The sequence below is a fragment of the Thermus oshimai DSM 12092 genome (genome assembly GCF_000373145.1).
In the GTDB taxonomy this organism is placed as follows: domain Bacteria; phylum Deinococcota; class Deinococci; order Deinococcales; family Thermaceae; genus Thermus; species Thermus oshimai.
Genome location: NZ_KB890624.1, coordinates 1 through 53,651 on the forward strand (window position 1 = coordinate 1; position 53,651 = coordinate 53,651).

General features: G+C 69.1%; 57 protein-coding genes and 1 riboswitch (1 of these 58 running past the window's edge). Of the genes, 27 read left to right on the forward strand and 30 right to left on the reverse strand.

What is annotated here, in order from left to right; genetic code table 11:
- Together B043_RS0111505 and B043_RS0111510 are read left to right on the forward strand one after the other, a co-directional pair.
- The coding region (locus tag B043_RS0111505; protein WP_018462106.1) for an SDR family oxidoreductase at window positions 1-706 on the forward strand (706 nt) is incomplete at its 5' end.
- A 9-nt stretch (window positions 707-715) separates the two neighbouring features.
- Complete coding sequence (locus B043_RS0111510) at window positions 716-1,876, forward strand: serine hydrolase domain-containing protein (protein WP_018462107.1); 1,161 nt, start codon at window positions 716-718, stop codon at window positions 1,874-1,876.
- Here the strand turns inward: B043_RS0111510 and B043_RS0111515 are convergent.
- Window positions 1,873-3,756, reverse strand: a complete 1,884-nt coding sequence (locus tag B043_RS0111515) for an APC family permease (protein ID WP_018462108.1) — start codon at window positions 3,754-3,756, stop codon at window positions 1,873-1,875. The genes B043_RS0111510 and B043_RS0111515 overlap by 4 nt on opposite strands.
- Window positions 3,757-3,758: 2 nt before the next feature.
- Window positions 3,759-4,427 carry a manganese-dependent transcriptional regulator MntR gene (gene mntR, locus B043_RS0111520; protein ID WP_018462109.1) on the reverse strand — a complete coding sequence of 223 codons (669 nt, stop codon included), beginning with the start codon at window positions 4,425-4,427 and terminating at the stop codon, window positions 3,759-3,761.
- A gap of 37 nt (window positions 4,428-4,464) precedes the next feature.
- Between mntR and B043_RS0111525 the strand changes: the two genes are divergently transcribed.
- Window positions 4,465-6,039, forward strand: coding sequence for a gamma-glutamyltransferase family protein (locus B043_RS0111525; protein ID WP_018462110.1), 1,575 nt, complete (start codon window positions 4,465-4,467; stop codon window positions 6,037-6,039).
- Here the strand turns inward: B043_RS0111525 and B043_RS0111530 are convergent.
- From B043_RS0111530 to B043_RS12970, 7 genes are all read right to left on the reverse strand, one after another.
- Window positions 6,036-6,824 (reverse strand): SDR family NAD(P)-dependent oxidoreductase, encoded by a 789-nt coding sequence (locus tag B043_RS0111530; protein WP_018462111.1) that lies wholly within the window; start codon window positions 6,822-6,824, stop codon window positions 6,036-6,038. The genes B043_RS0111525 and B043_RS0111530 overlap by 4 nt on opposite strands.
- Window positions 6,825-6,902: 78 nt before the next feature.
- The gene (locus B043_RS0111535) at window positions 6,903-7,625 is read right to left on the reverse strand and encodes a hypothetical protein (protein ID WP_018462112.1); all 723 of its coding nucleotides are present in this window, start codon (window positions 7,623-7,625) and stop codon (window positions 6,903-6,905) included.
- Window positions 7,626-7,661: 36 nt separating this feature from the next.
- Window positions 7,662-8,543, reverse strand: coding sequence for a DUF72 domain-containing protein (locus B043_RS0111540; protein ID WP_018462113.1), 882 nt, complete (start codon window positions 8,541-8,543; stop codon window positions 7,662-7,664).
- 18 nt (window positions 8,544-8,561) lie between these two features.
- Entirely contained in the window at window positions 8,562-9,704 is a 1,143-nt protein-coding gene (gene metX, locus B043_RS0111545) for a homoserine O-acetyltransferase MetX (RefSeq protein ID WP_018462114.1), read from the reverse strand.
- Complete coding sequence (locus tag B043_RS0111550) at window positions 9,701-10,966, reverse strand: O-acetylhomoserine aminocarboxypropyltransferase/cysteine synthase family protein (protein ID WP_018462115.1); 1,266 nt, start codon at window positions 10,964-10,966, stop codon at window positions 9,701-9,703. Before B043_RS0111550 ends, metX begins: the two co-directional genes overlap by 4 nt.
- A 119-nt stretch (window positions 10,967-11,085) precedes the next feature.
- Window positions 11,086-11,222: riboswitch (SAM riboswitch) on the reverse strand.
- 53 nt (window positions 11,223-11,275) lie between these two features.
- Window positions 11,276-11,689 (reverse strand): SufE family protein, encoded by a 414-nt coding sequence (locus B043_RS12965; protein WP_016329314.1) that lies wholly within the window; start codon window positions 11,687-11,689, stop codon window positions 11,276-11,278.
- A 9-nt stretch (window positions 11,690-11,698) separates the two neighbouring features.
- Window positions 11,699-12,394 carry an SDR family oxidoreductase gene (locus B043_RS12970; RefSeq protein ID WP_018462116.1) on the reverse strand — a complete coding sequence of 232 codons (696 nt, stop codon included), beginning with the start codon at window positions 12,392-12,394 and terminating at the stop codon, window positions 11,699-11,701.
- Between the two features lie 73 nt (window positions 12,395-12,467).
- Here B043_RS12970 and B043_RS0111565 point away from each other — a divergent pair, with 73 nt between their 5' ends.
- Entirely contained in the window at window positions 12,468-12,722 is a 255-nt protein-coding gene (locus B043_RS0111565; protein ID WP_016329312.1) for a hypothetical protein, read from the forward strand.
- Here the strand turns inward: B043_RS0111565 and B043_RS0111570 are convergent.
- From B043_RS0111570 to B043_RS0111595, 6 genes are read right to left on the reverse strand one after another with little or no spacing between them, the layout of a single operon-like run.
- On the reverse strand, window positions 12,719-13,651 hold the full coding sequence (locus B043_RS0111570) for a vWA domain-containing protein (RefSeq protein ID WP_018462117.1): 933 nt from the start codon (window positions 13,649-13,651) through the stop codon (window positions 12,719-12,721). The two genes, B043_RS0111565 and B043_RS0111570, sit on opposite strands and share 4 nt — an antisense overlap.
- Entirely contained in the window at window positions 13,648-14,571 is a 924-nt protein-coding gene (locus tag B043_RS0111575) for a vWA domain-containing protein (protein WP_018462118.1), read from the reverse strand. Before B043_RS0111575 ends, B043_RS0111570 begins: the two co-directional genes overlap by 4 nt.
- The gene (locus B043_RS0111580; protein ID WP_016329309.1) at window positions 14,532-15,407 is read right to left on the reverse strand and encodes a DUF58 domain-containing protein; all 876 of its coding nucleotides are present in this window, start codon (window positions 15,405-15,407) and stop codon (window positions 14,532-14,534) included. Before B043_RS0111580 ends, B043_RS0111575 begins: the two co-directional genes overlap by 40 nt.
- Window positions 15,373-16,395 (reverse strand): AAA family ATPase, encoded by a 1,023-nt coding sequence (locus B043_RS0111585; RefSeq protein ID WP_018462119.1) that lies wholly within the window; start codon window positions 16,393-16,395, stop codon window positions 15,373-15,375. Before B043_RS0111585 ends, B043_RS0111580 begins: the two co-directional genes overlap by 35 nt.
- 60 nt (window positions 16,396-16,455) lie before the next feature.
- On the reverse strand, window positions 16,456-17,550 hold the full coding sequence (locus tag B043_RS0111590) for a zinc-dependent alcohol dehydrogenase (protein ID WP_018462120.1): 1,095 nt from the start codon (window positions 17,548-17,550) through the stop codon (window positions 16,456-16,458).
- Entirely contained in the window at window positions 17,547-18,608 is a 1,062-nt protein-coding gene (locus tag B043_RS0111595; RefSeq protein ID WP_018462121.1) for a class II aldolase/adducin family protein, read from the reverse strand. Before B043_RS0111595 ends, B043_RS0111590 begins: the two co-directional genes overlap by 4 nt.
- Window positions 18,609-18,655: 47 nt before the next feature.
- On the opposite strand from B043_RS0111595, the gene B043_RS0111600 reads away from it, so the two are divergent.
- Entirely contained in the window at window positions 18,656-19,639 is a 984-nt protein-coding gene (locus B043_RS0111600) for a P1 family peptidase (RefSeq protein WP_018462122.1), read from the forward strand.
- On the opposite strand, the gene B043_RS0111605 is transcribed toward B043_RS0111600, so the two are convergent.
- From B043_RS0111605 to B043_RS0111630, 6 genes are all read right to left on the reverse strand, one after another.
- Entirely contained in the window at window positions 19,616-20,620 is a 1,005-nt protein-coding gene (locus B043_RS0111605; protein ID WP_018462123.1) for a S1C family serine protease, read from the reverse strand. The two genes, B043_RS0111600 and B043_RS0111605, sit on opposite strands and share 24 nt — an antisense overlap.
- Window positions 20,621-20,732: 112 nt before the next feature.
- Window positions 20,733-21,818 (reverse strand): YwiC-like family protein, encoded by a 1,086-nt coding sequence (locus tag B043_RS0111610; protein WP_018462124.1) that lies wholly within the window; start codon window positions 21,816-21,818, stop codon window positions 20,733-20,735.
- Between the two features lie 38 nt (window positions 21,819-21,856).
- On the reverse strand, window positions 21,857-22,231 hold the full coding sequence (locus B043_RS0111615; RefSeq protein WP_018462125.1) for a hypothetical protein: 375 nt from the start codon (window positions 22,229-22,231) through the stop codon (window positions 21,857-21,859).
- Window positions 22,228-22,524 carry an AraC family ligand binding domain-containing protein gene (locus B043_RS0111620; RefSeq protein ID WP_016329301.1) on the reverse strand — a complete coding sequence of 99 codons (297 nt, stop codon included), beginning with the start codon at window positions 22,522-22,524 and terminating at the stop codon, window positions 22,228-22,230. Before B043_RS0111620 ends, B043_RS0111615 begins: the two co-directional genes overlap by 4 nt.
- Window positions 22,521-22,715, reverse strand: coding sequence for a DUF542 domain-containing protein (locus B043_RS0111625; protein WP_018462126.1), 195 nt, complete (start codon window positions 22,713-22,715; stop codon window positions 22,521-22,523). Before B043_RS0111625 ends, B043_RS0111620 begins: the two co-directional genes overlap by 4 nt.
- Window positions 22,716-22,760: 45 nt before the next feature.
- A complete protein-coding gene (locus B043_RS0111630; RefSeq protein WP_018462127.1) occupies window positions 22,761-23,180 on the reverse strand; it encodes an RrF2 family transcriptional regulator in 420 nt (139 codons plus the stop codon).
- A gap of 123 nt (window positions 23,181-23,303) precedes the next feature.
- Between B043_RS0111630 and B043_RS0111635 the strand changes: the two genes are divergently transcribed.
- The 3 genes from B043_RS0111635 to B043_RS0111645 are packed head-to-tail and all read left to right on the forward strand — an operon-like array spanning window position 23,304 to window position 25,701.
- A complete protein-coding gene (locus B043_RS0111635) occupies window positions 23,304-23,969 on the forward strand; it encodes a c-type cytochrome (RefSeq protein ID WP_016329298.1) in 666 nt (221 codons plus the stop codon).
- A 24-nt stretch (window positions 23,970-23,993) separates the two neighbouring features.
- Window positions 23,994-25,412, forward strand: coding sequence for a cbb3-type cytochrome c oxidase subunit I (locus B043_RS0111640; RefSeq protein ID WP_018462128.1), 1,419 nt, complete (start codon window positions 23,994-23,996; stop codon window positions 25,410-25,412).
- Window positions 25,405-25,701, forward strand: coding sequence for a hypothetical protein (locus tag B043_RS0111645; RefSeq protein ID WP_016329296.1), 297 nt, complete (start codon window positions 25,405-25,407; stop codon window positions 25,699-25,701). Before B043_RS0111640 ends, B043_RS0111645 begins: the two co-directional genes overlap by 8 nt.
- Window positions 25,702-25,718: 17 nt before the next feature.
- On the opposite strand, the gene B043_RS0111650 is transcribed toward B043_RS0111645, so the two are convergent.
- Window positions 25,719-26,096 (reverse strand): YbaN family protein, encoded by a 378-nt coding sequence (locus tag B043_RS0111650; protein WP_018462130.1) that lies wholly within the window; start codon window positions 26,094-26,096, stop codon window positions 25,719-25,721.
- A 138-nt stretch (window positions 26,097-26,234) separates the two neighbouring features.
- Between B043_RS0111650 and B043_RS0111655 the strand changes: the two genes are divergently transcribed.
- The 4 genes from B043_RS0111655 to B043_RS0111670 all read left to right on the forward strand — a co-directional run bounded on the left by B043_RS0111655 (window position 26,235) and on the right by B043_RS0111670 (window position 31,854).
- Complete coding sequence (locus B043_RS0111655) at window positions 26,235-27,593, forward strand: multicopper oxidase domain-containing protein (protein WP_018462131.1); 1,359 nt, start codon at window positions 26,235-26,237, stop codon at window positions 27,591-27,593.
- 115 nt (window positions 27,594-27,708) lie between these two features.
- Window positions 27,709-29,307: a nitrite reductase gene (locus tag B043_RS0111660; RefSeq protein ID WP_026234261.1), complete on the forward strand. Its 1,599-nt coding sequence runs from the start codon at window positions 27,709-27,711 to the stop codon at window positions 29,305-29,307.
- Window positions 29,308-29,390: 83 nt separating this feature from the next.
- A complete protein-coding gene (locus tag B043_RS0111665; protein ID WP_018462133.1) occupies window positions 29,391-30,521 on the forward strand; it encodes a TIGR04053 family radical SAM/SPASM domain-containing protein in 1,131 nt (376 codons plus the stop codon).
- Between the two features lie 124 nt (window positions 30,522-30,645).
- On the forward strand, window positions 30,646-31,854 hold the full coding sequence (locus B043_RS0111670; RefSeq protein ID WP_018462134.1) for an NAD(P)/FAD-dependent oxidoreductase: 1,209 nt from the start codon (window positions 30,646-30,648) through the stop codon (window positions 31,852-31,854).
- On the opposite strand, the gene B043_RS0111675 is transcribed toward B043_RS0111670, so the two are convergent.
- The 7 genes from B043_RS0111675 to B043_RS0111700 form a co-directional block, all read right to left on the reverse strand.
- Window positions 31,846-32,397, reverse strand: coding sequence for a hemerythrin domain-containing protein (locus tag B043_RS0111675; RefSeq protein WP_018462135.1), 552 nt, complete (start codon window positions 32,395-32,397; stop codon window positions 31,846-31,848). The genes B043_RS0111670 and B043_RS0111675 overlap by 9 nt on opposite strands.
- A 50-nt stretch (window positions 32,398-32,447) precedes the next feature.
- Window positions 32,448-32,828 (reverse strand): hypothetical protein, encoded by a 381-nt coding sequence (locus B043_RS0111680; protein ID WP_018462136.1) that lies wholly within the window; start codon window positions 32,826-32,828, stop codon window positions 32,448-32,450.
- A gap of 4 nt (window positions 32,829-32,832) precedes the next feature.
- The gene (locus B043_RS12865; protein WP_155987433.1) at window positions 32,833-33,060 is read right to left on the reverse strand and encodes a hypothetical protein; all 228 of its coding nucleotides are present in this window, start codon (window positions 33,058-33,060) and stop codon (window positions 32,833-32,835) included.
- Window positions 33,054-35,108: a ferrous iron transport protein B gene (feoB, locus tag B043_RS0111685; protein WP_038037156.1), complete on the reverse strand. Its 2,055-nt coding sequence runs from the start codon at window positions 35,106-35,108 to the stop codon at window positions 33,054-33,056. The genes B043_RS12865 and feoB overlap by 7 nt, the downstream gene beginning before the upstream one ends.
- Window positions 35,108-35,332, reverse strand: coding sequence for a FeoA family protein (locus B043_RS0111690; protein WP_016329286.1), 225 nt, complete (start codon window positions 35,330-35,332; stop codon window positions 35,108-35,110). The genes feoB and B043_RS0111690 overlap by 1 nt, the downstream gene beginning before the upstream one ends.
- An 84-nt stretch (window positions 35,333-35,416) precedes the next feature.
- A complete protein-coding gene (locus B043_RS0111695) occupies window positions 35,417-36,085 on the reverse strand; it encodes a Crp/Fnr family transcriptional regulator (protein WP_018462138.1) in 669 nt (222 codons plus the stop codon).
- A 5-nt stretch (window positions 36,086-36,090) separates the two neighbouring features.
- On the reverse strand, window positions 36,091-37,884 hold the full coding sequence (locus B043_RS0111700) for an AfsR/SARP family transcriptional regulator (RefSeq protein ID WP_016329284.1): 1,794 nt from the start codon (window positions 37,882-37,884) through the stop codon (window positions 36,091-36,093).
- A gap of 94 nt (window positions 37,885-37,978) precedes the next feature.
- Here B043_RS0111700 and B043_RS0111705 point away from each other — a divergent pair, with 94 nt between their 5' ends.
- From B043_RS0111705 to B043_RS0111775, 15 genes are all read left to right on the forward strand, one after another.
- The gene (locus B043_RS0111705) at window positions 37,979-38,761 is read left to right on the forward strand and encodes a c-type cytochrome (protein WP_211207628.1); all 783 of its coding nucleotides are present in this window, start codon (window positions 37,979-37,981) and stop codon (window positions 38,759-38,761) included.
- A gap of 2 nt (window positions 38,762-38,763) precedes the next feature.
- Window positions 38,764-42,354 (forward strand): nitrate reductase subunit alpha, encoded by a 3,591-nt coding sequence (locus B043_RS0111710; protein WP_018462140.1) that lies wholly within the window; start codon window positions 38,764-38,766, stop codon window positions 42,352-42,354.
- A gap of 12 nt (window positions 42,355-42,366) precedes the next feature.
- A complete protein-coding gene (gene narH / locus B043_RS0111715) occupies window positions 42,367-43,902 on the forward strand; it encodes a nitrate reductase subunit beta (RefSeq protein ID WP_026234262.1) in 1,536 nt (511 codons plus the stop codon).
- Between the two features lie 9 nt (window positions 43,903-43,911).
- Window positions 43,912-44,415 carry a nitrate reductase molybdenum cofactor assembly chaperone gene (locus B043_RS0111720; protein ID WP_018462142.1) on the forward strand — a complete coding sequence of 168 codons (504 nt, stop codon included), beginning with the start codon at window positions 43,912-43,914 and terminating at the stop codon, window positions 44,413-44,415.
- Between the two features lie 3 nt (window positions 44,416-44,418).
- Window positions 44,419-45,096 (forward strand): respiratory nitrate reductase subunit gamma, encoded by a 678-nt coding sequence (narI, locus tag B043_RS0111725; protein ID WP_016329279.1) that lies wholly within the window; start codon window positions 44,419-44,421, stop codon window positions 45,094-45,096.
- A 3-nt stretch (window positions 45,097-45,099) separates the two neighbouring features.
- Window positions 45,100-46,431 carry an MFS transporter gene (locus B043_RS0111730; RefSeq protein WP_026234263.1) on the forward strand — a complete coding sequence of 444 codons (1,332 nt, stop codon included), beginning with the start codon at window positions 45,100-45,102 and terminating at the stop codon, window positions 46,429-46,431.
- A complete protein-coding gene (locus tag B043_RS0111735) occupies window positions 46,425-47,756 on the forward strand; it encodes an MFS transporter (protein ID WP_018462144.1) in 1,332 nt (443 codons plus the stop codon). The genes B043_RS0111730 and B043_RS0111735 overlap by 7 nt, the downstream gene beginning before the upstream one ends.
- 8 nt (window positions 47,757-47,764) lie before the next feature.
- On the forward strand, window positions 47,765-48,259 hold the full coding sequence (locus tag B043_RS0111740) for a carbonic anhydrase (RefSeq protein ID WP_018462145.1): 495 nt from the start codon (window positions 47,765-47,767) through the stop codon (window positions 48,257-48,259).
- A 17-nt stretch (window positions 48,260-48,276) separates the two neighbouring features.
- Window positions 48,277-48,495, forward strand: a complete 219-nt coding sequence (locus B043_RS0111745) for a DUF2249 domain-containing protein (RefSeq protein WP_016329275.1) — start codon at window positions 48,277-48,279, stop codon at window positions 48,493-48,495.
- Window positions 48,468-49,280: a DUF2249 domain-containing protein gene (locus B043_RS0111750; RefSeq protein WP_026234264.1), complete on the forward strand. Its 813-nt coding sequence runs from the start codon at window positions 48,468-48,470 to the stop codon at window positions 49,278-49,280. The genes B043_RS0111745 and B043_RS0111750 overlap by 28 nt, the downstream gene beginning before the upstream one ends.
- Window positions 49,281-49,387: 107 nt before the next feature.
- Window positions 49,388-49,648, forward strand: a complete 261-nt coding sequence (locus B043_RS0111755) for a ferredoxin family protein (RefSeq protein ID WP_026234265.1) — start codon at window positions 49,388-49,390, stop codon at window positions 49,646-49,648.
- Entirely contained in the window at window positions 49,648-50,082 is a 435-nt protein-coding gene (locus B043_RS0111760; protein ID WP_016329272.1) for a hypothetical protein, read from the forward strand. Before B043_RS0111755 ends, B043_RS0111760 begins: the two co-directional genes overlap by 1 nt.
- A complete protein-coding gene (locus B043_RS0111765; RefSeq protein ID WP_016329271.1) occupies window positions 50,079-50,915 on the forward strand; it encodes a protoglobin domain-containing protein in 837 nt (278 codons plus the stop codon). Before B043_RS0111760 ends, B043_RS0111765 begins: the two co-directional genes overlap by 4 nt.
- 52 nt (window positions 50,916-50,967) lie before the next feature.
- Window positions 50,968-52,119, forward strand: a complete 1,152-nt coding sequence (locus B043_RS0111770; protein WP_018462148.1) for a hypothetical protein — start codon at window positions 50,968-50,970, stop codon at window positions 52,117-52,119.
- On the forward strand, window positions 52,116-52,415 hold the full coding sequence (locus tag B043_RS0111775; protein ID WP_016329269.1) for a metal-sulfur cluster assembly factor: 300 nt from the start codon (window positions 52,116-52,118) through the stop codon (window positions 52,413-52,415). The genes B043_RS0111770 and B043_RS0111775 overlap by 4 nt, the downstream gene beginning before the upstream one ends.
- On the opposite strand, the gene B043_RS0111780 is transcribed toward B043_RS0111775, so the two are convergent.
- Window positions 52,412-53,651: the 3' end of a PAS domain S-box protein gene (locus tag B043_RS0111780; RefSeq protein WP_018462149.1), read on the reverse strand. It continues 2,387 nt past the right edge of the window; only the last 1,240 of its 3,627 coding nucleotides appear in the window; its start codon lies off the right edge, out of view — the gene reads right to left on this strand; the stop codon is at window positions 52,412-52,414. The genes B043_RS0111775 and B043_RS0111780 overlap by 4 nt on opposite strands.

The following is a 53,651-nucleotide window of genomic DNA, read 5'->3' on the forward strand; positions in this document are numbered from 1 at the left end:
GGGGGCGGCCCACGGCATCGGCCGGGCCACCCTGGAGCTTTTCGCGAAGGAAGGGGCGAGGCTCGTGGCCTGCGACCTGGAGGAGGGCCCCCTCCGGGAGGCGGCGGAAGGGGTGGGGGCCCTGGCCATTCCCATGGACGTGGCCGACCCCCGCTCGGTGGAGGAGGGGTTCGGGAAGGCCCTGGAGGCTTTGGGGGGNTTGGACGGGGTGGTGCACTACGCGGGGATCACCCGGGACAACTTCCACTGGAAGATGCCCCTGGAGGACTGGGAGGCGGTGCTCCGGGTGAACCTTACGGGGAGCTTCCTGGTGGCCAGGGCGGCCAGCGCGGCCATGCGGGAGAGGAACCCTGGGAGCATCGTGCTTACCGCAAGCCGGGTGTACCTGGGGAACCTGGGGCAGGCGAACTACGCGGCTTCCAAGGCGGGGGTGGTGGGGCTTACGCGGACCCTAGCGTTGGAGCTGGGGCGGTACGGGATCCGGGTGAACGCGTTGGCGCCGGGGTTTATTGAGACGCGGATGACGGCCAAGGTGCCGGAGAAGGTGCGGGAGAAGGCCATCCAGGCCACGCCTTTGGGGCGGGTGGGGGAGCCTATAGAGGTGGCCTACGCGGCGCTTTTCCTGGTTTCGGACGAGTCCCGCTTCATCACCGGGCAGGTGCTCTTCGTGGACGGGGGGCGCTCCATCGGCGCGGCCCCCGCGTGAGGAGAGGGTATGGACTTCAAGAGGCTGGACGCCTGGCTGGAAGGGCTGGTGGAGGGAGGGCGGCTTCCCGGGGCCGTGGTCCTGGTGGCCCGGGGGGGCGAGCCCCTCTACTTCCGCGCCCTGGGCCACCTGGACCCGGAAAAGGGCCTCCCCATGCGGGAGGACGCCCTTTTCCGGCTCTACTCTATGACCAAGCCCTGGGTCTCCGCCCTGGCCCTCACCTTCGTGGAGGAGGGGACCCTTTCCCTAAGGGACCCCCTGGAGAAGTACCTGCCGGCCTTCGCCCGGCTCCAGGTGGGGCGGGAGGTGGGGGAGGAGGTGGTCTTGGAGCCCTTGAGGCGGCCCCTTCTCGTCTACGACCTCCTCCGCCACACCGCGGGCTTCACCTACGGGGTCTTCTTCGTTTCGCCGGTAAAAAGGCGTTACCTCGAGGCCGGGGTGGACCGCTTTGACCTCCCCCGGGAGGCCTTTTTGGAGCGTCTTTCCGCCCTGCCCCTGCGCTTCCAGCCGGGGGAGGCCTTTGAGTACGGGCTTTCCACCGACGTCCTGGGCCACCTCCTGGAGGCCCTTTCGGGGAAGACCCTGGCCGAGCTGATGGAGGAGCGGGTTTTCGCCCCCTTGGGGATGGGGGACTCGGGCTTCCAGGCTAAAGACCCTGCCCGCCTGGCCCAGCCCTTCCCCAAGGACCCCGAAACCGGCCGGCGCATCGCCCTCCTCCCCGTGGAGGCCCCCCCGCCCCGCTTCGCCGGGGGGATGGGGGGGGTGGGGACGGCCCTGGACTACCTGCGCTTCCTGGAGGCCCTGCGCACCGGGAAGGGCCTCCTCCACCCGGCCCTGGCCCGCCTCATGACCGAGGACCACCTGGGCCCCCTCTACGCCGAAGGGCTTAAGCGGGGCCCCGAGTACCTCCCGGGGCCCGGCTACGGCTTCGGGCTGGGGGTGGCCGTGCGCCTGGGGGCGGGCCTGGCCCCGGGAAGTCCAGGGGAGTTCTTCTGGGCGGGGTTTGGGGGCACCTACTTCTTCGTGGACCCTGCCCTGGAGCTTTCCGCCCTCTTCCTCGCCCAGGCCCCGAACCTCCTCTCCGTGCTGGAACCCGCGCGCGCCTTCCACTCCTTCTACGGGGACCGGCTTTGGCTTCACTTCAAGACCCAGGTCTACGCGGCGCTCTAGCCTTCCACGTGGACTCGGGGACGCTTTTGGGGGTTGGGCTCGGCCCGGCGCAGGACCTCGTGGGTGAGGGTGGGAACATCGCCCTCGCCAAAAAGGAGGAACTCAATGGCCGCGTGGAGAGGCCCTTCCTCGGGCCACTCAAAGTAGATGTGGGGCACCTTGCCCGTGCGGTCCCGAAGGTAGAGGAGGAAGGCGGCCAGGGTGTTCGGCGCCGCGGCCCCTAGGATGCGGAAGACCTGGTGGTCGGGGTGGTCGATGCCCCAGACCTTGGCCTTGGTTTTGAACTCCGAGGGGTCAGGGATGTAAACCTCCACGAAGTAGACGGGTTCCTTGGCCGGGAGATGGGCGCTCCCTCGCACCCGTCTTTCCTTGGCGGCGTAATCCGGCCTGGAACGCGGCCGGTGGGCGATGAGATGAACGGGGCTTTCCTGGGCCTTTATTCGCGCCGCCAGCCCTTCCGCCACCTCGTCCAGGACGAAGGTTTCCACCCGGAGTTCAAAGGAGCGGAGGGCCCTGGAGGTCAAGGAGACGAGGAGGGTGGCGGCGATGAAAAAGGCTGCGATCTTGATCCCGTCGGGCCTTTCCAGGATATTGGCCACCAGGACATAGAGGAAAAGGAGGGTAAGCCCGCCGTAGAGCTTTTGGTGGGGGTTTTGTTCTCTTTGGGCCAGGAGGTAGGCGGCCAAGGCGGAAGAGGTCATGACCACCAAAACGCCCGTGGCGTAGGCCGCGGCCTGGGCCTCCACGCTGGCCCGGAAGAGCAGGGTGACGGCGAAGGCCACCCCGGTGAAGAAGAGCACCAGGAGGCGTTGCCGCCTGGCCCACTCCGGGGCCATGCCGAAGCGGGGGAGGTAGCGGGGGACGATGGTGAGGAGGCCGGCCATGGCGCTGGCCCCGGCAAACCAGAGGATGGCGATGGAGAAGAGGTCGTAAACCGTGCCGAAGCCCTCCCCCAGATAGCGATGGGCCAGGTAGCTGATGGCCCGCCCCGAGACCTCCTCGCTCCGCCAGGCCTCCTCGGGGATGAGGAGGGTGGTGGCGGTGCCGGCCGCCACCAAAAAGCCTCCCATGATCAGAGCCGCTGCGAGGAGGAGCTTGTGGGTTTCCCGGATGCGCCCTAAAGGCTTTTGGGGGTCGTCTTCTGGCCGTCCCCGGATGAGGGGCATCACGGCCACGCCCGTTTCGTACCCGGAAAGCCCCAGGGCCAGCTTGGGGAAGGCCAGGAAGGTGGCGAGGACCATGGCCTCAGGGGCCGGGTAGGCCTGGAGGAGCCGCGTCCACCAGCCTTCCAGGGCCTCGAGGCTAAGGTGGGGGAGGGCGGCTCCTAGGGTGAGGGCGTTGAGGAGGAGGTAGCCGAGGGAAAGGGGCACGGCGAGCCCGATGGCCTCGCGGAAGCCCAAGTAGAAGACGAGGCCTAAAAGGGCGATGAGGAGGAGGGTGAGGCCCACCTGCTGCCCCTCGAGCCAGGAGGGGGCTAGGGGATTGGCGATGAGGTGGACGGCGGCGTCCGCGGCGGAGAGGGTGATGGTGACGATGAAGTCCGTGGCCATGAAGCCCAGGACCACCAGGACCAACACCTTTCCCCGCCAGCCGGGGAGGAGGTGGGTGAGGAGGCCAATGGACCCTTCCCCATGGGGGCTTTCCTCGGCCACGCGGCGGTAGACGGGGTAGACCGCGAGGACGGCGAAGAGGAAGAGGGCCAGGTTAGCGAGGGGCGAGAGGAGGCCTGCGGCCAGGAGGGCGATGCCGGGTTGGTAGCCCAAGGAGGAGAAGAGGTCCACCCCGGTGAGGCAGAGGACCTTCCACCAAGGGTAGCGGCCCTCTTCTTGTTCTTTGGCTTGGGCGGGTGCGGGCTTGGGGATGGGCGCTTCGCCGGGCATGGTTACCCCTGCTGATGAGGGGCCACCCCCACCGCCCGGGCGAGCTCCAGGGGCAGGAGGAAGACCTCCCCCTCCACCTCCACCCGTACCCCCTCCGGGCCCCGCTCCAGCACCCTGAGCTGGGCCCCGGGGCGCAGGTGGAGGTGGGCGAGGAGGTTCAAGGTGCCCGGGTCCTGGGCCAGGGCCCGCACCACCCGGGCCTCCCCCAGGGGGGCTTCGCTTAGGGGGAGGGCGGGGCGCTCCGGCAGGGTGAGCTCGGGGGTGGGGATGGGGTCCCCGTGGGGGTCAAAGGGGGGGTGGCCCAGGGCCTTTGCGATCCGCTCCTCCAGGGCCTCGGAGATCACGTGCTCCAGGCGCTCCGCCTCCTCGTGCACCTCCTCCCAGCCGTAGCCCAGGCTCTGGTGCAGGTAGGTTTCCAGGAGGCGGTGGTGGCGGAGGACCTCCAGGGCTACCTTTCGCCCCGCCTCGGTGAGCCTCGCCCCCCGGTAGGGGCTGTGCTCCACCAGGCCCAGGGCCTTGAGCTTCTTCAGCATCTCCGTTACCGAGGGAGGCTTCACCCCTAGGCGCTCCGCCAGGGCCTGGGTGGGGACGCTGCCCCCCAGGGCTTCCTCCAGGAGGAAGAGCTGCTTGAGGTAGTCCTCCTGGGCTTCGGAAAGGGGTGGGCGGCCCATCGGGTCTAGCCTAGCACCCGCCGGGGATAATGGGGCCATGGACCTCACCCACTACCCCTACCCCTCGAGGCGCTTCGTGGTCCTGGGCCGGCGGGGCGTGGTGGCCACCAGCCAGCCCCTGGCGGCCATGGCCGGGGCGGAAGTCCTCCTGAAAGGGGGGAACGCGGTGGACGCCGCCATCGCCATGGCCGCCTGCCTCACGGTGGTGGAGCCCACCTCCAACGGCCTTGGGGGGGACCTCTTCGCCCTGGTGTGGGACGGCAGGCTCCACGGCCTCAACGCCTCGGGGAAAAGCCCCTTGGCCCTCACGCCGGAAAGGCTTCCCGAAGGGCGGATGCCAGAAAGGGGCTGGTTTCCGGTGACCGTGCCCGGGGCGGTTTCCGGCTGGCGGGCCCTTCACGAGCGCTTTGGGAAGCTTCCCTTCCCCGAGCTCCTCCGCCCCGCCATCCGCCACGCGGAAGAAGGCTTTCCCGTGGGCCCCGAGACCGCCCGGGCCTGGCGGCGGGCGGAGGAGGTCTTCCTCCCTTTGGAAGGCCCCGAGTTCCAGGCCTTCAAGGAGGTCTTCTTCCCCGGGGGGCGGGCCCCCAGGGCGGGGGAGGTCTGGCGGAGCCCCCTCCACGCCAAAACCCTTAGGGAGATCGGGGAAAGCTACGGGGAAAGCCTCTACCGGGGCGCTTTGGCGGAGGCGTTGGCCCGCTTCAGCGCCGAGACCGGGGGGCTCCTCACCCTGGAGGACCTGAGGGCCCACGAACCCCTTTGGGTGGAGCCTCTTTCCGCAGACTACCGGGGGCTCACCCTTTACGAGCTTCCCCCCAACGGCCAGGGGGTGGCGGCCCTTCTGGCCCTCAGGATCCTCGAGGGCCTGGACTTCCACCTGGAGGACCCCCTGGGCTACCACCTCCAGATCGAGGCCATGCGCCTGGCCCTGGCGGACGCTTACCGCCACGTGGCCGACCCCCGCCACATGGAGGTGGCCCCGGAGGCCTTCCTCTCGGAGGTCTACGCGGCGGAAAGGCGGAGGCTCATCGGGGAAAGGGCCCTCCCCCTGCCCCTCCCCGGCCTCAAGCCCGGGGGGACGGTCTACCTGGCCGCGGCGGACGGCGAACTCCTGGTCTCCCTCATCCAGTCCAACTACCAGGGCTTCGGCGCCGGGGTCCTGGTGCCGGGCACGGGGGTGGCCCTCCACAACCGGGGCCTGGGCTTCGCCTTAGAGGAGGGCCACCCCAACCGGGTGGGCCCGGGCAAGCGCCCCTTCCACACCATCATCCCGGGCTTCCTCTTCCGGGAGGGGAGGCCCCTTGGGGCCTTTGGGGTCATGGGGGGGTTCATGCAGCCCCAGGGGCACGTGCAGGTGGTTCTGGCCCTGGCCCATGGGCTTAACCCCCAGGCCGCTTTAGACCGGCCCCGCTGGCAGGTGACCCCCTCGGGGGAGGTGCTGTTGGAGCCCGGGGTGCCCCAGGCGGTGGCCCTCTTCCTCAAGGACCGGGGCCACCGGGTGCGCTACGAGCTCGAGCCCGCCGCCTTCGGCCGGGGGCAGGTGGCCTTCCGCCATGGGGAGGCCCTCCTTGGGGCCAGCGACCCCCGGGCGGAGGGCCTGGCCCTCGCCCTTTAGCCGAGAAGCCCCCTCATCCGGCTCTGGATGAGGTGCACGGCCCTCAAGGGGCTCAGGCGGTAGAGGAGGTCCATGGCCCGGGCGTCCTGCCCCAGGAGGACCCGGAAGCGGTCCTTCTCCACCGCGTCCAGAAGGAGCTGGGCCGCCCGCTCGGGTTCCAAGATGGGCCCCCCCGTCCCCGCCCCCTTTACCTCCACCCCCGAGTGCTGGGCGATCCCCGTGCGCATGGCCCCCGGCAGGGCCAGGGTGACCCGCACGGGGGTGTCCTGGAGCTCCGCCCATAGGGCCTCCGTGAGGAGCTTCACCGCGGCCTTGGAGGCCCCGTAGACCGCTTGTCCCGGAACGGGCAGGAAGCCCCCCATGCTGGAAACGTTCACCAGGTGGGCCACGGGCCGCCTCAGGAGGTGGGGGAGGAAGGCCTTGGTCATGTACACCGTGCCCCAGAAGTTCACCCGGAAGACCCTTTCCATGCTGGGGAGGTCCAGCTCCTGGAAGCGCTTAAAGGGCTGGATGATCCCCGCGTTGTTGATGAGGCCGTCCACCTGGCCGTGGGCCCTTAGGACCTCCTCGGGCAGGGCCCTTACCCGTTCCTCCTGGGTGATATCCAGGGCGTGGAGGCTGAGGCCTTCCGAAGGCCCCGCCTTTGCCCGGGTCTCCTCCAGGCCCTCAGGCCTCAGGTCCACCGCCGCCACCCTGGCCCCCCGTCTTAGGAGCTCCAGGGCCAGGGCCTGGCCCAGGCCGCTCCCTGCTCCCGTGACCACCACCACTTTGCCCTTTAACCGCATGGCCCCACTTTACCCCAAGAGGGCTCAGGCGGCTTCCTCGCATGGGCCCATGCCGAAGCGCCCGTCCCGGTGGGATACTTAGAGGGGGTAGGCGAAGCCCAGGAGGGCCCTCGAGCCCAAGGCCTCCTCCCAGACCTGGGGCAAGGGCCCGAAAACCCCCCGCTCGGGCTTAAGCCCGTGGAGGGCCTCCTGAAAGGCTTTCCTTTCTTCCCAAAGGCTTTCGCCCAAAAGGAGCCGGATCCGCCCCTTCCGCCCCCCAAGCCGCCCGCCCCAGAAGCGGGCCAGGGCGGCGGGGAGCTGCCCCTTGGGCACCGGCAAAGGGGGCTGGTGCAGGGCTTCCCCTTCCAGGGCGAAGAGGGCGAAAAACCCCAAGCTGAGGACGAGCCCCCCTCCAGGGGGGAGCCAGCCTAAGGCGCGGAGCTTTTCCCCGTCCTGGGTGGCCAGGAAAAGTTGCCCTTCCCGCTCCACCCTGAGGAGTTCCGCCAAGACCTCCTTGGGCTCTCGCCTGCCCGCCTCCTCCGCCGCCCGCTCCGCCAGGGCGGCAAGCCCCGGGCCGAAGAGGGGGGTGGCGTGGAGGAGGAGGCGGTGGGGGTATTTCCGGGCCAGGGCCTGCCCCAAGGGGAGGTGGGCCCCAAAGGGGGGGCGGCTTAGGAGGAGGAGTACCCGGTCGTAGAGGGGTAGGAGCCGGGCCAGGGCCGCCTCGAGGCCCTCCTGGGCTGGGTTCCAGAGGAAAAGGCCAAGCTCCTCCGCCGTCCGCTCGCTGAGGCCGGAGGTGTGCTCGGTGAGGATGCCGAGTTCCATGCTTCCAGGCTAAGGGGCCCGGGGAGGACGTTTGTCCTAAACTGAGTCCAGAATCCTCTTGAGCCCCAGCCCCGCCTCCACCCCTTGGGTGCCGTAGTTGTTGTTGAAGATGACGTAGACCACCTCCGCCCGCTCCGCCAGGGTCTTGGCCGCCTGGGCCAGGTCCAAAAGCTCCTCTTCGGAATAGCGCCAGTTGAAGCGCTCGTAGGGTTTCCGGTGGGGCCCCTTCCAGGTTTCGGCGTTCCGCCCGTGGCAGCGGAGGACGGCCACGGGGTGGGTGGGCTCCAGGACCCTGGGGGGGGCCTCGGGGTGGGGCGGGGCGTCCACGCTCACGTGGACCAGGCCCAGGCGCTTTAGCTCCCGCTTCACGAAGCCCCAGGCGGTGTACCACTTGGGATTGCGGAACTCCACCGCCACCACATAGCCCTGGGCCCGCTCCGCAAGGCGTTCCAGGTAGCGGAAGCTCCGGGGCCTGGGCTCCACCCAGGGGGGGAGGCCGAAGTGGAGGTAGCCGAGCTTCCCCACCTGCCTTAAGGGCTCCAGGGCCAGGAGGAAGCGGCCCCAGGCCTCCTCCACCACCTCCTCGGGGATCTCCTTCTGGCTCAGGTGGCCTTCCTGCCGGGGGAGGAGGGCCCTCAGGTCCCTGGGGAGGCGTTCGGCCTCGAGGCCGTGCCCGGTGAAGGCGGAAAAGGCCTTCACGTGGAAGGTGAAGCCCTCCGGGGTCCTTTCCGCCCACTTGGCCACCACCTCGGGGCGGGGGAGGGCGTAGAAGGTGCTGTCCACCTCCACGGTGTCAAAGTGCTGGGCGTAGTAGCGGAGCCGCCCTTCGGGGTCCTTGGCCACCTCCTTGGGGTACCAGCCGGAGGCCAAAAGGGTCTCGTCCGTCCAGCTGGCGGTGCCCACCCGGATGGGGGCCATGCCCTTATGGTAGGCCCTTTAGGGCAGGAAGGCGTCCAGGATCTCCTCCACCTGGTCGGTTTCTATCAGGAAGGCGTCGTGCCCGTGGGGGCTTTTGATCTCCCGGTACCGGGCCCCCGCAAGCCTGGCCGCCTCCCGCACCTCCCAAGGGGGGTAGAGGAGGTCGGTGTCAATCCCCACGAAGAGGCTTGGGATCTCCTTAAGGCGCTTCAGGGCCGCCTCCATTCCCCCCCGGCCCCGGCCCACGTCGTGGGTGTCCATGGCCCGGGAGAGGACCAGGTAGCTTTCCGCGTGGAAGCGCCTTAAGAACTTCTCCCCCTGGTAGTCCAGGTAGGAGGGGCCTTCCTCCGGGGCCTCGTTCCAGCGGGCGGCGAAGCCCTCGGGGGCCCGGTAGCTCATCATGGCGATGCCCCGGGCCAGGGCCATCCCCTTGGGGGCCGCCTCCCCCGCCCAGTAGCCGGGGTCCTGGAGGATGGCCTGCCGGGCCAGGTGGTTGAAGGCCTGGGCCCAGGGGCCGTGCCGGGCCGGGGCGGCCAGGACCACGAGCTTCTTCACCCTCTCGGGGTACATGAGGGCGAACTCCAGGGCTACCATCCCCCCGAGGCTTCCCCCGATGACCGTGGCCCGCTCCACCCCCAGGTGGTCTAGAAGCCGGGCCTGGGCCCGGGCCAGGTCCCTTATGGTGAGGGGCGGGAAGGCCCGCCCGTAGGGGGCCCCCGTGCGGGGGTCTATGGAGAGGGGCCCGGTGGAGCCGTAGCAGCTTCCCAGGTGGTTGGCGGAAACCACGTAGTAAAGGGCGGGGTCCAGGATCCGCCCCGGGCCCACCAGGGCGTCCCACCAGCCCTCCTTTCCGAAGGCCTTTTCCAGGGGGGAGAGGGCCTTGAAGGTCTTCTCGTCGTAGGTGCCCGCCAGGTGGGCGCTCCCGGTGAGGGCGTGGAAGACGAGGACGGCGTTCTCCCGCCTGGCGTTCAGCCGGCCGTAGGTTTCAAAGCGGAGGCGCACCTCGGGGAGGTACCCCCCGAGCTCGGTGTAAAACCCCTCCCGCCGGGGGAAGAGGACGGCGGTGCGGGGGGTGGGGGGCGGGATGGAGAGGGGGGAGCGGGGGGGCTTTAGGAGGAGGGCCTCGTGCTCCCCCCAGGTTTCCAGGGCGATCTCGCTCATCCCAAGGCCTCCCGAAGCTCCGCCTTGAGGTCTTCTATGTGCTCCAGGCCCACGGAGAGCCGGATCATCTCCGGGGCCACCCCGGCCTGGACCTGCTCCTCAGGGGAGAGCTGGGAGTGGGTGGTGGAGGCGGGGTGGATGGCCAGGGTGCGGGTGTCCCCCACGTTGGCCAGGTGGGAGATGAGCCTAAGCCGCCCCATGAAGGCCTTGGCCGCCTCGTACCCCCCCTTGAGGCCGAAGGTGAGGACCGCCCCCGGCCTCCCCCGGAAGTACTTCACCGCCCGGGCGTGGTGGGGGTGGTCGGGGAGGCCCGGGTAGTTCACCCAGGCCACTTTGGGGTGCTCCCTAAGCCAGTGGGCCAGGGCCAGGGCGTTTTCCACGTGGCGCTCGGCCCTTAGGGAGAGGGTTTCCATCCCCAGGAGGACCACCCAGGCCTCAAAGGGCCCCAGGGCCTGCCCCTGGTCGCGGAGGCCGTCCACCCGGGCCTTCACGATGAAGGCCAGCTCCCCGAAGGCCTCCGTGAGCCTGAGGCCGTGGTAGCCGGGCTGGGGCTCGGTGAGGAGGGGGTAGCGGCCATTGTCCCAGGGGAAGTTCCCCCCGTCCACCATGGCGCCCGCGATGACCGCCCCGTGCCCCCCCACCCACTTGGTGAGGGAGTGGGTGACCAGGGCGGCCCCCCATTCCAAGGGCCTCAGGAGGTAGCCCCCCATGCCGAAGGTGTTGTCCACGATGAGGGCTACCCCCACCTCCCGGGCCGCCTGGGCTAGGGCCTCGAGGTCGGGGATGGTGAGGGCGGGGTTGCCGATGGACTCCACCCACCAGGCCCGCGTCCTCTCGTCCGTGAGGGCCAGGAACTCCTCGGGGCGCTCCTCGCGGGAGGTGAAGCGCACCTCGATCCCCAGCCGCCTCAGGGTCACCTTGAACTGGTTGAAGGTGCCCCCGTAGAGGTTGGGGCTCGTGACCAGGTTGTCCCCCGCCTGGGCCAGGGTGGTGAGGGCCAGGAACTGGGCCGCGTGGCCGCTTGCGGTGGCCAGGGCCGCCTTCCCCCCCTCCAGGGCCGCAAGGCGCTTTTCCAGCACCTCCACCGTGGGGTTCATGATGCGGGAGTAGATGTTCCCGAAGGCCCTCAGGGCGAAGAGGTCCGCGGCGTGCTCGGGGCTTTGGAAGACGTAGCTGGTGGTGGGGTAGATGGGGACCTGGCGGCTTAGGGTGGTGGGTTCGGGCTCGTAGCCCGCGTGGAGCTGCAGGGTCTCAAAGCGCATCTTTGGCCTCCTTTCCAAGACCCGGCCGGGTGCGCTTGGAAGGGGCCATGAGAAAGCCCCTTCCCGGCGGGACCGTTCTCTCTCGCCAAGAAGGGGTTGGGCGTGGCGCTTCCCCCCTTCTCTTATCGTCCCCGGGCGTTTCCCCCGCCCGGGCCGGCCTTGGCACCAGCCCCGCCCGCATCCGGCCATGGAACGGAAGAGGCGGGAGGTTGCCGCGGTTTCACAGGGCCGTACCCTCCACCGCTCTGGATAAGAGAACGGGCTGGTTTTCGCCGCGCCCCGGCGCGGTTAGGCCCCAGTGTAGGGGCCTTACCCCTTCCCGTCAAGGGCCCTGCGCACCTGGGCCTTGAGCCGCTCCAGGGCGGCCTCGAGGCCCCTAAGCCTCAAGGGGGTGAGGAGCTCCTCCAGCCCCGCCCCCCGGTAGAAATCGGGGGGGATGGCGAGGACCGCTTCCGGGCTTTCCCCTTCCAGCTCCAAAAGGAGCCCCGCGAAGGCCTTCACCGTGGGGGCCTCGTCGGGCACGTGGAAGAAGAGCTTTACCTTCCCCCCTTCCACCCCCGCGTGCAGGAAGAAGGGGGTCTGGCACTCGTGGACCCTTTCCAGCTCCACCCCAGGGGGTGGGGGCGGGACCTTTTTAGCGTAGTCCAGGAGGACCTGGGTCTTGAGCTCCCGGGGGAGGCTCTTGATGAGGTCCAAGGCGGCCTGAAGCTTAGGGGGCACCATACCCTTAGCCTACCGCCCCTGGGGCCGGGTGGGCCTCAGTTCCATCTCCGAGGGGAGGGCCCGTTTGGGAAGCCTTAAGGCGAAGAGGACCGCCTCGGCCACGTCTTCCGGGGCAAGCTTCCAGGCCTGGCCCGGGGCGTTCCCGGAAAAGCCGGTGTCCACCGAGCCGGGCAGGACGTTCACCACCCGCACCCCCTCCCCCCTCAGCTCCAGCATGGCCGCCCCCATGAGGCCCAGGAGGCCGAACTTGCTGGCGTTGTAGGCCGCGCCCCCCTTGAAGGGGTTTTTCCCTGCCAGGCTTGCGATGTTCACCACCACCCCTTCCCGCTCCTTGAGGAGGGGGAGGGCGGCTTTGAGCCCCAGGAAGGGCCCTACCAGGTTGACCTCCAAGACCTCCCTTAGCTCCCCTTCGGAAAGCTCTTCCAGGGGCTTGAAGATCCCGATGCCGGCGTTATTCACCAGGACGTCCAGGCCCCCAAAGGCCTCCTTTAGGGCGGCCACCGCCCGGGCCCAGTCCTCCGCCTTCCGCACGTCCCCCACCAGGGGGAGGGCCCTTTCCCCCAGGGCTTCCGCCACCGCCCTTAGCCCCCCTTCGTCCCGGGCCAGGAGGCCCACCCCGTACCCCTCCCGGTGGAGGGCCTCCGCGATGGCCTTGCCGATGCCGCGGCTGGCGCCGCTTACCAGGGCCACCTTCATGCCCCCCATTCTCTCAAGGGCCCTTTTCCCGATTACCCCCGGCCTCACATTCCCCCCGCGGGGGCCCTCCTATCCTGAAGGGGTGAAACCCCTGGCGCTGGGCCTTCTCCTGGGCTTTCTCCTGGGGGTGGGGGCGGCCAGGCTCACCGCGGCCCCTCCCCCTTCCCCTCCCCGGGCCTTCCTCCCCGTGCAGTTCCCAGAGGCCCCTGAAGGGTGCGAGCCCCAGGTCTACCTTTTCCTGAACGGGGAGTTCTTCCGCCTCCTCCCCACGCCGGGAGGGGAGCCCCAGGAGCTCTTTCCCGTGGAGCCCGCCCCCAACCCCTTTGGCGGCTCCTAGAGGGGAAAGAGGAAGCGCCTTAACCCCAGGCTCAGGAGGGCCAAAAACCCCCCGAGGAGGCCGAAAAGCCCCGTGGCCTCCACCCGGACCACTTCCAGCTTCATCTCCGCCGCCAGCTTCCGGTAGAGGGCCTTCAGGGCCTCGGTGGAGGTCACCAGGTGGTGGCTCCCTCCCGTGAGCTCCCCTATGGCCCAAAGGAGCTCCTCGTCCACCTCAAAGGCCCCCGCGAAGAAGCCGAAGCCCATGACCGGGTCCTCGGGGCTGGGGGTCCAGCCGGGCACCCCCACCCCGATGGCGTGGATGGGCACCCCCATGCGGGCCGCTTCCCCCGCGGCCTCCAGGGGGTCTACCCCGGTGCGGTTCCGGCCGTCCGTGAGGAGGACGATGACCCCCTTGCCCCCTGCGGCCTCTATGCCCCTTAGGGCCTCGAGGATGCCCTCCCCGATGGCCGTGGAGCGCCCGAACTCGAGGCTCTCCAGGCTGGCCCTAAGGCGCTTCCGGTCCAGGATGGGGGGGTGGACGGTCTGGGCGGAGCCGGAGAAGATCACAAGCCCCACCCGAAGCCCCTTGGGGGCCTCTTCCAGGAAGGCCCGGGCGGCCTCCTTGGCGGCCTCGAGGCGGTTCGGCTTCAGGTCCGGGGCCATCATGCTCCGGCTCACGTCGATGACCAGGATGGCCACCCGGTCCCCCACCGCGCCCGGCAGGGGGAGAAGGGGCCGGGCCGCCCCCAGGACGAGGAGAAAGAGGGCCAGGAGGAAGAGGGCCTGGGGCAGCCACCTAAGGGGCTTCTTCCCTTCCTGGGCCGCCTCCTTGAGCAGGCGGGCCAAGGGATGGGGGAGGGGGGCCTTCTTGGGCCCCTTCCAGAGGGCCAGGGCTAAAAACCCCACGAGGAGCAGGAGGCTTAGGGCCTCCGGAGCCAAAAGCTTCACGGCAACCTCCCTTCCAGGGCCACCCTCCGGTACCCGCCGAAGGCCAGGAGGAAAAAGGCCAAGACGAGGAGGCCCTGGCTGAGCTCTATGGGCCTCGCCCGCCAGGCCCAGGAGGGCCTTAGGTGGCGGTACAGGGGCCGGAAGTCCTCCCCCAGGGCCTCCCCGCCCGTGGCCTGGGCCAGGCGGAGGAGGCGGGCGGGGTCCGCGGGCACGAAGAAAAGCCCTTCCCCGATGCGGCTCACCGTCCCCCTGGGGTCCCCTAAGGGGCGCACGAAGAGGGGGATGCCCGCCTGCCGGAAGCGGGGGGCCCGCTCCAGGGGGTCTCCTCCAGCGTTGGCCGCCCCGTCGGAGAAGAGGAGGACGGCCCTAGGGGGCTTGGCCTCGGGCAGGTCCCGCTCGGGGCCTATGGCCTCCCCCAGGGCCTTCAGGGCCTGGTCCAGGCCCTGGGCCAGGGGGCTCACCCCGCCGGGCCGAAGCCCCTCTAAGGCCTCGAGGAGGGCGGTCCGCTCGGTGCTTGGGGGCAGGAGGATCACCGCCTGGGGGCCGAAGCTTACGAGCCCCGCCCTCACCGTGGGGTCCAGGCCCTGGAGGAAGGCCCTGGCCAGGGCCTTGGCCCGTTCCAGGCGGCTTGGGGCCTCGTCGTCCGCGGCCATGGAGTGGCTGGTGTCCACCACCAGCACCACCTGGGTCCGGTTCTCCCGCCAGGGGAGGGTGGCCTCCGGCCGGCCCGCGGCCAGGAGGAGAAGGAGGAGGCCCAGGGGGTAGGCCCACTCCCACCCTGGGGGCCTGGGGCGGAAGGGGGCCTCCAGGGCCCGTTCCAACCGGGCCCGGCCCCCGCGCAGGAGGAGCACAAGGAGGAGAAGGCCCAGGAGGAAGAGCCCTAGGCCGAGAAGGAGGGTCCCCGGCTCCTTGAAGGCCACCTCCGCCTCCTTTCCACAAACCCCAGGATGAGGGGGACGAGGTCCATCTCCGTGGAGGCTAAGACCACCTCCGCCCCCGCCCGCCTGAGGGCTTCCAGGCGGGCTTTCCTAAGGGCCTCCGCCCGGGCGCGGTAGGCGGCGCGCACCCTGGGGTCCAGGGCGTCCACCTCCACCACCTCCCCCGTCCTTGGGTCCCGGAAGCGCCAGACCCCCTCGGGGAGCTCCCGCTCCAGGGGGTCCTCCAGCAGGACGGCCACCAGGTCGTGCCGGGCGGCAAGCCGGCCCAGGGGCAGGGCGAACTCGTCCAGAAAGTCCGAGAAGACGAAAAGAAGCCCCCGCCTCCGGGCCACCCGCCCCAGGAGGTCCAGGCGCTCCCCTAAGGGCGCGGGGTCTTCCGCCGCCTTCAGGGCGGCCTCGGCCAGGGCCAGGGCCTGGGCCCGGCCCCCCTTCGGGGGGAGGAGCCGGCCCGAGACCACCCCCCCCACCCGGTTCCCGTGCCTCAGGGCGATGTAGGCGAAGGCCAGGGCCAGCTCGAGGCCCAGGGCGTACTTCTCCCGCCTCCTGGAGCCGAAGCGCACCGTGGGCCCCCCGTCCAGGAGGAGCCAGAGGGTGAGCTCCTTTTCCTCCCGGAAGCGGCGCACGTGGAGGGTGCCCGTGCGGGCGGTGGCCGGCCAGTCTATGCGCTCCAGCTCGTCCCCCGGGTGGTAGGGGCTGATCTCGGCGAGCTCCAGGCTCCGACCGTAGAAGACCCCCCGGTAGTCCCCGAACAGAAGCCCATCCAGGGGCCGGACCACCTTGAGCTCAAGCCTCCGCAGCAGGGCCTCGGGCGTCTCCATAGGGGTCCCTTAGGGGCACAAAAGGCGGGGGAAAGGCCTCCAGGATCCGCTCCAGCAGAGCGTCCGGCCCCACCCCCTCCGCCAGGGCCTGGTAGGAGAGGACCAGGCGGTGGCGCAGGGCGTCCTTAAAGAGGTCGCGCACGTCCTCGGGAAGGGCGTAGGCCCGGCCCCGGAGGAGGGCCAGGGCCTTGGCCCCCTGGACCAGGGCCAGGGAGGCCCTGGGGCTTGCCCCGAAGGCCAGGTAGGGCCTAAGCTCCTTTTCCGGCTTCCGGGTGGCCTGCACCAGCTCCACCGCGTGCTCCGCCACCTTGGGGTGGACGTAGACCTGGCGGGAGAGCCGGGAAAGGGCCAGGAGCTCCTCCAGGGAGAGGACCTCCCGGACCTCCGGGGCCTCCCCCCGGGTCATGCGCTCTACGATCTGGAGCTCCTCGTGGAAGGCTGGGTAGTCCACCACCACCTTGAGGAGGAAGCGGTCCAGCTGGGCCTCGGGCAGGGGGTAGGTGCCCTCGCTCTCAATGGGGTTTTGCGTGGCCAGCACCAGGAAGGGTTTGGGGAGGGGGTAGGTCTCCCGGCCGATGGTCACCTGCCGCTCCTGCATGGCCTCCAGGAGGGCCGACTGCACCTTGGCGGGGGCGCGGTTGATCTCGTCCGCCAGGAGGAGGTGGGCGAAGATGGGCCCCAGCTCCGTGGAGAAGGTTCCTTCCTTGGGGTTGTAGACCCGGGTGCCCAGGAGGTCCGCGGGCACCAGGTCCGGGGTGAACTGGATCCGTTTGAACCGCCCCCCCAGGGCCTCGGCCAGGGTCTTCACCGCCAGGGTTTTGGCCAGGCCCGGCACCCCCTCGATGAGGAGGTGCCCCCCGGCCAGGAGGGCCACCAGCATCCTCTCCAAAAGGAGGTCCTGGCCCACGATGACCCGCTTGACCTCCTTCAGGAGTTCCTGAAGCCGTTCCTTAGCCCCCTCAAAGGGGTTTTCCCCTTCCTCCCGCATAAGACCCTCCTTCGGCTCTTGGGTAGAGCCTAGCCCAGGGGGCCTCCTGCCCGCCCTGCCCTAGGCCACATTTGGGCGGAAGAGGGCTTTCCCCTTGCTCAAAAGGGCCTCCGGCCAGGCCTCCAGGGGGAAGACCCCCCCCACCAGGCCTTCCAGCCCGGAAAGCTCGGGCAGGAGGGCCACCGCCTCCCGGAACTCCTCCCGGGTGTAGGTGTAGCTCCCCACCAGGCCCACCTCCTTGAACCAGAAGGGGGAGAGGTCCGCCCACTCCACCCCCGGGGCCCCCAGGAGGAGGACCCTTCCCCCTTCCGCCGCCAGGGCCAGGGCCTCGCGGAAGCCCCGGCCGCTGCCCGAGGCCTCCACCACCCCCCTGTACCCCCCCCGGTGCCCCTCGAAGAGGAGGTAGCGGTAGCGCCGGGCCCGTTCCTCCAGGGCCTCCCTGGCGCTCCCAAAGACCCGGTCCGCCCCGAAGGCCCGGGCCTTTTCCGCCTGGTGAGGGTGCTTGGCCACCGCGTACACCCGGCCGCCGTACCCTAGGGCCCGGAGGAGCCTAAGGGTGAGGAGGCCGATGGTGCCCATGCCCAGGATGAGGACCTCCTCGGGCCAGGGCTGGAAGCGCCTTAGCCCCCTCAGGACCACCGCCAGGGGCTCGGCAAAAACGGCCCGCTCATCGGGCACCCCTTCTGGGATGGGGTAAAGCCGCTCCTCCCGGGCCAGGGTCCACTCCCCCCAGCCCCCCGGGAGGTCGCGGTTGTAGCCCAGCATCCCCGGGGCCAGGGCCCCTTCCGCCAGGTTCTGGCAAAGCCCTTCCTCCCCCTGCTGGCACATGGGGCAGGGGGGAAGGCCGCGCTCGAGGCAGGCCAGAAGGGGGTTCACCGCCACCCTCACCCCTTCCACCTCCCCCAGGATCTCGTGGCCGAGGACGGCGGGGAAGGAGAAGAAGGGGCTTAGGGAGGGGGGGCTTTTCCCGTAGAGGAGGGCCAGGTCCGAGCCGCAGACCCCGCTTAGGAGGACCCGCACCCGCCGGAAGCCCGGCCTTTCCGGCGGGGGCAGTTCCTTTAGCGCAAGGGGCAGGGCCCTGACGGGAAAGCGCTTGCCTAGGGCGCGGGCGGCGAAGAAGCGGGGGAGGGAGGGGGTGTAGAGGAGGGCCTTCATGTCATGGGCACGGTGCGGAGGAGCTTCCCCTCAATCCGCTCCAGAATCTCGTCCAGGCTCCGGCCGGTGATGGTGAGGCCGTGGTTCTTGAGGCCCACCACCGCCCGGGTGGGGTCCTTTGCCTCCCGCACCTTCTCCGCCACCGCCTGGGCCAGCTCGTAGGTGCCGCAGGGGTAGTTGAAGGGGGTGGCGGGCACCCCCTCCATCCAGGCGTGCACGTGGAGGATGGCCCCCACCCCGGGGTGCTCCCGGTAGATCATCCAGTGCTCTATGGCGTCCACGCTCACCCTCCTGGGCTCCACGTGGGGGGGGACGGAGAGGAGGATGGCGTTTTGCTCGGGGTCGTAGCCCTTCACCATGAGGATGTCCCGGCCGATCTCCCGTAGGTTCGCCTTGTCCACGCCGCTGGCGGACATCCAAAAGCGGGTTTCGTCCTTGCGCACGGAGAGGTTCCCGTAGGAGAGCCCCCCGATGCCGTAGAGGCGCTTCACGTGCCTTAGGTCCTCAGGGGGGAGGATCTCCTCGATGGGGAAGGGGGCGGGGAGGAGGTCCCACTCCTTGAGCTTCTTCCCCGCGCGGTGCATGCTCTCCGTGAGCTCGTCCCCCTGCCAGAGCTCGGGCTCCAGGTCGGGGATGAAGACGTTGTTTAGGACGAGGCGGCTGCAGGCGATGGGCCTAAGGCGCGCGGCCACCCGTTCATAAAACCCCTCCCCCTCCTTCTCCTCGTAGTGGCCGAGCTCCAGGGTGAGGAACGTCACCCCATCCCCGGGCACGTAGGCCAGGAGGACGTTGGAGAGGGCCCGCACCAGGTAGGGGTAGAGCTCCCGGATGGGGTCTCCCGGCTTTTGGGGGAGTTCCAGCACCGAGGCCACGAAGGTGGCCTGGGCCTTCCGGCGGTAGGGCCTGGGGGCCTCCTTGCGGATGGCGTTCAGCACCAGGTTGGGGGCCTCCTCCGTGAGCTCTAGGCGGAAGCCCTGGGCCTCCAGGGCTTTTCCGAGCTCTTCCAAGAACGCCTGGACGCTGGGGGAAGGGTCACCGTGGATGAGGTAGGTCCACATCTTCCGCCTCCCTTGTCTTGGCCTATAGGCTACACCATACTGGGGGCATGGCGGAAGCTTGGAGGGGGGACGAGATTCCCCTTAAGGGCCTTCTGGTGGGCCATTACACCGACCTCGAGGCCATGACGGGCTGCACGGTCCTCCTCCTGGAGGAGGGCGCGGTGGCCGCGGTGGACGTGCGGGGGGCGGCCCCGGGGACCCGGGAGACGGACCTCCTGGCCCCGGAGAACACCGTGGAGCGGGTCCACGCCCTTCTCCTCACGGGGGGGAGCGCCTTTGGCCTGGGGGCGGCGGAGGGGGTGGTGCGCTTCCTCTGGGAGCGGGGGAGGGGCTTTCCCACCCCCGCGGGCCCCGTGCCCATCGTGCCGGGGGCGGTGCTTTACGACCTCGGCCGGGGGGCGGTCTTCCGGCCCCCAGGCCTCGAGGCGGGCTACGCCGCCTGCCAGGGGGCCAGCCGGAGGGTGGCCGAGGGGAGCGTGGGGGCGGGGACGGGGGCCCTGGCGGGCGGGGTGAAGGGCGGGGTGGGCCTTGCGGGGTACACCCTGGAGGAGGGCTTTGGGGTGGGGGCTTTGGCGGCGGTGAACAGCCTGGGCCGCCCCTTTGACCCCCTCACCGGAAGGCTCTACGCGGAAGGCCTCCTGGAGGAGGCGGAGCGGGCCCTCCTGCCCGACCTCGCCCGCTACCGGGGGCGGCGGGAGGAGTACCGGTACCCGCTCCTCCTGGGCGGGAACACCACCTTGGCCGCGGTCTTCACCGACGCCCCCCTCACCAAGGCCCAGGCCCGGCGCCTGGCCATCATGGCCCAGGACGGGATCGCCCGGGCCCTCCGCCCCGCCCACACCCCCCTGGACGGGGACCTGGTCTTCGCCCTGGCCCTGGGGGACGGGCGCGGGGTGGGGCTTCCCCTCCTGCTGCGCCTTGGGGCCTACGCCGCGGATGCCCTGGCCCGGGCCATCGCCCGCGCGGTGCTCCTCGCGGAGGGCCTGGGCTTTCCCACCTACCGGGCCCTAGCGGCCGGGGAAGGGGCTTAGGAGGACCTCCACCCGCAAAACCTCCCCGCCCCGGCGCACGGTGAGGGCCACCCGGTCCCCCACCTGGTAGCGGCGCACCTCCCGCAGGAGGTCCTCAAAGCTCCCCACCGCCACCCCGTTCACCTCCAGGATCACGTCCGGCACCCCTCCGGACTCGAGGCCCCTAAGCCCCGCCTTGGCCGCCGCCCCGCCCGGCACCACCTCCCCCACCATCACCCCCCCAGGGGGGAGGCCCAGCTCCCGGGCGAGCTCCGGGGTGAGGGCCCTTGGGCCCCTCAGGCCCAGGTAGGGCCAGTAGGCCTTTTCTCCCCGCTCCAGCCCCCGCACCACCCCTTCCCGCCCCAAGAGGGGGGTGAAGAAGCTTCGGAAGCCCTCCTCCGTCTGCCCGATGGCCACCGCCACCCCCACCACCCTTCCTTCCCCGTCCAGCACGGGCCCCCCGGAGTCCCCGGGGGCCAGGGGCAGGGAGGTCTCCACCAGGCCCTGGGGCAGGAAGGGGGAGGGGTTCACCCCGAGCCGCACCACCCGGCCGTACCGGGGGGCGATGAACTGGCCCCGCCCGTTGCCGATGTGGAGGAGGGCCTCCCCGGGACGGGGGGCGCGGGCGAACTCCAAGGGGAGGGCGCGGCTGTGGGGGGTTTCGGCCTCGAGGACCGCCAGGTCAAAGGGCTCGTGGAACCCCACCACCCGGGCCCCGACCTCCTTGCGGCTCGGGAGGAGGAGGGTGAGGGGCCCCCCTTCCGCCACCACGTGGTAGGCGGTGAGGAGGAGGGTGGGGCTGTAGAAGAAGGCGGTGCCCCGGCCGCCTTCCGGCCCCTGGACCAGGACCACCGCGGGGTGGGCCTTTTGGTAGACCTCTTCCAGCCGTTCGGGGGGGGCCTGGATGGGCTCCGCCCAGCGGGTGGGCGTGGGGGGGTTGAGGAGGAGCCAGAGGGTCAGGCCCAAGGGGAGGGCGGAAAGCCACAGGAGGGTTCGCGCCATATCCCCAGGATGGGGCCTTGGGTGGGGATTGGGGTGTGGGTTTGGCCACTAATAGGGGAGACTTTAGGCACGAGCGAGTAAAATCGTGAAAAATATCGCAAACCCCATGCCCCTAGTGGACCAAAAGGAGCAGGCCCAGGCCCCAGAACCCCAGGGCGGGCCAGGGGTGGGGCCGCTTCAGGGCCAGGTGGAGGAGGACCACCCCCAGAAGGGCCAGGAGGGGATGGGGGAGGAACTTCCCTGCGAAGGCCAGGTAGAGAAGGCCAAGAAGGGCGTTCAGGTCGTAAAGCCCCACCAGGATGCGCACGCTCCGGGGCACCTCTTTCCGGAAGAAGAGGTACCCCCCCGCGAGGAAGGCCAGGGCGATGAGGCCGAAGCCCAAGGCGCGGTGGAGGAGGGGCACCCCTAGGAGGGCGGTGGGGAGGCCCTCCAGGGTGAAGCCCAGGGCCGTGGCCAACACCACAAGGAGGCCGAAGCCCATCTGCGTCCAGCCGATGACCCGGGCGGGCACGGGGGGTCGGAAAAGGGCGTGGGCGCCGTAAAGGGCGAGGAGGCTTAAGGCCAGGCCCACGGTCCAGGGGAGAAGGGCAAAGGCCAAGAGGGCGGAGAGGAAAAGGGCGATAAGGGCCGGATGGCGCTTCGGGTTCTGGCCCCGGGCCCTTAAGACCTGGGTGCGGGCGTAGTAGAGCGCGGCCACGTCCCTTAGGGCTAAGGCCAGGAAGGCCCCCAGGGCCACCTCCCCACCCAGCCCCCCGGCCAGAGCCCCGGCGGGGGCTAGGCTGGCCATGAAAAGGGCCGCGGCCACCTCGGGAAAGAGCTCCCGGGCGCGGTTCTCCACGTCCGCCCAGAGGGTGTAGGCCCCCAAGGGGAGGGCCAGGAGGAGGGGGAGGAGGAAGGGCCCCTTGGCGGTGAGGAGGGCGAGGAGAAGCCCCAGGGCGCTCAGGGCCAGGTAGGCCGAGGCCACCTTGAGGGCCAAGAGGGTGCGGGGGTAGCGCTTGCCCCGCTTCAGGTCCTGGTAGGCGAGCTTGAGGGGGTGCCGGGCCAGGAAGCCAAAAAGCCCTAGCAGGAAAAGCCCGAAAGTGGCGCCTCCCGGGGCGAGGAGAAGGCCCAGGAGGATGGGTTCCAGGGTGAACCCCCACCCCCCGTGCTCCGTGGGGAGGGCTACGCTCCTTAGGGGTACGGGCGCGGTCTTCTGCATGGCTTCACCTTAGGGAAGGCCTCGCGGGACAGGTGTCCCTAACGCCAGAGAACCTCCAGCACGAGGAGGACGAAGAGGAGGAGGGCCGCATACTCCAGGAGGGCGAAAACGCCCCAAAGCCCCACCAGGCCCAGCCCCCAGGCCAGGGCCATGCCCAAGAGGGCCAGGTTGGCCAAGAGCACCTGGAAAAGGGCCACCCCGGGCCTCCGGAAGACCACCCCCCGGAACCGGGGCAGGGCGTGGTAGGCCACCCCGTAGATCATGAGCCCCACAAAGCCCAACAGGTTCATGTGGGCGTGGGCGGGCCGCCAGGCGTAGGGGAGAAGCCCAAGGCCCAGAAGGAGCCCCACCAGGCCGGCGGCGGCCAGCCAAAAGAGGGCCGTGGTGAGGGCCAGGCGGCTGGCGGCGATCATGGCCTGGGGGCGATGATCCCGAGGACCAGGAAACGCCCCTGGCCCGCCCTTGCCCCGTGGGGCTCTCCCGGCTCGGCCATGAGCAAGGTTCCCGCCCGGGCTTCCAAGGAGCGCTCCCCGGCCCAAAGGACCCCTTCCCCCTCGAGGGCCAGGAGGAAAACCCAGGGCTCCCCCCGCCCCTTTACCTCCTGCCCCTCCTGGAGGCTGAAGAGGACCAGGCGGACCTCAGGGTGGTCGGCCAGGAGCTCCACCCCCCGCACCGCTCCGTAGCGGGCTTTTTCCAGGAGGTTCACCGCCCCTCCTTTAGGAACTCCTCCAGGGCCCTAAGGACCTCCCTTGGGTCCTGCCCGGCCTCCCGGGCCGCCTCCTCCAGGGGGAGGCTCCCCCCGCAGCAGGTGTCCAGGCCCAGGCGGTTGAGGAGGGCCACCGCCTCGGGGTGGGCCTTCAAAACCTCGTTGACCGTGGTCTTCAGGTCCAGCGCCATGCCCCTAGGGTGGCCCTAGGCCTTCCCGTGGGGCCATGACCCAGGTCAAGGGGCGCTTTGGGGCAGGAGCTCGGCCAGGGTGAGGCCGGCCAGAGTTTTCCGGAGCTCGAGGTTCATCCGCACCAGGTTGGGCTTGAGGTAGCAGAACCCGCGCCGCTCCTCCGTGGGGCAACGCTTTAAGGTGGCGCAGAGGTCCAGGGCCACCGGCCCCGAAAGGGCCTCCATCACCCGGAGGAGGCTGATGGCCTCCGGGGGCTCCTTGAGCCATACTCCCCCCTTACGCCCCACCCGGCTTTCCACGAGCCCCGCCCGGGCCAGCTTCTGCAGCACCTTGGCCATGAAGGCGGGGGGGGCTTTCAGCTTTTCCGCCACCTCCTGGGCGGAAAGCCCAGGCTCCTCCGCCAGGAGCAAAAGGGCGTGGAGGGCGTAGGACTCTTCCCGTTTGAGGAGGGTGCGCACGCTCATCTCCCTTCACTTTACCCGTACGGGGGTTTCAGGGACCTTTGCCCCTTGACTCAGGTCATGGATACTCGGATAAATGAATCGGAGATTTAAGGTGGGTTGGAACCCTAAGGAGGTGAAGAGGCTATGGAGATCGGCTGGATAGAAACGACCATCGGGGCCCTCTTTGCCACCGTGGTGTTGACCTTATGGCTCTCGCGGGGTTCCGGATGGCTGGAACCCCGGTTTTGGCGCAACGCCGCGGTGGTGAGCAGCCTCATCATGTCGGGGATTCTGGTCTACCTTACCATAGATTCCTTGAACCAGATCCGCGAGGGCTCGGCTCGGGTGCCCGCTTACGCGGTCATCAACCGAGAAATCGGCCTTAAGCGGGACTACGAGAAGCGGCGCGACCTTCCCGTCATCGGTGAGGAGACGGGGTTCTTCGGCCGGGTGTGGAGCGAGGCCGAGGCCTACTCCCTGGTCAATAAGGGCAAGATGACCCTGCAAAGCCGCAACTGCATGGACTGCCACACCCTTCTCGGCAACGGGGCTTACTTTGCCCCAGACCTCACCCGTGCCTGGCTGGACCCCAAGTGGGAGACCATGGTCAAGTCCATGACCGGGAAGGCCACCAAGGAGGAGGCCATGGCCGAGTGGCTCCAGCACCCTGACCGTTACCCCACCTTCAGCCGCCGGATGCCCAACCTGGGTCTTTCCGAAGAGGAAGCCAAGGCTCTGGTGGCCTTCCTTAAGTGGATGTCGGCCATAGACACCAACGGTTTCCCCGACCGCTTTGCGGGGGTTCAGTAGGGAGGTGGAAGCATGACGCAGGCCATGCCTCAAGGCAAGCTTTACGAGTCGCAGAAGCTCGCCCTTTGGTATTTCTGGGTGGCCTTGGCCCTCTTTGGGGCCCAGGTGCTCTTTGGCCTTCTCGCCGCCTGGCAGTACCTGGATCCAAACTTCCTTTACGGCAAGCTGAACTTCATGACCAACCGGATGCTCCACGTAAACGCCATGATCGTCTGGCTCCTTTTGGGCTTCATGGGGGGGGTTTACTGGTTCCTACCCCTGGAGCTTGAGCGGGAAGTGGTGGGTATCCGGCTGGCTAGGCTGGCCTTCTTTACCCTCATCGCTGCGGTGGGCGTGGTGGTTTTGGTCTACCTCCTGGTCCAGTACGGGCCGGGCAACGCCCTCACCCTGTGGTTCATCACCGAAGGCCGGGAGTACATAGAGGCGCCTAGGTGGGCCGATATCGGCATCGTGGCGGTGATGGCCATTTTCCTCTACAACGTGGTGGCCACCGCCCTTAAGGCCAAGAGGATCACGGGCGTGGCCGCGGTCCTCATGTTTGACCTGGTGGCCTTGGCCGGCCTTTACACCGCGGGGATGCACTACACCCCCAACATCTCCATGGACCAGTACTTCTGGTGGTGGGTGGTCCACCTCTGGGTGGAGGCCACCTGGGAGGTCCTGGCGGGGTCCATCATGGCCATGGCCTTGATGCACCTCCTGGGCACCCCCAGGCGCATCGTGGAGACCTGGCTTTACCTGGAGGTGGCCTTGGTCTTCGGCACCGGCATCCTGGGCCTTGGCCACCATTACTTCTGGATCGGCACCCCCGAGTACTGGCTTGGCCTTGGGGGGTTTTTCAGCGCTTTAGAGCCCATCCCTCTGGTGGCCATGGTGGTCCACGCGGTGTACGATGCGGGGGTCCACCGCATGCAAACCGTGAACCAACCGGCGCTGTTTTGGGCCATCGCCCAGGCTTTTGGGAACTTCGTGGGGGCTGGGGTGTGGGGCTTCATGCAGACCCTGCCCCAGATCAACCTCTACTCCCACGGGACCCAGCTGGCCCCGGCCCATGGCCACTTGGCTTTCTTCGGGGCTTACGTGACCGCTATCCTCACCGTGATCTACATGGCCCTGCACCAGGTGCGCCGGCCTGAACTCCCCAAGTTTGACTCCAAACTTTGGAAGTGGGCCTTCGTCCTCATGGTGGTGGGTATCTTCGGCATGAGCGCGGCCATGACCGTGGCCGGATTCACCCAAACCATGGTGGAACGGGCCATCGGTGGGAGCACCTGGCAGGCCTACATCGAGGCCCAGACCCATCCCTGGTTCCAAAACGGGATGGTCTGGCGCTTCATCTTTGGGGTCTTTTTCCTGGTGAGCTACCTGGTCCTCCTTTGGGACCTCCTTACCATCGGCAAGGGCCAGGCCCATGCGTCCAAGGGGGTGGGGGCCCATGACTAGCGAGGCGGTGCGCGACCTCATGCTTTACGGCATGCTCATGGTCTCGGCCGCGGGCTTCTACGCCATGTTCTACGCCCTGGGGCGGATGCTGGGGAGGCCAGGCGTTGTGGCGTTTTCCTACCTTTTCGCCCTTCTTCAGGCCCTGGGGGCCTTGGGCATGATCCTCCCCCCCCACCTGGATCCCTTTTGGAAGTACCTCATCGCCTTTAGCAGCGTGGTTTACCTCTTCGTTCCCCAAGGGATGTGGTGGGTGGTGACCACCTTTCACGAAAAAGAGCACGCCCACTAACCCTACCCTTGCAACCCCTACCGGCCTTGGCCGGTAGGGGTTTTTGTGGGCACCTTTTTCCAGATGAAGTACACCCCGTAGGCGATGAGGCCCACCACCAGGGCCTGGGCCAGGGGATGGGGCAGGCGGAGGAGGCTGAGGAAGGCCCCCAAGAGGGCAAGGGCGGTGGCCAGGGCCTTGGCCCTTAGGGGGATGCCCCGCCCTGCCCGGTAGTCCCGGACCACGGGGCCCACCTGGGGGAGGCTCAGGACCCAGGCCTCGAGGCGCGGGCTGGAGCGGGAGAAGAAATAGGCCGCTAGAAGGAAGAAGGGGGTGGCCGGCAAGACGGGCAGGAAGCTGCCCAAAAACCCCAGCCCAGTGAAAAGGAACCCTAGGAGCAAGGTAAACCGCCGCATCCTCCTTCTAAGGTAGCGCCTGGGGTGAGGACTCCGCTTGGGACAAATGTCACAAGGACACCTGTCCTGCCCTCCTTGCGCTAGGGTTTATCTCGGATAGGGAAGTCCGAGTTAGGCTTCCCAAGGAGGTGAGGAACGATGTGGAAACGGATCGCGGCCCTTCTGGTGCTTAGCCTAAGCCTCCCAGCCCTGGCGGCGGTGAAGCGCTTTGAGCTCACCACCCACTCCAGCGTTTTCCCCGTGGACCAGGGGGTGTACGTCAAGGGCTTTTCCTTCAACGAGATGAGCCCAGGGCCCCTCCTGGTGGTGGAGGAAGGGGACACGGTGGAGATCGTGCTGAGGAACGAGGACTTCGTGGCCCACGGCCTTTCCATCCACGCGGCCAACACCCAGACCTCCAAGTTCCTGGGCAACGTCCAGCCGGGGGAGGAACGGGTCTTCCGCTTCCAGGCGGACTTCCCCGGGGTCTTCATGTACCACTGCGCCCCCGGGGGCCACGGCATCATGGCCCACACCATGGGTGGGCAGCATGGGATGATCGTGGTGGAGCCCAAGAAGAAGTACCGCCTCGAGGCCGAGCTGGGCCGGGCCCCCGACCTCAAGCTCTACCTGGTCCAGAGCGAATGGTACGCCTCGGGCCGGGACTTCTTTGACGGCCGCGCCACCTACGTGGTCTTCAACGGGCAGAACTTCCGCTACGTCAAGGAGCCCATCCCCGTCCGCCCCGGCGACTACATCCGCATCTACTTCCTGAACGCGGGCCCCAACCTGACCAGCACCTTCCACGTGGTGGGGGGCGTCTGGGAGTACATGTACTACCAGGGCAACCCCGACAACGTGGTGAAGGGGAGCCAGACCGCCCTGGCGGGGCCCTCGGACTCCTGGGTGATTGAGTGGCGGGTGCCCCCTGTGGAAGGGGACTACACCCTGGTGACCCACGTGTTCGGGACGGCCATCAAGGGGGCCTTGGGCATCCTCCGGGCCAAGAAGGACGCCCCCCGGGTGGCCGAGGTGCGCGCCGAAGGCCCCAAGGCCCTTAAGGAGGTGCCCCAGGAGGCCAAGCGCGTCCTGGACCCCTACGGCCTGGGCACCCCTACGCACGAGCACACCGTGCGCAAGGCCCCGGACCCGGCCCTGCTCCAGCCCGTGGCGGTGGGGGAGAGGACGCTGGACCCCCTGCCCGTCACCATCCAGATGGTGGGCAACTCCTTCTACCCCAAGGTGGTGGAGGTGCCCGTGGGCACCACCGTGGAGTTCGTGAACGAGGATGTGTTTGACCTCCTGGAAGGGGAGCGGACCGGCCGCCACGACGCGGTGGTGGTGGACGTGAAGGGCCCGGAGCCCTTCGTCTCCCCCAAGCTGGGCCACGGGGAGAGGTGGCGGGTGACCTTCACCCAGCCCGGGGAGTACACCTACATCTGCAGCATCCACCCCTACATGCGGGGGATCATCCGGGTCTACGCCCCCACCCCCCAGGAGGCCCATAAGGGGCACTGAGGCCCTCCTTGCCCCCCCGGGCCTTTGGGCCCGGGGGATTTTGGCGGTAGGGACGTTTGTCTTAGGACACATGTCCTATTTGGACATCTTTATCCTTGTTTTGGGAGGTAAAGCCATGCGGAGGTTAGGGCTTGCGTTGGGGTTCTTGCTTTTGGCCGGGGCCTTGGCCCAGGGGCTTTCCCCTGGGGAGAAGGAGCAGGCGGCCCAGATCTACTTTGACCGGTGCGCGGGCTGCCACGGGGTGCTCCGCAAAGGGGCCACGGGTCCGGCGTTGGACCCCAAAAAGATGGCCGAGCGGGGTCTGGAGTACCTGAAGGCGGTCATCTTCGGGGGTCTGCCCGGGGGTATGCCCGACTGGGGCCGCCAGGGGATCCTGAGCGAGAAGGAAACGGAGCTCATGGCCCGCTTCCTCCTGGAGGAGCCCCCGGCCCCACCCATCCCCACCTACGAGGAGATCCGGAGGACCTGGAAGGTTTACGTGCCGCCGGAGAAGCGGCCCACCAAGCCCGAGCACACCCGCAACTGGCAGAACTTCTTCGGCCAGGTCCTGCGGGACACCGGCCAGGTGGCCATCATTGACGGGGACAAGAAGGAGCTGGTGACCATCGTGCCCACCGGCTTCGCCACCCACATCCTGCGCTCCTCCGCCACCGGGCGCTACTTCATGGCCATCGGCCGGGACGGCAAGGCCAGCCTTATTGACCTCTGGATGAACCCGCCCCGGGTGGTGGCGGAGTCCAAGCCCTGCGTGGACGCCCGTTCCATTGAGTCCAGCAAGTTCAAAGGCTACGAGGACAAGTACGCGGTGGTGGGGTGCTACTGGCCCCCCACCATGGTGATCCTGGACGGGCTGACCCTCGAGCCCCTCAAGATGGTGTCCACCATGTCCTACACCAAGGGGGCGGGGGAGTTCGTGCAGGAGGCCCGGGTGGCGGCCATCGTGGCCAGCCAGTTCAACCCCGAGTGGATCGTGAACCTGAAGGAGTCCGGCCAGACCTGGCTGGTGGACTACTCCAAACTGAACCAGAAGGGCCGCCCCCTGCCCATCACCATGATCGACACCGAGCGCTTCCTCCACGATGGGGGCTGGGCCTTGAAGCGCTACTTCATCGTGGCGGCCAACGCGGTGAACAAGCTCATCGTCATCGACACCAAGACCCGGGAGTTCGTGGCGGAGGTGGAGGCCGGGGTCAGGCCCCACCCGGGCCGGGGCTCCAACTGGACCCACCCCACCTACGGGCCCGTCTGGGCCACGGGGAACATCGGCAGCCCCGAGGTGACCGTGGTGGGGGTGGACCCGGAAAAGCACCCCCAGCACGCCTGGAAGGTGATCAAGCGCATCCAGCTCCCCTACACCGGCAATCTCTTCATCAAGACCCACCCCAACAGCCCCTGGGTCATCGTGGACTTCCCCATGAGCCCGAGCCCAGAGGCCGCGGCCAGCCTGTGCGCCATTGACAAGCGCAAGCTGGAGGTGGCCAAGTGCTGGGAGGTGCCGGGGGCCCAGGACCTCAAGGCGCGGATGGTCCACCCCGAGTTCAACAAGGGCGGCACGGAGATCTGGGTCTCCGCCTGGGGCTCCAAGGACACCCCCACCTTCATCGTGGTCTACGATGCCCTGACCCTCAAGGAGAAGGCCCGCATCACCGGGGACTGGGTGCGCACGCCCACGGGCAAGTTCAACGTGTACAACACCGCCTACGACATTTACTGAGAAGGAGCTGGGCCGGGGAGGCTCCTCCCCGGCCTTGACCCCGGTCATGGACCTTTCCCTCGGAAGCCGGAAAGGATAACCCCATGGAACGCCCCGACTTCGCCCGCTACCCCTACCTGGTGGCCTGGGAGGTGACCCACGCCTGCCTCCTGGCCTGCCGCCACTGCCGGGCCTCGGCGGAAGCCCACCCCCTCCCTGGGGAGCTTTCCACCGAGGAGGGCTTAAGGCTCATCGAGGAGGTGGCCACCTACCGCCCCAAGCCCCTCCTCCTCTTGACGGGGGGGGACCCCTTGGCCCGGGAGGACCTCTTCCTCCTCCTCGGGAGGGCCCGCGACCTCGGCCTCAAGGTGGGCCTCACCCCCGCGGCCACCCCCCTCCTCACCCGGGCGATGGTCTTCCGCCTCAAGGAGGCCGGGGTCACCCGTCTGGCCCTTTCCCTAGACGGCGCCTCCCCGGAAACCCACGACGCCTTCCGGGGGGAGAAGGGAACCTTTGAGAGGACCCTAAAGGCCCTCGCCTGGGCCAAGGAGGCCGGGCTCCCCACCCAGGTGAACACCACGGTGACCCGGGACACCTGGCCCGAGATCCGGGCCCTTCCCGACCTCCTCAAGGAGATGGGGGTGGTGCTCTGGAGCCTCTTCTTCCTGGTGCCCGTGGGCCGGGGGGCCCTCCTGAAGCAGCTTTCCGCCCAGGCCTTTGAGGAGGTCCTCCGGTGGCTCTACGAGGTTTCCAAGACCTACCCCTTCCATGTGAAGACCACGGAGGCCCATCACTTCCGCCGGGTGGTCCTGCAGAGGAGGGCCGAGGAGGGGGCGAGGGATCGCGCCCTGGCCGCGGGGGAGAGCCTCCATAGGGAGTACTTCCAGGACGGCATGGAGCACTCCCGGCTGGGGGTGACGGACGGGAACGGCTTCGTCTTCGTCTCGGCCACGGGGGATGTGGCCCCTTCCGGCTTCCTGCCCCTTTATGCGGGGAACGTCCGGGAGAGGAGTTTACTGGATATATACCAAAACAGCCCCCTCTTCCGGGAGCTCCGGGACAAGGACCGCCTGAAGGGCAAGTGCGGGGTGTGCGAGTACCGCTACGTGTGCGGGGGAAGCCGCGCCCGGGCCTGGGCGGAGACCGGGGATTACCTGGCCAGCGAGCCCCGGTGCAGCTACGTGCCCCCCGCGTGGCTTGCGCGGGTGGGCAAGGTGGCCGGGGGTTCGGCCTAGGGGAGGGACCTTTTGCGGCTCGGGGGCGGGGGGCGCCCCCGATTGTGCGTTTTGTTCCTGTCTTCACAAGTAAGGTAAGGGAAAATCATCACGAGAAGGGACTTTTGTCCCAAGGAGGACAAGCGTGCGGGAAACGGGGATCATGATCGTGGGCGGGGGCTTCGGGGGGCTGGCGGCGGCCAAGGCCCTGGACCGGGCGGGGGTCCCCTACCTCCTGGTGGACGCCCGGAACCATCACCTCTTCCAGCCCCTCCTCTACCAGGTGGCCACGGGGTACCTGGAGGCCCCGGCCATCGCCCACCCCCTGCGCCCCCTCCTCGGGCGGGGCCGGTTCCTCCTCGCTCGGGTGGAGGGGGTGGACCTAAAGGGGCGGAGGCTCCTTCTGGAGGGGGGCGAGGCCCTGCCCTACACCCACCTCATCCTGGCCACGGGGAGCCGCCCCCACGACCTAGGGGTGCCGGGGGTGGGGCGGCACGCCCTCTTCCTGAAGGGCCTCGAGGACGCCCAAAGGATCCGCCAGCGCCTCCTCCTCGCCCTGGAAGGGGCGGCGAGGGAGGAAAGGCCCCTGCGCCTCCTCGTGGTGGGGGGCGGGCCCACGGGGGTGGAGCTGGCGGGGGCCTTGGCCGAGTTCCTGCGCTACGCCCTCCGCCGGGACTTCCCGGAGGTCGGGGGGGCGGAGGTCCTCCTCCTGGAGGCCGGGGAGAGGCTCCTCCCCTCCTTCCGCCCTGCGCTTTCGGCCTACGCCAAGAGGGCCCTGGAGGGGATGGGGGTCCGGGTGGTTCTTGGGGCCCAGGTGGTGGGGGTGGAGGAAGGGGGCGCGCGGCTTAGGGAGGGGGCTTTCCTCCCCGCGGACCTCGTCCTCTGGGCCGTGGGGGTGAGGGGGAACCCCCTGCCGGGCCTCCCCACCGACCCCCGGGGACGGGTGCCCACCGACCCCTTCCTGCGCCTTCCGGGCCACCCCGAGGTCTACGCGGTGGGGGACGTGAACGGCCTGGGCCTTCCGGGCCTTGCCCCGGTGGCCCTGCAGCAGGGCCGCCTGGCGGCGGAAAACCTCCTCCGCGCCCTTCGGGGGCAGGAGCCCATCCCCTTCCGCTACCGCGACCGGGGGCAGCTGGCGGTGATCGGGCGGAACAAGGCGGTGGCCGAGATCGGGGGCCTCGCCTTCACGGGCTTTCCCGCCTGGGCCCTTTGGGCCTTCGTGCACATCCGCGAGCTCATCGGCTTCCGCAACCGCCTCCTGGTGCTCCTCAACTGGGGGTACACCTACCTCTTCCGCGAACCCGGGGTGCGGGTGCTCCTGGGGGAGGGCCTGCCCCGGCCTGGGCTATCCTAGCTCCGCCTCCATATGGGCCTCTAAAGCCCCCTTGAGCCGGGCCACGATGCCCGCGATTTCCCGCCCCTCCCTGACCGCCTTGAGGAGTTCCCCGATGAGCTCCCGCAGGAGCCTGTGCTCCAGCGCCCGTTCCCGGGCCGCGCCGGGGGAGAGGAGGGGGTAGAAGAGGGCCTCCTCCTTGGCCGCGTGGGCCTCAAAGAGCCGGGCCAGGGCTTCCGCGGCCTCCTTGGCGGGAAGGGCCTCCAGGAGCGCCATGAGGGCCTCGTGGTCCCCGGAAAGGGCCTCGGGGGAGAGGCCAAAGCGCACCAGGAAAAGCCGCCCCTGGCCCTTCAGGGCGTAGCTCCCCGGTCGCAGGCGGACCACCTCCCCCGCCTCGAGGCGGAAGCCCCTGCCCCACCGGCTTACCCCCACCTCCCCCTCCAGGCAGGCCAGGAGGACGTCCTCGCTCTGGGCCACCTCCAGCGCGCCTTCCCCCGACCACTCCAGCACCTCGGCCCGGCCGCCGGGGCGGACCAGGGCCTTGCCTACGAAGCGCTCTTTCATCGCCACCTCCTTTTAGCCTGGCCCCTTCCGGGGAGGCCATGACCCAGGTTCTAGAACCACTCCCCCTCCGGGACCACGCACTCCGGGCACTGGGCCTCGAGGAGGGCGAGCCAGGCCCGCACCTCCTCCGCCCCCGCCACCTCCCCCAGGTGGTAGACCTCCAGGAAGGGGTCGGCCACCAAGGCGCCCCCCGGGGGAATGGCCCGGAGGAGCGTCCCTTCCGGGTCCAGGAGAAGGGGAAGGGGGCTTGGCCTTTCCCCTTCGGCAAGGAGGAAGGCGTGGGCCTCGAGGGCCTCCTTGGCGAGGGCCTCCGCCAGGGCCTCGTCCCGCACCAGGACCAGGGGCTTGCCCTTGAGGTCGGGGAGGTAGACCCTCTCCCCCCCGGGCCGGAGCAGGGTGCAGGGGGGAAGGGGTTGGCGCAGGCGGATCATACCTTCAGGGTACACGGGCCTTTCGTACATAGTGGACACTTCCTTCCTTCAAACAGCCGCTCCGGAAGGCGCAGCGCCCGCACCCCGCCCCGCAGGCCAGGGCCTCCACGTACCCCCGCCTTTCCAGCTGCTGCAGGAGGAGAAGGGCGCCGGCCTCGCTCAACCCCAGGGCCTGGGCGAGGGCCTGGGGCGCCTTGGGGGTGGCGAGGAGTTCCAGGGCTTGCTCTACCATAGCCGGGAGGCCAGGAAGGCCAGGAGGTAGGCCAGAAGGAGCTGGTAGGCCACCGCGAAGGCCGCCCACCTTGGCCCCACCACCTGCCTGAGGGCCGTTAGGGTGGCCACGCAGGGGGTGTAGAGGAGGACGAAGACCAGGTAGGCCAGGGCCCCCTGGGGGCCCATCACCCCCGGGAGGGCGGCCTGCAGGGGGGTGGGCGGGGTTTCCAGGGCCAGGCTGGGCGGGGCGAGGAGGCCCCCTAGCCCTTGAAGGGTACCCCAAAGGGCCTGGAGCGCCCCCTGGCCTAAGGCCCTAAGCCCCTCCCCAAGCCCCAAGGGGGCCAGGGCCTCCCCACCCAGAAGGCTCACCCCCAGGGTGCCCACCACCACCTCCTTGGCCACGAACCCCGGGATCAGGGCCCCCACCAGCCGCCAGTCCCCGATGCCCAAGGGGGCGAACAGGGGGGTGAGCCCCTGGGCCAGGGCCTCGTAGGGGTGGCCCGGAAGGTGGAGGAGGCCCCAGACCGCCACCACCGCCAGGAGGATGGGTCCGCCCGCCCCCTGGACGAAGCTTAAGGTCCTGCCCCAGCTCAGGCGGAGGAGGAGGCGCCAGGGCGGGAAGCGGTAGGGGGGGAGCTCCATGGCCCCCTCCCCACCGCCCCCCGGGAGGAGGCGCCCCAGGAGGAAAGCGGTGAGGAGCCCCACGCCCAGCCCCAGGAGGTAGAGCCCGAAGACCACCCAGGCCGCCTGGTCCCGGAAAAAGGCGAAAGCGAAGAGGCTGAAGACGGGAAGCCGGGCGGAGCAGGCCAGGAAGGGGATGGCCAGGGCCACCCGGAGCCGGTCCAGGGGGTGGCCCAGGGCCCGGGTGGCGTACACCGCGGGCACGTTGCACCCAAACCCCAGCACCAGAGGGATGAAGGCCTGCCCGGGGAGCTTCAGGGCCTGCATCAGCCGGTCGGCCACGAAGGCCATGCGGGCCATAAACCCGGAGGTTTCCAAAAAGGCCAGGGCTAGGTAGAGGAGGAAGAGCACCGGGGTAAAGGCCAGCACCGTTCCCACCCCGCCCACCACCCCCTCCGCCAGGAAGGAGCGCAGGAGGCCGGGGAAGGGCAGGCCCCATATCCAGCGGGCCGCGACCTCCTGCACCTGGCCCAGGAGGTCCACCCAGGGGGTGGAGAGGGCGAAGGTGAAGCGGAAGGCCAGGAAGAGGGCCAGGAGGAAGAGGGGAAGCCCCAAAAGGGGGTGGAGGACCAGGCGGTCCAGCCGTTCCGTGAGGCCGGAGGGGCTTCCCACCCGTTTAAGGGCCCGGGCGGCCACCTCCCGGGCTTTGGTGTAGCGGCCCTCCAGGGCCAGGAGGTAGGGGTCAAGCCCCTTTTCCAAAAGCGCCCGGCGCCAAAGGGAGGCCCTTTCTCTCACCCCCTGGGGTAAGGGGGCCTCTTCCCCCAGAAGGGCCAGGAGGGCCACCCCCCGGGGCACGGGCCCCTCCAGGGCCTTCAGGGCCTCCTCCAGGGGGGCGGGGTAGGAGAGGGGGGGCGGGGGGACGCGGGCCTCCAGAACCTTGTCCAGAACCCCCTCCACCCGGCCCCGGCTGGCCACCGCCCCGGCCACGGGCAGGCCCAGGGCCTCCTCCAAGGCCAAGAGGTCCACCTTTAGCCCTTTGGCCTCCGCCTCGTCCAGGAGGTTGACCACCAAAGCCAAGGGCAGGCCCAGCTCCATGAGCTCCAGGACCAGGACCAGGCTCCTTTCCAGGTTGCCCGCGTCCAGAACCGCCACCACCCGGTCGGGGGGGTGTTCCAGGAGCTCCCTTAGGACCAGGCCCTCCTCCGGGGAGGTGGGCAGGAGGCTGTAGGTGCCCGGCAGGTCCACCAGCTCCACCCGCTTGCCCTGCAGAAGGAGGGGGGCGGAGAGCCGTTCTAGGGTGGTTCCCGGCCAGTTGCCCACCTCCAGCCGGCTGCCCGCAAGGGCGTTGATGAGGGAGGACTTGCCCGTGTTGGGGTTGCCCACCAGGGCCCAGCGCTCGTCTTTGGTGAGAACGGGGGCAGGGGAGGCGCAGCGGGGGCAGGCCATCATCCCTCCAGGGGTTCCACCAGGACCGCGTGGGCCTCCGTGCGCCGGAGAAGGAGGAGGGTTTCCCCCGCCCGCACCTCCAGGGGGTCCCCCAGGGGGGCTCGGAGGAGGACCTCCACCAAGACCCCGGGGCGCACCCCCAGGGCGAGGAGTCTACGGTGCTCCGGGGGAACCTTTAGGACGCGGGCCGGACGGCCTGGAGGCAGGTGGGCCAGGGTCGCCATGGAACCCTCCTCGCCCTCAGGCTACCGGGGGGTCCTGAGGAAAGTCAAGTAAGTGGGTCGGGTTTTGGCAGATAAAAACAGTACTCATTCGCGGATCCTCCCCTTGAGGGCCTGGGGGTCGGGGATCTCCACCCGCCGGCCCGCAAGCCGGATGAGCCCCTGGCGGTAGAGGCGGCCCAGGTTGCGGGAGACGGCCTCGGGGACGGTGCCGAGGAGGGCGGCGAGCTCGGGGTTGGTGGGCAGGCTGAACCCCTGCCCCTCGGCCTCGAGGCGGGCCAGGAGGTACTCGGAAAGCCGTTCCCCCACCTCGTGGAAGACCAGCCGGTCCAGGAGGTGGAGGAGCTGCCCCTGCCGCCGGGCCAGGTAGCGGAGGAGGGCCTTGGCCAGAGGGGGGCTTGCCTCCAGGAGGCCGAAGAAGACCTCCTTGGGGATGGCCAGGACCTGGCTTTCCTCCAGGGCCTCGGCGCTGGCGGGGTAGGTGGGGCGCTCCAGGAATAGGGCCACCTCCGCCAGGACCCGGTAGGGGCCCTCCAGGTGGAGCACCACCTGCTTCCGGCCCTCCGGGTCCAGCTTGTAGACCTTGATGAGGCCCTTTAGGACGGCGTAGAGGTGGGTCACAGGGTCGCCCTCCAGGAAGAGGGTTTCCCCTTTGGCTAGCGTCCTGAAATGGGCCGCCCTCTCTAAGGCCTTAAGGCCCTCCGGGGGAAGCCCCCGGAAGAGGGGCACCTGGGCCAGAACGCCCTTGGGGTCCATACCCTTTACCTTAAGGCCTCCAGGCGGGTCTGGGCCTCCTCAAAGAGGGGTTCCAGCTTGAGGGCGCGGGCGTAGGCCTCCCGGGCCACCTCCTTGTAGCCCAGGGCCTCGGCCATCTCCCCCAGGCGGAGGAGGCCGTAAAGGGCCCGTTCCTGCAGGTAGGCCCGTTCCGCCTCCGCCCACTCCCCGTAGGGGTCGTCCCCGAAGAGGGGGCCCTTGTAGAGCTCCAGGGCTTCCCTAAGGGTTTTGAAGGCCGAAAGCCCCTCCTCCAGGTCCGCCCTGCGCATCAGGGCCTCAAAATGGGCGAAGTCCAGGTAGTGGGGCTCGGGCAGGTGGAGGCGGTAGTACTCCCCCTCCCGCTCCACGATCCCCGGCAGGGTCTTGCGCAGGTGGTAGACCGCGGTGTAGAGCTCCTGCTTTGCCCTTTCCGGGGGAAGGCCAGGGAAGAGGCTTTCCGCCAGCTCGTCAGCGAAGAGGGCCCGGTCCTTGTTGGCCAGGAGGAGCTTGAAAAGCCGCCAGGCGCTCCGCCTTCCGAAGTCCTCGGGCCTGAGCTCCCGCCCCTGGTAGAGGACGCGGAAGCCCCCCAGGGCGTGGACCTCGAGGCGGCTCTCCTTGGGCTTTTCGGGGAAGAGGAGGGGGGCGGCCAGGCGCTGGAGCCAAAGGGCGAAGGCCGCAGGCCCGGTGGGGGGCTTGGGGGGCCTGGCGTGGAAGAGGGTTTCCACCGCCACCACCTCCCCCCAGGCCCAAAGGGGCAGGCAGATCCGGGGCCGCCCCTCGGCCTCGGGGCAGTCGGGGAGGCCGTTTTTGAAGCCCACCACCTCCCCCCGCCAGGCGGGGCAGTCCTTCATCGCGCACGGGGGCACCGGCCCCAGGCTCAAGGGGGGGCCCTCCTTGGGGACGAGCCGCACCCCCGTGGCCCCGCTCAGGCGGCGGACCCCCTCCAGAAGGGCCCTTACCCCCTCCGCGGGCACCCCCCGGTGGAGGAGGCGGGTGGCGGCCTTGAGCCCCTCCTCCCCCAGGCGGGTGAGGAGGGTGTAGAGGGTGCTGGCCAGGAGAGGGCCGATCCGCTCCAGGGCCTCCAGGACCTCCTCGTGGCGCACCCCGGGGTCGCGGGAGGCCAGGTTCAGGACCCCGATGAGGCCGTGGGGGAGCTCCAGGGGGTAGCAGATGTAGGTCTGGTAGCCCAGGGCCTTGACCTTCTGCCGGAGGTACCGGCTGTCCTCCCCTAGGGCGTGGGTGAAGAGGGGGGCGCGCTTCAGGGCCACGATCCCCGGGTAGCCCTCCCCCAGCTGGAACCAGGGCCTTTCCAGGAAAGCCTCCCGGTGGAGCCCCTCGTAGGCGGTGAGGATCAGGTGGTGCCCCTCGGGGTCGGAAAGGAAAAGCTCCGCCGCCTCCATGGAAAGGGCCTGCCGCAGGACCCCGAGGAAGACCTCGAGGTTCTTAGGGAACTCCTCGGGGTGCTTCAGGAGGTGCTGGGCCAGCCGCGAAAGCTCCAGGAGGAGGTCCGGAGGAGCCCCCTTTTCCGGGAAGAGCTCCACCAAAAACCCCTCCCCCTCCCGGTAGCCCTGGCACCGGAGGCGGCGGCCCTGCCGGACCAGGGGGGTGCTGGCCCGGTAGGCCCCCCGCCGGAGCTCCCGGAGCACCGGACAGCGGGGGCAGAGGGGCCGGCCGAAGGGGTCCTTGCCCTCCACCAGGAGGGCGCAGGGGACCTTCGTCCCTTCCAGGCCCAGGCTGGGGTCGGCCTGGAGGACCGTGGCCAGGCCACGGGCGTCCACTCGCAGGCGGGCTAAGGGCTCCATCTGCCCTCAGCCTAGGCCCTTCCGGTAGGACAGATGTCCCAGCGCCCGCCAGCCTGCGCAAGGCCTCCCCCTCACCCTGAAGGCGGAGGTGAGGATGAAGCGAGCCCTTATCGCCCTGGCCTTCCTCCTGGGTTTAGGCCTGGCCCAGGACGGGAAGGCGCTTTACGAAAGGCAGTGCGCCGCCTGTCACGGGCCCACGGGGCAGGGGGTCCCCGGGGCCATCCCGCCCCTGGCTGGGAACCCCCGGGTCCAGGACGAGGCCTACGTGGTCAAGGTGGTGCGGGAGGGGCTTTCCGGGCCCCTGGAGGTGAACGGGACGGCCTACAACGGGGTCATGCCCCCCATGCCCCAGGTCTCCGAAGGGGAGGCCCGGGCCATCGCCCAGTACCTGGCGGGCCTGGGGGGAGCCCCAAGGGAGGCCGCCCCCAAGCCCCAGCTGGCCGGGGACCCCGCCTTGGGCCGGGCCCTTTACCTGGGCCAGAAGGCCTTCCAAAACGGGGGTGCCCCCTGCCAGGCCTGCCACACCGTGGCCGGGGTGGGCTTTCTGGGTGGGGGGTCCATGGGGAAGGACCTCACGGACGCGGCCCAGCGCCTAGGGGGCGAGGCGGGCCTTACCGCTCTTCTGCAAAACCCCGCCTTCCCGGTGATGCGGGCCGCCTACCAGGGCAAGCCCCTCACCGAGGCCGAGGCCAGCGCCCTGGCGGCCTTTTTGGTGCAGGTTTCTGAGGAGGCGCCCAGGCCTTCCTCCCTCTACCTGGGGCGGTTCCTGGTGGCCGGCCTGGTCCTCCTTGGGGTGCTCCTCCTCTACCAGGCCGCCCTGTGGCAGCTCCGCCCGCAAAGCCTTGCCGAGCGCATCCGCAAAGAGCTCAGGAGGTAGACATGAAGGACTGGATCAAGGAGGTTGAAAGCCCGGCGGAACGGAAGTGGGAGGAGTTTTACCGCAACCGCTTCCAGCACGACAAGCGGGTGCGGACCACCCACGGGGTGAACTGCACCGGTTCCTGCTCCTGGGAGGTCTTCGTCAAGGACGGGGTGGTGACCTGGGAGCTCCAGGCCACGGACTACCCCAGCCTCGAGGCCGGCCTGCCCCCCTACGAGCCCCGGGGCTGCCAGCGGGGCATCAGCTTCAGCTGGTACCTCTACAGCCCCATCCGGGTGAAGTACCCCTACGCCAAGGGGGCCCTTTTGGACCTCTGGCGGGAGGCCAAGAAGGCCCACCCCGACCCCGTGGCCGCCTGGGAGTCCATCCAGAACGACCCCCACAAGCGCAAGCGCTACCAGAAGGCCCGGGGGAAGGGGGGCTTCCGCCGCGCCTCCTGGGAGGAGGTCCTGGAGCTCATCGCCGCGGCCGTGGTCTCCACCGTGCGCCGCTACGGTCCGGACCGGGTCATCGGCTTCTCGCCCATCCCCGCCATGAGCCAGATCTCCTACGCCGCGGGGAGCCGCTTCCTCTCCCTCCTCGGGGGGGTCCCCATGAGCTTCTACGACTGGTACTGCGACCTCCCCAACGCCTCCCCTGAGATCTGGGGCGAGCAGACGGACGTCCACGAGTCCGCGGACTGGTACAACGCCCGCTTCATCGCGGTCATGGGCTCCAACCTCAACATGACCCGCACCCCCGACACCCACTTCATCGCCGAGGTGCGGCACGCGGGGGCCAAGCTCACCGTCTTCAGCCCCGACTTCTCCCAGGTGTCCAAGTACGCGGACTGGTGGATCCCCATCCACCCCGGCCAGGACGGGGCCTTCTGGATGGCGGTGAACCACGTGATCCTCAAGGAGTACTACGCGGACCGGGAGGTGCCCTACTTCCGGGACTACCTGAAGCGCTACACCGACGCCCCCTTCCTGATCGAGATCCAGGAGGGCCGGCCGGGCCGCTACCTGCGGGCGGACCAGCTTGCGGCCTACGCCGAGGAGGAGAACGGGGCCTTCAAGCTCCTCATCTGGGACGAGGAGAAGGGCCCCAGGATGCCGGGCGGCACCTTGGGCTTCCGCTGGGCCAAGGAGAAGGGGAAGTGGAACCTGAAGCTGGAAGACCCCCGGACCGGCGAGCCCCTGAACCCCCGCCTCACCCTGCTGGGGGCCGAGGACGAGGTGCTTTTGGTGGAGTTTGACGACTTCGCGAGCGATCGGAAGCTGAAGCGGGGCGTGCCCGTGAAGTACGTCACCACCAAGGACGGCCGGCGGGTGGCGGTGGCCACGGTCTTTGACCTCCTCATGGCCCAGTTCGGCGTGGGCCGGGGCCTGCCCGGGGACTACCCCAAGGGCTACGAGGACGACCTGCCCTACACCCCCCTCTGGCAGGAGAAGTGGACCGGGATCCACCGGGATACCCTCCTCCGCTACGCCCGGGCCTGGGCGGAGAACGGGGCCAAGACGGGGGGCAAGAACCTCATCATCATCGGGGCGGGGATCAACCACTGGTACCACAACAACCTCATGTACCGGGCGGGCATCGTGGCCCTCATGCTCACGGGAAGCGTGGGGGTGAACGGCGGGGGCCTGGCCCACTACGTGGGGCAGGAGAAGCTGGCCAACCAGGCCTCCTGGGGGCCCATCGCCTTCGCCACGGACTGGGGCTACCCCCCGAGGCAGCAGAACACCCCCTCCTTCCACTACGTCCACTCCGACCAGTGGCGCTACGAGCGGGGCTTCTCCGCCTACGACAAGGCGGCGGAACCCCTTTCCGACCACACCATTGACCACCAGGTGCGGGCGGTGCGCAAGGGGTGGCTCCCCTTCTTCCCCCAGTTCAACAAAAGCCCCCTGGAGGTGGTGCGCGAGGCCGAGGCCAAGGGGGCCAAGACCGAGGCCGAGATCGTCCAGTACGTGGTGGAGGCCCTGAAGCGGGGCGAGCTCAGGTTCGCGGTGGAAGACCCCGACGCCCCCGAGAACTGGCCCAGGGTCTGGTTCATCTGGCGGGGGAACGCCATCGGCACCAGCGCCAAGGGGCACGAGTACTTCCTCAAGCACTACCTGGGCACCCACACCAACGCCATCGCCGAGGAGAAGGCCGAGGGGCACGTGCAGGAGGTGGTCTACCGCAAGCCCGCCCCCGAGGGGAAGCTGGACCTGGTGGTGGACCTCAACTTCCGCATGGACACCAGCGCCCTCTACTCCGACATCGTCCTGCCCGCCGCCACCTGGTACGAGAAGGACGACCTGAACACCACCGACCTGCACACCTTCATCAACCCCATGCAGGCCGCGGTGCCCCCCACCTGGGAGTCCAAGCCCGACTGGGAGATCTTCAAGGCCATCGTCAAGAAGGTCTCCGAGCTGGCCAGGGTCCACCTGCCCCACCCGGTGAAGGACCTGGTCATGATCCCCCTCCAGCACGACACCCCGGACGAGCTGGCCCAGCTCGAGGACCGGGACTGGAAGAAGGGCGAGGTGGAGCCCATCCCCGGCAAGACCATGCCCAAGTTCCGGGTGGTGGAGCGGGACTACACCAAGCTCTACGAGAAGTTCGTCACCTTGGGACCTGGGGTGGAGAAGAACGGGGTGGGCATGCACGGCCTCACCATCCCCGCGGAGGACTTCTACCGGGAACTGGCGGAACGGCAGCCCCGGCTCTACGACGGGGAGAAGCGGCCGAGCCTCGAGGAGCCCCGCCAGGTGGCCGAGGCCATCCTCTTCCTGGACCCCGTGTCCAACGGGGAGCTGGCCTACCGGGCCTTCCTGGACGAGGAGAAGAAGACCGGGGTGCAGCTCACCGACCTGGCGGAGGGCAACCGCCACGTGCGCATCTCCTTCAAGGACCTGGTGGCCCAGCCCCGCCGCCAGCTCACCACCCCCACCTGGAGCGCCATCATCAACCACGGCCGGGCCTACAGCCCCTACACCCTGAACGTGGAGCGCTTGATCCCCTGGCGCACCCTCACGGGCCGGCAGCACTTCTACCTGGACCACCCCAACTACCTCCGCTTCGGGGAGCACCTGCCCACCTACAAGCCCCGGCCGGACGTGGCCATGCTCCAGGAAACGGAGCTCTCCCTCAAGGAGGCCCAGGGCAAGCTCATGAACTACATCACCCCCCACGGGAAGTGGTCCATCCACTCCACCTACTCCGAGAACCACCGCATGATGACCCTCTCCCGGGGCGGGTACCCCATCTGGCTCAACGACAAGGACGCGGCCGAGCTGGGCATCAAGGACAACGACTGGGTGGAGCTCTACAACGACAACGGGGTTTTCGTCCAGCGGGCCATCGTTTCCAGCCGCATCCCCCGGGGTACGGTCTTCGTCTACCACGCCACCGAGCGCACGGTGGGCATCCCCAAGAGTCCCTTGAGGGGCAAGCGGGCGGGGATGAACAACTCCATCACCCGGGCCCGCCTGAAGCCCGTCCTCATGTCCGGCGGCTACGCCCAGTTCACCTACGCCTTCAACTACTGGGGCCCCGTGGGGGTGAACCGGGACACCTGGGTCTACGTGCGCAAGCTGGAGAAAGCCCCTGAGTGGTAAGGAGGGATGCCCATGAAGGTTAGAGCCCACATGTCCATGCTCTTCCACCTGGACAAGTGCATCGGCTGCCACACGTGCTCCATCGCCTGCAAGAACCTCTGGACGGACCGCAAGGGCGCGGAGTACATGTGGTGGAACAACGTGGAAACCCGCCCCGGGACGGGCTACCCCACGGGCTGGGAGGACCAGGGCCGCTTCCAGGGGGGGTGGGTCTACCAGGACGGCCGCCTGGACCTGCGCCTCCACAGCCGCGCCCAGGCCCTCACCCGCCTCTTCTTCAACCCCGCCCTGCCCAGCCTGGACGACTACTACGAGCCCTTCACCTTCCGCTACAGCGACCTCTTCACCAGCCCGGAAGGGGACGACCAGCCCACGGCCATCCCCGTGTCCATGGTCACCGGGGAGCCCATGACCCCCGAGGCCGGCCCCAACTGGGACGACGACCTCTCGGGAAGCCCCCTCTACGCCAAGAACGACCCCAACCTGGAGGGCCTGGACCCCGAGGTGCGGGCCCAGCTGGAGGAGACCCTGGGGGTGGTCTTCCAGTACCTGCCCCGGATCTGCAACCACTGCCTGAACCCCGCCTGCGTGGCCGCCTGCCCCAGTGGGGCCATCTACAAGCGGGCGGAGGACGGGGTGGTCCTGGTCAACGAGAACAAGTGCAAGGCCTGGCGGATGTGCGTGGCCGCCTGCCCCTACAAGAAGGTCTACTACAACTGGGCCACGGGGAAGAGCGAGAAGTGCATCCTCTGCTTCCCCCGCCTCGAGACCGGCCAGGCCCCCGCCTGCGCCCACTCCTGCGTGGGCCGCATCCGCTACATGGGGGTCCTCCTCTACGACGCGGACCGCATCCCCGAGGCGGCCATGGTGCCGGACGAGGAGCTGGTGGAGGCCCAGCTTTCCGCCATCCTGGACCCCTTTGACCCCGAGGTCATCGCCGCCGCCAAGGCCGAGGGGCTGGACGAGGGCTGGATCAAGGCCGCCCAGAACTCCCCCATCTACAAGTTCGTCAAGGTCTGGCGCCTGGCCCTGCCCCTCCACCCCGAGTACCGCACCCTGGCCATGATGTTCTACGTCCCGCCCCTCTCCCCCGTGGTGGCCACCCTGGAGAAGGCCTTGAGGACCCCCCGCCCGGACGGGGCCCTGGTGCGGCTGGACCTGCCCGAGACCGACCTGGACTTCGAGGTCTTCGCCGACCTGGAGAAGGCCCGCCTGCCCATCCGCTACCTGGCCAACCTCTTCGCCGCGGGGAACGAGGCCCTCATCCTGCCCGTCCTCAAGAAGATGCTGGCGGTGCGCATCCTGAAGCGCCAGGAGAGCCTCGAGGGCCGGGTGACGGAGCGGGCCCTGAAGGTCTTGGAGGAGGCCGGCCTCACCCTGGAGGAGGCCGAGGCCATCTACCGCCTCACCACCCTGCCCACGGTGGAGGAGCGCTTCGTCCTCCCGCCCTACCACCGGGAGATGGCCGCGGAGGTCTGGAACGACCCCCTGGCCCACAAGGGCGAGGTGGGCTTCGGCTACCTCCAGCCGCCCCAGAGGGGGGAGTAGGAGGGGGGTATGGACAAGCTCTTGGAAGCCCTGGCCCTGGCCCTGGACTACCCCATCCCGGGCCGCCTGGAAACCCTCTGGCGGCTTTGGATAGAGTGCCCCCGGGGCCAGCCCAAAAAGAAGCTGGAACAGTTCCTTAAAGAGGTGGAAAAGCTTTCCCTTGGGGAGTGGGAGGAGCTCTACACCCGCACCCTGGACCTCACCCCCACCACCGCCCCCTATGTGGGGTTCGCGGTCTACGGGGAGAGCTACCAACGGGGCGAGCTCCTCGCCGCCTTGGTCCGGGCCTTCGCGGAGGAGGGGGTGGACCCGGGGAGCGAGCTGCCCGACCACCTGGCCAACGTCCTCCGCTACCTGGCCCGGGCCAAGCGCCCCCTCCCTGAGCTCCTGGAGATCCTCCCCAAGGCCCTTGCGGAGATGCACAAGACCCTGAAGACCCTGGACGCCACAAGCCCCTACCTCCTCCTCCTGGAAGCGGCGGGCGAGGCGGTTTCGGGGCTGGTTAGGAGGTGAAGGATGAACTGGAACCTGGCCCTTTTCGCCTACTTCCCCTACGTGGCCCTGGCCTTGGCGGTGGCGGTCACCGCCTACCGCATGGTCTACCGGCCCTTCTCGGTTTCGGCCCAGTCCAGCCAGCTTCTGGAGCAGAAGCGCCTCTTCTTCGGCTCCGTGGCCATGCACTGGGGCCTGGTCATCGTGCTCCTGGGCCATCTTTTGGCCCTCCTCCTTCCCAAGGGGCTCCTCCTTTGGAATAGCGTCCCCCTAAGGCTCTACCTTTTGGAGATCACCGGGCTCGGCCTCGGGCTTTGGGCCCTCCTTGGGGTCTACATCCTCTTCGCCCGGCGCCTCTCCGTGGCCCGGGTGCGGGCGGCCTCCACCCCCATGGACTACCTCGTCCTGGTCCTCCTCTTCGTTTCCATCCTTAGCGGGGTGCTCACCGCCCTCCTTTACCGCTACGGGAGCTACTGGTTCCCCGCGGTCATGACCCCCTACCTCTGGTCCGTCCTCACCTTTAACCCGAGGCCTGAGCTCCTCCAGGACCTCCCCTTCTGGACCAAGCTCCACGTCTTCAACTTCTGGCTCCTTTTGGCCCTCTTCCCCTTCTCCCGGCTGATCCACATCGTCACCGTGCCCCTGGGCTATCTCCTCAGGCCCTGGCAGATCGTCATCTGGGTGCGCAAGCTGGCGAGGTGAACCGTGACCACCGATCCCCGTCTGTTGGAACAGGAACGGCCCGTCCGCATCCGGGTCCTCATCCTCTCCACCCTGGCCTTCACCCTCATGTTCGCGGTCTGGCTCATGTTCGGGGTGCTGGGCGTGCCCATCCGCAAGGAGTTCGGCCTCTCGGACGTCCAGCTTTCCTGGATCTCCGCGGTGGCCATCCTTAACGGCTCCCTCTGGCGCCTTCTCGCCGGCATCCTTGCGGACCGGTACGGGGGGCGGCTCGTCCTCACCCTCATGCTCTTCTTCACCGCCATCCCCGCCTATTTGGTCTCCCGGGCGGGCAGCTACGAGGAGCTTCTCCTCTACGCCTTCCTGGTGGGCTTTGCCGGCAACGCCTTCAGCGTGGGCATCGCCTGGAACTCCGCCTGGTTCCCCAAGGAGCAGCAGGGCTTCGCCCTGGGGGTCTTCGGGGCGGGGAACGTGGGGGCCAGCGTCACCAAGTTCATCGGCCCGGCCCTCATCGCCAGCATTCCCGCCTCCGGCTACCTGGGGGGACTGATCCCCGGCGGGTGGCGGTTCGTCCCCTTCCTGTACGCTATCCTCCTGGTCCTGATGGGCTTCCTCCTCTGGTTTGGCACGCCGAGGCAGGACAAGAAGCCGGGCCAGGGCCGCCCCCTTCTGGAGATGCTCAGGCCCCTCCGCTACGTCCGGGTCTGGCGCTTCAGCCTTTACTACGTGGTGGTTTTCGGGGCCTACGTGGCCCTTTCCGCCTGGCTTCCCAAGTACTACGTGGACGTCTTCCGCCTGCCCCTCCACGAGGCGGCCCTCCTCACCGCCCTCTTCATCTTCCCGGCCAGCCTCCTAAGGCCCGTGGGGGGCTACTTCTCCGACCGCCTGGGGGCGCGGCGGGTCATGTACTGGACCTTCTGGATGATCCTCCTGCCCTCGGCCGTGCTCATGATGCCCGAGGGGCACATCGTCCTCTACACCAAGCAGGGGACCAAGGAGGTCATGCAGTTCACCATGAACGTCTGGCTCTTCACCCTCCTGGTCTTCCTCATCGGCGTGGGGATGGGCATCGGCAAGGCCGCGGTGTACAAGCACATCCCCACCTACTTCCCCCAGGACGTGGGGGCGGTGGGGGGGCTGGTGGGCATGCTGGGGGCCTTGGGGGGGTTCTTCCTCCCGCCCCTTTTCGCCTACGCCCAGGCCTGGACGGGCCTGCCCCAGATGACCTTCTTCGTGCTCTTTGCCCTTACGGCCGTGGCCTTCCTCTGGATGCACCTCACCGTGATCCAGCTCTTGCAGCAGGAGGCCAAGCACCTCAAGGACGACTTTGAGCTCAAAGGAGACCGCCCATGCTGAAGACCGCCCGCGGCACCTGGCTTTCCGAGTGGAACCCCGAGGACCCCAAGCGCTGGGACGCTCGCCTGGCCTGGCGCACCCTCTGGATCACCACCTTCAACCTCACCCTGGCCTTCATCACCTGGTTCGTGGTGAGCGCCCTGGTGGTGCGCCTCCCCAAGGTGGGGTTTGACCTCACCTCCACCCAGCTCTTCTGGCTTACGGCCATGCCTGGCCTGGCGGGGGGCACCTTGCGCATCGTCTGGACCTTCCTGCCCCCCATCCTGGGCACGAGGCACCTGGTCACCTTCTCCACCCTCCTCCTCCTCATCCCCCTTTTGGGCTGGACCTTGGCCGTCCAGAACACCTCTACCCCCTACTGGGTCCTCCTTTTCCTGGCCTTTTTGGCGGGGATCGGCGGGGGGAACTTCTCCGGCTTCATGCCCTCCACCAGCTACTTCTTCCCCAAGCGCCTCCAGGGGACGGCCCTGGCCCTGCAGGCGGGCATCGGCAACTTCGGCGTGTCCGTGGTCCAGTTCGTAACCCCCTGGATCATCGGCTTCGCCCTCTTCGGCTCCCTCCTGGGCGGCCCCCAGACCTTCACCCCCAAGCCGGGGGTGTCCCAGCCCATCTGGCTGCAGAACGCCACCGCGGTCTGGATCCCCTTCGTCCTCCTGGGGGCTTTGCTGGCCTGGGTCTACCTGAGGAGCGTCCCCGTGCGGGCCAACTTCCGGGAGCAGCTGGACATCTTCCGGGACAAGCACACCTGGGTCATGACCAGCCTCTACATCATGACCTTCGGCTCCTTCTCCGGGTTCTCCGCCATCTTCCCCCTGCTCATCCGCGAGGTCTACGGGCGGTTTGAAGGGGCCCCCGACCCCTTGAGGTACGCCTTCCTGGGGCCGTTGGTGGGTTCCTTGGCCCGGGTCATCGCGGGGCCCATCTCCGACCGCTTCGGGGGGGCCATCGTCACCCAGGTTTCCGCCCTCGGCATCTTCCTCTCCGCTCTCCTCGTGACCCTCTACACCCGGCCCACCTCTTTGGACTCCTTCGGGATGTTCGTGGTCTCCATGCTCCTGGTCTTTTTCTTCAGCGGGGTGGGGAACGCCAGCACCTTCAAGCAGATGCCCATGATCTTCCCGCCCCGGCAGGCGGGGGGGGTGATCGGCTGGACGGCGGCGGTGGCGGCCTACGGGCCTTTCCTCTTCTCCACCCTGGCCGCCTACACCCAAAAGGCCACGGGGGGGTTCACGGCCTTCTTCTACGGGCTCATGGTCTTCTACGCCCTGAACCTCTTCCTGAACTGGTACTACTACGCCCGTAGGGGGGCGGAAAAACCCTGCTGAGGTGCGGGATGGATCCCATCGCCTTGCTTCTGGAAAGCCACAACGAGGGCCGCTCCTTTCCCCCCTTGGCCAAGCCGGAGCTCCTTTTGGTCACCTGCATGGATCCCCGCATCGCCCTAAGGCTGCCCGAAAACTTCGCCTTCGTGCTCCGCACCGGGGGGGCCAACCCCGACCCCGTGGAGCCCTACCTGGTCTACGCCCTGGCCCGGAGCGGGGTGCGGACCGTGGCCCTGGTGGGGCACACGGACTGCGCCATGAGCCGCCCGGACCTCGAGGCCCTCCGGACCCTTCCCCAGGGGCTGGAGGCCCTCTACCGCCCGAGGATCGCTGGCCTTGCGGTGGGGGACCCGGCGGCCTTCGTGGTGCGGAAGGCGCGGGAGCTGGAGGCCCGCCTTGGGGTGCGGGCGGTGCCCCTCCTTTACCGGGTGGAGGACCACCGCCTTCTCCGGCTGGAGGGGGAGGCGGCCCTTGACCCAGGTCATGGCCTGGCGGCGTGCGGGTAGGGGAGAGTGGGGGCGCTATGGAGCTGGACGTCAGGGAAATCCCCCCACGGGAGCGGCACCCCCGGATCTTCGCCCTCTTTGATGCCCTGAAGCCGGGGGAGGGCTTTGTCCTGGTCAACGACCACGACCCCAAGCCCCTCTACTACCAGTTCCAGGCCGAGCGCCCGGGGCAGGTGGACTGGACCTACCTGGAGGAGGGGCCTTCGGTATGGCGGGTAAGGATCGGGAAAAGGTGACCCCGGAGATGAAGGTGGGGGAGGTCCTAAGGCGCTGGCCCCACCTCCTGGAGGTCTTCCTGGAGGCGAGCCCCGCCTTCCAGAAGCTCAAGAACCCCCTCCTCCGCCGCACCATGCCCAACCTGGTCACCGTGGCCCAGGCGGAGCGGATGGGGGGCCTGGAGCCCGGGACCCTGGTGGCCCGGCTCAACCGGGCCCTGGGGGTGGAGGAGCTCCCCCAGGCGCCTTCCGGGGAGGGGGAAAGCCTCCTCCAGGCCCCGCCCCCCTCCTGGCTTTCCGCCCCCCTGGGCTTCCACCTGGACGTGCGCCCCATCCTCGAGGCCGGCGGGGAGCCCTTCCAGGCCATCATGGCCGCGGCCAAGGAGGTGAAGCCGGGGGAAAGGCTCGTCCTAGAGGTCCTCTTTGAGCCCATCCCCCTCTACAAGGTCCTGGCCAAGCAGGGCTTCCTCGCCTGGTGCGAGAGGGTGGGGGAGCGGCACTACCGGGCCCACTTCTACCGGAAGGGGCAGGGGGAGGAGGCGGGGGTGCCCCGGGAGGCCCCCTTCACCGAGGAGGCGTGGGCCAACCCCCACAAGGAGGTGACCATAGAGCCCCACTGGGAACCCCCCCTTCCCATGCAGGCGGTTTTGGAGGCCCTGGCCGAGCTCAAGCCCGGCCAGAGGCTTCTCGTCCACCACGTGCGCCGCCCCATCCACCTCCTGGCCCGGCTGGAGGAGGAGGGGGTTCGCTACGCCCTGAAGGACCTGGGCCCCGGGCGGGTGGAGATCCTCATAGAAAAGCCCTGAGCCTTAGGCCGCTTGGGGGGGCCGCCCGCGCGGCCCCCCTTCCCCTTGACTCCGGTCATGGCCCCACGCCCCCTAGGGGGTGCAAGGTGGGGCTTGGAGGGTTGAGGATGCCGCACGTGATCTGCGAGCCCTGCATCGGCGTGAAGGACCGGAGCTGCCAGGAGGTCTGCCCCGTGGAGTGCATCTACGACGCGGGGGAACAGCTTTACATCCACCCCGACGAGTGCATTGACTGCGGGGCCTGCGTGCCCGCCTGCCCGGTCTCGGCCATCTACCCCGAGGAGGACGTCCCCGAGGAGTGGCGGGGCTACATTGAGAAGAACCGGGTTTGGGCGGCCACCCTGCCCAACGTGCACGTGCTGGAGTAATGGGCCGCTGGCACGCCCTCTTCATCCGCGCCGCCCTCCTTTACCTCCTCTACACCGCCCTTCTCGGGACCCTCTTCTACCTCTTTCCCGCCCTGGTGGGGCCTTTCCGCCTGGGCCACGTGCACGCGGGGCTGGTGGGGTTCTTCCTGCAGATGGTCATGGGGGTGGCCTACTGGATGATGCCCCGGCCCGGGGGGCTGAAGCAGGAGGGCCTCGAGGCCCTCACCTTTTTCCTCCTGAACGCCGGCCTCCTCCTCAGGCTCCTCCTGGAGCCCCTTTCCGCCTACGGCCTCCTCCCTAGGGCCCCCTTGGCCCTTTCGGGGGTGCTCCAGCTCCTCGCGGTTTTCGTCTTCGCCTACGCCATGCACCGCCGGGTGGTGACCGCGGATATGCTGAGGAAGCTTCGGGAAGAGCGGGAAAGGAGGAAAGGATGAAGGTGCAGGAGGAAACCCTGGTCCTGGACCTGCCCCCCCTGCCCGAGGAGGTCTTCCGCGACCTCCTGGCCTTCGGGGGGCTCTCGGAGGAGGTCCAAAGGGGCATGCGCCTGGACGCGGAACGGCTTCTGGAGGGGGCCGCGGCCTTCGTGGCCGGGGTGTACGACCACCTCTCCCGCCACCCGGGGACCGCCCGGGCCCTGGGCTGGGAGGGCCGGGTGCCGGAGGAGGAGCTCTACCTGCGCCGGGCCTTCTTCTCCGCCTGGCTCGCCCGCACCATCGGGGTGGACACCTCCTCTGAGTTCGCCCGGGAGGTGTACCGGGCGGGCCTCTGGCACGGGGGCCTGGGCCCCAAGCGGGCCCACATCCCCCCGGAGTACGTGGGCCTTTCCTTCGCCATGGTGGGGCGGTACGTGGCCGAAAGGGTGCGGGACGTGCGCCCGTGGCTGGTCTACCTCTCGGCCCAGGAGGAGGTGATGCGCAAGGGCTACGAGGCGGCCTTGGCCCTGGGGGCTGGGCGGGTGGCCGTGGCCTTCCAGGCCCTGGGCCTGGCCCACCCCGCCCAGCCCGGGCCCCTGGCCTTCCGGGTGGAAGGCGGGGTGGGGGAGGCCTTGGCCAAGGTCTTCGCGGTGAACCCCGCCCTGCGGGACCTGGCCTTAGAGCCCCTCTTCGCCGAGGAGGAGGTGGGGCTTTGGACGGAGAGCAAGACCCTCTGGCGCCTAAAGCCCCGCTGGGCGGTCCTGAAAAACGGCCGGGACGTGCGCTACCTCGAGGGCCTCTCCACCCCCTTGCAGGAGGGGGACCGGCTCACCCTGCTTCCCCCGGGGCGCTGAGCCATGACCCAGGTCATGGCCTAATCCCGAGCGGACAAATCAGGATTAGGGCGTGCTGGTCACCGCCAAGAACCGCACCGTTCCCCTAAGCCTCCCCCTGGGGTTCTTCCTGGTGGGGGAGGGGTTTTTCCTCCTGGCGAGCCTCCTCCTCGCCCTCCACCCCGAGGCCGTCCTCACCCCCCGCCACCCCCTGGGCCTGGCCGCGGCCCACGCCCTCTTCCTGGGGTTCGGGGTGGGGGTGCTTCTTGGGGCCATGCACCAGCTGGTGCCGGTGGTCCTGGAGGTGCCCCTCTTTCGGGTGGGCTGGGGCTACCCCGTCCTCCTCCTCTTCGGCCTGGGGGTCCTTCTCCTGGTCCTGGGCTTCCTGGCCTGGCCGGGCCTCGTCCCCTTGGGCGGGGCCTTGGCCCTTCTCGCCCTTCTCTGGTTCGCCCTGCACATGCTCCTCACCTTCCGGGCCGCCCCCCGCTGGAACCCCGTGGGCACCGCCCTGGCCTGGACCGTCTTCTACCTGGTCCTCACCCCCCTCCTGGGCCTCCTCCAGGCCCTCACCCTGCGCTTCGGGTTCTACGACCCGGAACGGCTTTACTGGCACCTGGGGGCGGGGCTCCTTGGGGTCTTCCTCCTCTCGGTGGTGGGGGTGGGGCACAAGCTGGTGGGGATGTTCACCCTAAGCCACGGGGAGCGGGGGGATCTCCTGGGGCTTTTCCTCTTTGCGGCCAACCTGGGCCTTTTGGGCCTTCTCCTTAGGGAGCGGCTGGGCTACCTTCTCCTCCTCGTGGCCTACGCCCTGGCCCTGGGGGATGCGCTTTTCATCCTCCGCCACCGCATGAAGCGGGCCCTGGACCTGGGGGTGCGGCACTACCTCCTGGCCCTGGGGTTTTTGGGGCTGGCCCTCCTGGCCCTCCCCTTCCGCCCGGCCTGGGCCGTGGCCTGGTTCGGCCTGGGGTTTTTGGGGGTGGTGGTGGCGGGGATGCTCTACAAGATCCTGCCCTTCCTGGTCTGGACCCACCGCTACGCCCCCCTGGCGGGGAAGGCCCGGGTGCCCCTCCTCAAGGAGATGCTCCCCGAAGGGGCGGGGGAGGTTTCCATGGTCTTCCTCGCCTTAGGCGCTCTCCTTTTCCCCCTCACGCCCTTTGGGGGGTGGGTGTGGCTTCTTGGGGTTTTCCCCCATCTTTATGCCCTTTGGGAGGTGATGCGCCGATGACGCTGGAAGAACAAGCCTGGAACCTTTTGCGGACGGTGTACGACCCCGAGCTGGGCCTGGACGTGGTGAACCTGGGCCTCATCTACGAGCTCAGGGTGGAGCCCCCCCGGGCCTACGTCCTCATGACCCTCACCACCCCGGGCTGCCCCCTGCACGATTCCATGGGGGAGGCGGTGCGCCGGGCCCTCTCCGGCCTGCCCGGGGTGGAGGAGGTGGCGGTGGAGCTCACCTTTGACCCCCCCTGGACCCCGGCCCGGCTTTCCCCCGAGGCCAGGCGGCTTTTGGGCTGGGCCTAGGCTTCCCCCTTCATGAGCTCAAGGAAGGCCCGCACCACCTCCGGGTCAAAGAGGCGGCCCGCCTCCTCCTCCAGGTAGGCCAGGGCTTTTTCCTTGGGCCAGGCCTTGCGGTAGGGGCGGTCCGAGGTGAGGGCGTCGTAGACGTCCACCACGGCGAAGATGCGGGCGGAAAGGGGGATGGCCTCCCCCTTAAGCCCCCGGGGGTAGCCGGAGCCGTCCCAGCGCTCGTGGTGGGCGTAGGGGATCTCCAAGGCCTTCCGCAGAAAGGGGATGCCGGAAAGCCACTCGTGGGCGTAGACGGGGTGCCGCTTCATCACCGCCCACTCCTCCTCCGTCAGGGACCCCGGTTTCAGGAGGATGGCGTCGGGGATGGCGATCTTGCCCACGTCGTGCAGGATGGCCCCCCGGCGGAGGTGCTCCAGCTCCTCCTCCGGCACCCCCAGGGCCCGGGCCAGCCTGAGGGTAAGGCTGGTGACCCTTTCCGTGTGCCCGGCGGTTTCCTGGTCGCGGAGCTCCACCGCCTTGGCCCAGCCCCAGAGGGTGAGGTCGTAGGCGGCCTCGAGCTCCAGGCTCTTCCGCTGGAGCTCCTGGAAGGTGAGGGCGTTGTCCAAGGCCACCGCCCCCTGGCCCACCAGGGCCTCGAGGAACTCCTCCTCCTCCGGGGCCAGGTCCCAGGGCCGGCGGGTGAAGGCGGCCAGGACCCCGAGGAGCCGGCCCTTGGCGAAGAGGGGGTAGGCCCGCTCGGAGACGAGCCCCTCCTCCAGGGTGAACTGGGGGTGCGCGCCGGGGCTCTCCGCCAGGTCCTGGACGTGGACCTCCTTCCCTTCCAAGGCCGCCCGGCCCACGTGCCCCTCCCCCAGGCCCATCCGTTGGGGAAGCCTCTCCTTGGGGCTCAAGAACCCCTTGGCCCCTTCCAGGAAGAGGGCCCGCTCCTCCTTGCGGTAGAGGAAGAGGGCCACCGCGTCCACGGGGAGGCGGAAGGCCTCGTTGAGGAAGACCTCCAGGGTGAGCCTGAGGTCCAAGGAGGCCACGATGGCCTGGTCTATGGCCCGGAGGCTTTCCAGGTGCTCCACCCGCCGGGCCAGCTTCTTGCGGAGGGTGGCCCGGCGCAGGGCGTTGCCGATGGCCTCCCCTAGGAGGGCGGCCCGCTCCACCTCAGGGGGGGTGGGGGTGCGGGGGTGGGGCCAGGCCAGGGTGAGGACCCCCACCGCCTGCCTCCCCGCGAGGAGAGGCACC

Excerpts from the sequence above, each read along its gene's own strand:
- B043_RS0111510 (WP_018462107.1), top strand. The coding sequence starts at position 716 with ATGGACTTCAAGAGGCTGGACGCCTGGCTGGAAGGGCTGGTGGAGGGA.
- B043_RS0111515 (WP_018462108.1), bottom strand. The coding sequence starts at position 3,756 with ATGCCCGGCGAAGCGCCCATCCCCAAGCCCGCACCCGCCCAAGCCAAA.
- mntR (WP_018462109.1), bottom strand. The coding sequence starts at position 4,427 with ATGGGCCGCCCACCCCTTTCCGAAGCCCAGGAGGACTACCTCAAGCAG.
- B043_RS0111525 (WP_018462110.1), top strand. The coding sequence starts at position 4,465 with ATGGACCTCACCCACTACCCCTACCCCTCGAGGCGCTTCGTGGTCCTG.
- B043_RS0111530 (WP_018462111.1), bottom strand. The coding sequence starts at position 6,824 with ATGCGGTTAAAGGGCAAAGTGGTGGTGGTCACGGGAGCAGGGAGCGGC.
- B043_RS0111535 (WP_018462112.1), bottom strand. The coding sequence starts at position 7,625 with ATGGAACTCGGCATCCTCACCGAGCACACCTCCGGCCTCAGCGAGCGG.
- B043_RS0111540 (WP_018462113.1), bottom strand. The coding sequence starts at position 8,543 with ATGGCCCCCATCCGGGTGGGCACCGCCAGCTGGACGGACGAGACCCTT.
- metX (WP_018462114.1), bottom strand. The coding sequence starts at position 9,704 with ATGAGCGAGATCGCCCTGGAAACCTGGGGGGAGCACGAGGCCCTCCTC.
- B043_RS0111550 (WP_018462115.1), bottom strand. The coding sequence starts at position 10,966 with ATGCGCTTTGAGACCCTGCAGCTCCACGCGGGCTACGAGCCCGAACCC.
- B043_RS12965 (WP_016329314.1), bottom strand. The coding sequence starts at position 11,689 with ATGGTGCCCCCTAAGCTTCAGGCCGCCTTGGACCTCATCAAGAGCCTC.
- B043_RS12970 (WP_018462116.1), bottom strand. The coding sequence starts at position 12,394 with ATGGGGGGCATGAAGGTGGCCCTGGTAAGCGGCGCCAGCCGCGGCATC.
- B043_RS0111580 (WP_016329309.1), bottom strand. The coding sequence starts at position 15,407 with ATGGAGACGCCCGAGGCCCTGCTGCGGAGGCTTGAGCTCAAGGTGGTC.
- B043_RS0111585 (WP_018462119.1), bottom strand. The coding sequence starts at position 16,395 with ATGCGGGAGGAAGGGGAAAACCCCTTTGAGGGGGCTAAGGAACGGCTT.
- B043_RS0111590 (WP_018462120.1), bottom strand. The coding sequence starts at position 17,550 with ATGAAGGCCCTCCTCTACACCCCCTCCCTCCCCCGCTTCTTCGCCGCC.
- B043_RS0111595 (WP_018462121.1), bottom strand. The coding sequence starts at position 18,608 with ATGTGGACCTACCTCATCCACGGTGACCCTTCCCCCAGCGTCCAGGCG.
- B043_RS0111600 (WP_018462122.1), top strand. The coding sequence starts at position 18,656 with ATGGCGGAAGCTTGGAGGGGGGACGAGATTCCCCTTAAGGGCCTTCTG.
- B043_RS0111605 (WP_018462123.1), bottom strand. The coding sequence starts at position 20,620 with ATGGCGCGAACCCTCCTGTGGCTTTCCGCCCTCCCCTTGGGCCTGACC.
- B043_RS0111610 (WP_018462124.1), bottom strand. The coding sequence starts at position 21,818 with ATGCAGAAGACCGCGCCCGTACCCCTAAGGAGCGTAGCCCTCCCCACG.
- B043_RS0111615 (WP_018462125.1), bottom strand. The coding sequence starts at position 22,231 with ATGATCGCCGCCAGCCGCCTGGCCCTCACCACGGCCCTCTTTTGGCTG.
- B043_RS0111625 (WP_018462126.1), bottom strand. The coding sequence starts at position 22,715 with ATGGCGCTGGACCTGAAGACCACGGTCAACGAGGTTTTGAAGGCCCAC.
- B043_RS0111630 (WP_018462127.1), bottom strand. The coding sequence starts at position 23,180 with ATGAGCGTGCGCACCCTCCTCAAACGGGAAGAGTCCTACGCCCTCCAC.
- B043_RS0111635 (WP_016329298.1), top strand. The coding sequence starts at position 23,304 with ATGGAGATCGGCTGGATAGAAACGACCATCGGGGCCCTCTTTGCCACC.
- B043_RS0111640 (WP_018462128.1), top strand. The coding sequence starts at position 23,994 with ATGCCTCAAGGCAAGCTTTACGAGTCGCAGAAGCTCGCCCTTTGGTAT.
- B043_RS0111645 (WP_016329296.1), top strand. The coding sequence starts at position 25,405 with ATGACTAGCGAGGCGGTGCGCGACCTCATGCTTTACGGCATGCTCATG.
- B043_RS0111650 (WP_018462130.1), bottom strand. The coding sequence starts at position 26,096 with ATGCGGCGGTTTACCTTGCTCCTAGGGTTCCTTTTCACTGGGCTGGGG.
- B043_RS0111655 (WP_018462131.1), top strand. The coding sequence starts at position 26,235 with ATGTGGAAACGGATCGCGGCCCTTCTGGTGCTTAGCCTAAGCCTCCCA.
- B043_RS0111660 (WP_026234261.1), top strand. The coding sequence starts at position 27,709 with ATGCGGAGGTTAGGGCTTGCGTTGGGGTTCTTGCTTTTGGCCGGGGCC.
- B043_RS0111665 (WP_018462133.1), top strand. The coding sequence starts at position 29,391 with ATGGAACGCCCCGACTTCGCCCGCTACCCCTACCTGGTGGCCTGGGAG.
- B043_RS0111675 (WP_018462135.1), bottom strand. The coding sequence starts at position 32,397 with ATGAAAGAGCGCTTCGTAGGCAAGGCCCTGGTCCGCCCCGGCGGCCGG.
- B043_RS0111680 (WP_018462136.1), bottom strand. The coding sequence starts at position 32,828 with ATGATCCGCCTGCGCCAACCCCTTCCCCCCTGCACCCTGCTCCGGCCC.
- B043_RS12865 (WP_155987433.1), bottom strand. The coding sequence starts at position 33,060 with ATGGTAGAGCAAGCCCTGGAACTCCTCGCCACCCCCAAGGCGCCCCAG.
- feoB (WP_038037156.1), bottom strand. The coding sequence starts at position 35,108 with ATGGCCTGCCCCCGCTGCGCCTCCCCTGCCCCCGTTCTCACCAAAGAC.
- B043_RS0111690 (WP_016329286.1), bottom strand. The coding sequence starts at position 35,332 with ATGGCGACCCTGGCCCACCTGCCTCCAGGCCGTCCGGCCCGCGTCCTA.
- B043_RS0111695 (WP_018462138.1), bottom strand. The coding sequence starts at position 36,085 with ATGGACCCCAAGGGCGTTCTGGCCCAGGTGCCCCTCTTCCGGGGGCTT.
- B043_RS0111700 (WP_016329284.1), bottom strand. The coding sequence starts at position 37,884 with ATGGAGCCCTTAGCCCGCCTGCGAGTGGACGCCCGTGGCCTGGCCACG.
- B043_RS0111705 (WP_211207628.1), top strand. The coding sequence starts at position 37,979 with ATGAAGCGAGCCCTTATCGCCCTGGCCTTCCTCCTGGGTTTAGGCCTG.
- B043_RS0111710 (WP_018462140.1), top strand. The coding sequence starts at position 38,764 with ATGAAGGACTGGATCAAGGAGGTTGAAAGCCCGGCGGAACGGAAGTGG.
- narH (WP_026234262.1), top strand. The coding sequence starts at position 42,367 with ATGAAGGTTAGAGCCCACATGTCCATGCTCTTCCACCTGGACAAGTGC.
- B043_RS0111720 (WP_018462142.1), top strand. The coding sequence starts at position 43,912 with ATGGACAAGCTCTTGGAAGCCCTGGCCCTGGCCCTGGACTACCCCATC.
- narI (WP_016329279.1), top strand. The coding sequence starts at position 44,419 with ATGAACTGGAACCTGGCCCTTTTCGCCTACTTCCCCTACGTGGCCCTG.
- B043_RS0111735 (WP_018462144.1), top strand. The coding sequence starts at position 46,425 with ATGCTGAAGACCGCCCGCGGCACCTGGCTTTCCGAGTGGAACCCCGAG.
- B043_RS0111740 (WP_018462145.1), top strand. The coding sequence starts at position 47,765 with ATGGATCCCATCGCCTTGCTTCTGGAAAGCCACAACGAGGGCCGCTCC.
- B043_RS0111745 (WP_016329275.1), top strand. The coding sequence starts at position 48,277 with ATGGAGCTGGACGTCAGGGAAATCCCCCCACGGGAGCGGCACCCCCGG.
- B043_RS0111750 (WP_026234264.1), top strand. The coding sequence starts at position 48,468 with ATGGCGGGTAAGGATCGGGAAAAGGTGACCCCGGAGATGAAGGTGGGG.
- B043_RS0111755 (WP_026234265.1), top strand. The coding sequence starts at position 49,388 with ATGCCGCACGTGATCTGCGAGCCCTGCATCGGCGTGAAGGACCGGAGC.
- B043_RS0111760 (WP_016329272.1), top strand. The coding sequence starts at position 49,648 with ATGGGCCGCTGGCACGCCCTCTTCATCCGCGCCGCCCTCCTTTACCTC.
- B043_RS0111765 (WP_016329271.1), top strand. The coding sequence starts at position 50,079 with ATGAAGGTGCAGGAGGAAACCCTGGTCCTGGACCTGCCCCCCCTGCCC.
- B043_RS0111775 (WP_016329269.1), top strand. The coding sequence starts at position 52,116 with ATGACGCTGGAAGAACAAGCCTGGAACCTTTTGCGGACGGTGTACGAC.